The organism is Microbacterium sp. NPDC055683 (assembly GCF_053617895.1).
In genome coordinates this window covers 1-56211 of record NZ_JBSHGQ010000022.1, presented here as the reverse complement: position 1 = coordinate 56211, position 56211 = coordinate 1, and the positions used below count along the sequence as shown (strand labels likewise).

The window sequence follows — 56211 nt, the reverse complement described above, 5'->3', positions numbered from 1 at the left end:
CCGCGGCCGCGGCGGTCGCTGACCGTCTCGCGCGCCTGTTCAGAGGCCCTGGCCGGCATCCCACAGGCGCTCCGGCGAGCCGTTGATGAGCGCGTCGATGTGCATGGCCTGCGCGTCGGTGAGCGATGCGACGTAGTCCACGATGCCGCGGCCGGTCGCCCGACGCCTCAGCTCGGGTCCGCCTTCGGCGTCGAGCAGCTCGGGGCTCTCACGCCGCAGGCGCGCATAGTCCTCGGCGGCGAGATCGACGAGGTCGAGCAGCCGGCGCGGCGCCCTCCGGACGTCGTGCGGGTCGTCGAGCCAGGCCGCGAACCCGTCGACGAGGCGCTCGAGCACGTTCGCCTGTCCGCGCTGGTAGACCGCGAGGTCGGGGCGTTCGAGGATGAACCGCTGGTGCAGGAACTTCAGCACCGCCACCTCGTGCCAGGCGCGGCGGTCGAGGCTCACGTGCCCCGAGCGCATCGACGGCTCGGCGACGACAGAGACGGAGTGCTGCAGGCGCGCGATCCAGGCGGCCGTGAACTGCGACAGCGTGCGCTCGGTCGCCATCGACCCGTCGAAGGGGACGGCGAGCAGACCGTCGATGACCTCGTCGTTGACGCGGCCGACGGCCTCGGCGAACGCGTCCTCGTCGGCGATCCACGGGTCCTTCGCCGCGAGCCGCCGCCAGAGCAGCTCGAGGGATCGGCCGGGGGCGCGGGAGGAGAGCGAGAGGTCGCCGCGCGCCGCGGCGTGGAGCACGAGGCGGTCGCGACGCCAGGCTCGGAACTCGGCCGAGATCGTGGACTGGTTGAGGAGACCGGCGCGGTAGAAGTCGTCGAGGTCGTGCAGCGAGTACGCGATGTCGTCGGCGATGTCCATCACCGAGCACTCGACCGTCTGCTGCAGGGGCGCGATCGCCGGGTACGCGGCGCGCGCGTCGGCCATCTCCCGCGCATCGAGGGCGAAGGCCGAGAACTTGTAGGCACCCTGGCCGATCGTCGCCGGCGTGATGCCGCGCGGTGCGACCTCCCGGTCGAACCAGGCGTCGCCCTCGGCGCGCAGCCACGGGTACTTCAGCACGGCCGCGCGCACGGCCGCGGTCAGGTTGAGCCCGGAGCCTGCTCTGTCGTACTCGTCGAGGCGCGTCAGGATGCGGAACGTCTGCGCGTTGCCCTCGAACCCGTCGCGGAGGCCGAAGCGGTCCTTCGCGAGCCGATCGAGCGTCTGCTCGCCGAGGTGGCCGAACGGCGGATGGCCGAGGTCGTGGGCGGCGGCGGCCGCCTGGACGACGACGGGGTCGCATCCGCCGAGGTCCGCGACGACACGCCCCCTGTCGCCCTCGTCGTTCGCGAGCTGCACGGCGATGCCACGGGCGACGGCCGCGACCTTGACCGAGTGCGTGAGCCGGTTGTGCACGGCGAGCCCGGCACCGGTCTGCGCGATGACCTGCGTCACCGCGGACAGGCGCGAGTAGTACGGCGAGAAGCGGATGCGCTCGACGTCCACGCGGTACTCGGGATTGCGCTCGCGGCGCTGGTGCTCGTCGAGCGCCTCGGGGACGCGTCGGGCGATGCGGGGGTCGTGCGGGCTCATCGTCCCGATGCTACGGGAGCGGCGGCGTCCGCCGTGCACGGCCGAACAGCCGGCGGCGCCGGGGCGGCGCCTCGGCGGAGGCGTGTGCGCGCGCCGCGTCGCGGGCGGCTCTGCGCGCCGCCCATGCGGCGATCTCGGCGTCGATGTCGGCCGTGGGGGTCACGACGGGCGGCCCGCCGAGGAGCTGCAGCCGGGCATCGCGCACGCGCCGGTTGAAATCCTCCAGATGCGCGCGCACGTCGTCCTCGCGGGCGAGCGCGTCGAGGCTGCCGGCGAGAGCCGCGTGCTCGACGCGGAGCTGCAGCGCGGGCGGGCCGAGCCCTGTGAGCCCCTCCCGCTCGATCTTCCGACGGATCCACCAGTCGGGGTCGTGCGACGTGCCGAGCCCCGGGATGGGCTTGCCCGCACCCGGCAGATCGTCGAACTCGCCGCGGCGGATGGCGGCGCGGATCACCTGCTCGACGTACGCCGCCCGGTCGGTCGCGGTGTACGAGCCCGCGTCTCCCGTCGGGTCCGCCGCGCGCGGATGGGCCCGTGCCGCGTCGGCCCCCGCCGGCGTGGCCTCCGCCCCCGGCGCGTCGTCCAGCTCCGCGCGGATGCGGTCGATCCGATACTGCGCGGCGGCGACCCGCGGATCGTCGTCTTCTCGTCGTGCGCCCATCGGGGACCTCCCCTTCCAGGCTAGGCGGGGCTCAGCCGACGAGCTCCGCCCGCAGGCGCGCGAGATGCCCAGCCGTGAGATCGTCCTCGGCGACGACGCCCGTGGGGCGCTCGCGGAGCACGGGGAACGGCACGTCGGGCACCTCGCCCGACGGCCGCACGTCGAGGTGCACGACGTCGTCGCCGCGCGCCGCGAGCCAGGATGCCATGTCGTAGTCGCTGGGGGAGTCGCCCGCCGTGAACCAGCGCGTGGGCGGGGCCATCCGCTCGGCGACGAGGGCGAGAGCGCGCGCGGCGCCGAGCGCCTTGCCCGCCGTGACGTGCTCGATGTCGACGGAGATGATCGTGGGGACGATGTGGAAGGAGTCGGCGAGACCGAGTGCGCGGATGAGCGCGGCGCAGTCGTCGACGAAGGCGGGCTGTGCGGCGAGGTAGTCCGCGCTCGCGACGTCGACGTTCTGCTCGACGGAGATCATCGTCTCCTTCGTGTCGTCCCAGAACATCAGGTGCGAGAGGCTGCCCGCGAGCGCGCGCACGCCGTCGACGAGGTCCTGCGGCGGGCGGAGCGCGAGGTCGGCCGACACGGGGCCCGCGTGGGGCGGCTCGCCCTCCAGCGCGAACCACGTGGCGCCCTTCTCGCCGACCCCCCAGACGGGGGCGTCCGCGCGCAGCCCGGCCGCGGCGAGCTCGGGGAGCACGCGTTCGACGAGGAACGCGGCCGACCGGCCCGTGTTGAACACGATGGGGCAGCCGCCGTGCGCGATCGCGACGAGGTCGGCGGCGATGGAGGGCAGCCGCAGCGTGCGGGTCACGGTGCTCGCGAGGGGGCCGTCGACGTCGAGGAGGAGTCCGAGAGGGGCAGTCACCCCTCCATCCTCGCGGATCGCCGCGGTCCGCCCGTCGCGTCGGCTCCTCACGCCGGCACGTCGATCGTCCGGGATCGATCCCAGGGCTCCGTCCATCCCACGGCATCGAACACGGCGTCGAGGACCCCGGCCGTGAACCCCCAGACGACGCGCTCGGCGCCCGAGGCCGGATCGGCCAGCACGAAGGCCGGCCCACGCCATTCGGCAACGCCCCGACGGGTGACGGAGGTGCGCCGGTGCGCCGGGTCCAGGAGGTCGGCGACGGGCGCGCGGAACACGGCGGCCGACTCCGCCGCGTCGACGGCGCGCACCGGGGTCGGGCGCCGCCACCAGGCCAGGACGGGGGTCACCAGGTGGCCCGAGACGGGCACGGGGATGTCGCGCAGCGTGCCGAGCACGTCGACGCCGGATGGCTCGAGGCCCGTCTCCTCGCGGGCCTCGCGCAGGGCCGCGGCGACCGTGTCGGGGTCGCGGGGCTCCACGCGTCCGCCGGGGAACGCGATCTGGCCCGCGTGCGCACGGAGGGTCGTCGCGCGGGTCAGCAGGAGCACATCCAGGTCGGAGGAGACGGCCGTCCCCGCCCGGTCGGCGGGCAGGTCGTCGAGGACGCCGAACAGCACGAGCACACCGGCGGGCCGGGTCGCACCGGCCATCATGGCGGGGCGCTCCGCGGCCCAGGGGCCGAGGAAGCCGTCGTCGTGCGCGAGGGCCTCCAACTGGGCGCGGGCGGTGCCCGGTGTCGCGGAGGCCATCCTCCGAGCGTAACGCGGGTGTCGCCGCGGGGCGCCGGCCGTAGGCTCTCGGTGTGAGCAGCGAAATTCCCGCGGCGCCGCGCGCCGCCGTCATCACCGTGAGCGATCGTGCCGCGGCCGGTGTGCGCGATGACGCGTCCGGTCCGGTCGCGGTCGCGGCCCTCCGGGGGGCGGGATGGCCGTGCGACGATGCGAGGATCGTGCCCGACGGCGAGGACGCCGTCGCATCGGCGCTCCGCGACGCCGTCGGCTCGGGTGCACGGCTCGTCATCACCTCGGGCGGAACGGGCGTCGGCCCGCGCGACCGCACGCCCGAGGGCACGCGCCGCGTGATCGAGCGGGAGGTCCCGGGCATCGCGGAGGAGCTGCGGCGCGTCGGCGCCGCCGCCACGCCAGCGGGCGTGCTGTCGCGAGGAGTCGCGGGGGTTACGGCCGAGGCGCTCGTCGTGAACCTCCCGGGCTCGCCGAAGGCCGTCGGCGAGGGGATGCCCGTCGTGCTCGCGGTCGCACGGCACGTCGTCGACCAGCTCGCGGGCGGAGATCACGCGTGACGGCGCGGGTCGCGCTCGCGCGCATCTCGGAGACGGAGATCGCGCTCGACGAGCACCTGGCGCTCGTCGACGACGCCACGGCGGGGGCCGAGACGAGCTTCGTGGGGCGCGTGCGCGATCACGACCCCGATGCCGCGGGTGCCGTCGTCGCCCTCGAGTACTCCGCGCATCCCGACGCGGAGCAGACGCTGCACGACCTCGCAGCGCGCGCCGCGTCCGCGCACGATGCCGCCGTCGCCGTGAGCCACCGGATCGGCCGGCTCGCGGTGGGGGACGCGGCCGTCGTCATCGCCGTGTCGTCGGCGCACCGCGACGGCGCGTTCGCGGCATGCCGTCAGATCATCGAGGACATCAAGCGCGAGCTGCCCGTCTGGAAGCGCCAGGTCGAGGCCGACGGCACGACGGCGTGGAAGGGCCTGGGAGGCTGACCTCAGCCGCCGGCGAAGGGCGGCAGCACGTCGACGAAGGCGACTCCCGCCAAGGGCACGTCGTCGTCGTGTCGCGCCCCGTCGAGCAGCAGCGCGCAGCGCGGCAGGATCGACCCGAGCGCAGGGTGCGCGGCGACGAGAGCCGAGCGCAGCGCGTCGAGCGTCGGTTCGTCGCGGGTCTCCTCGGCGCGGCCGGCCGCCTCCTCGGCCGCGGCGAAGTACCGGACGGTGGTCACGTCTCGTCCTCGCGGGTCCACGAGCCCGATCTCCCGCCCTCCTTGGCGACGATGCGCGCGTCGGCGATGATGGCGGAGCGGTCGACGCCCTTGATCATGTCCACGATGGCGAGCGCCGCGACCGTCACGGCCGTGAGCGCCTCCATCTCGACGCCCGTGCGGTCGGCCGTGCGGATGGTCGCCTCGATGTCGACGCCGTCCGCGACGACGGCGAGATCGACGGTCGCGCCGTGCACGCCGATGACGTGGGCGAGCGGCAGCAGCTCCGCGCAGCGCTTGGCGGCCTGGATGCCGGCGATGCGCGCGACCGCGAGCACGTCGCCCTTCGGGACGGAGCCGTCGCGGAGCGCGGCGACGGTGGCGGGGGCGCAGTGCACGGATGCGCGCGCCGTCGCCGAGCGCACGGTGGGCTGCTTCGCCGTGACGTCGACCATGCGCGCATGCCCTGCGCCGTCGAGGTGGGTGAAGGCGGGGGAGGTCATGACACCAGCATGACATCGACCGGGTCGCCGGCCGCGACGGCGTCGACCTCCGCGGGCACCACCGCGAACGCCTCCGCCCTCGCGAGCCCTCCCGCGAGGTGCGAGCCGGAGCCGCCGGCCGTCGCGGGCCGCACGGACCAGGCGCCCGGATCGCGCCGGTCGACCACGGACGGGAGGTACTGCGTGCGACCTGGCGGGGTGCGCCATCCGCTCGCTGCCGGCAGCCGCAGGACGGGGCGGAAGAGCGCGGTGCGCCCCTGGAGGGCGAGGAGGGCGGGGCGGACGAACGCCTCGAACGACACCGCGACGCTGACGGGGTTGCCCGGCAGCCCGAAGACGAGCGGGCCGTCGTCGAGGCGCCCGAACGCCTGCGGCTTGCCCGGCTGCATCGCGACGCCGACGAACTCGATGCGCCCGGCGAGAGCCTGCTTGACGGGCTCGTAGGCGCCCGCGCTCACGCCGCCCGAGGTCAGCACGACGTCGATGTCCGCCGCTTCGGCCAGCACGCGCAGGAGCGCGGCGGGGTCGTCGTCGACGCGGGCGACGCGCGCGGGCACGGCTCCCGCGTCGCGCACGAGCCCGGCGAGCAGGACGGAGTTCGACTCGGGGATCCGCCCACGCGAGAGCGCGTCACCGGGGGCGACGAGCTCCGACCCGGTCGAGACGATGAGGACGCGCGGCCGCGGACGCACGAGGACGTCGCCGCCGTGGCCCGTGGCAGCGGCGGCGGAGAGGGCGAACGCCGTCAGCGGCGAACCGGCGGAGAGCACCTCGTCGCCCGCGCGCACGTCCTCGCCGCGCCGGCGGATGTGCGCTCCCGCGGCGCGCGGCGGGCGCAGCACCTCGACGCCGCCGAGGGAGTCGCGCAACCCGCCCGCCGTGTCCTCGAACGGCACGACGACGTCGGCGTCCGTCGGAACGGGCGCGCCCGTCATGATGCGCGCCGCCTCGCCGGTGCCGAGGGCGGGGTCGGCACCGCTCCCTGCCGGCACGTCGGCGACGACGCGCAGCGGGACGGGCGCCGCGGCGACGTCAGCGAACCGCACGGCGAAGCCGTCCATGGCGGAGTTGTCGAACGCGGGCACGTCGACGAGCGCGCGCAGGGGCTCCGCGAGCGTGAGGCCCTCCGCGGCGGCGAGCGCGACGCGCTCCGGTGCGAGCGGGCGCACGGCGCCGAGGACGACGGCCAGCTGCGCGTCGACGGTGCGCAGGCTCATCCGCGCGTCTCCCTCGACCAGTCGTCGAATCCGCCTGCCAGCACGACGGGACGCGCGAACGGCGCGAGAGCGTCGGCCGCGCGGCGGGCGCGGACGCCCGCCTGGCAGACCACGACGACGTCACCGCCTCCGACCGTGAGCGCCGCGCCCGCGGGATCCGCGAGGACGCGGGCGAGGGGGATGTGCACGGCGCCGGGAAGCATGCCGCCCGCGAGTTCCTCCTCCTCGCGCACATCGAGCACGGCGGGAGGGCGGGCCGCGGCGAGCGCCGTGCGCGCCTGCGCCGTCGTCAGCTCGCGGACGGGCGCGGCGGGCGGGCGCGAAGAGGCGTCACGCGTCGGCGCGGCGATCGGAGTCGCGTCTGACGGAGGCGCGCCCGCCTGCGCGCGCAGCGGCACCTCGCGGTGGCGCGCCGTGAGGGCGTCGACGAGGAGCACGCGCCCCAGCAGCGGTTTCCCGACGCCGGCGATGAGGGCGACGGCCTGCGTCGCCATGAGGGCGCCGATCTGGAGACAGAGGGTGCCGAGAACCCCGATCTGGGCGCAGCTGGGCGGATCGCCGACCCGGTCAGGAGGGAAGAGATCGGCGAGCACGACGGCTTCCGCCCCCGCGGGCGGGCGCGACCAGAACACGGTCAACTGCGCGGCCGTCTCCTGAACCGTGCCCCACACGAGCGGAATGCCGGACGCCTCGGTCGCATCGGCCACGGCCATCCGCGTCTCGAACAGGTCGGAGCCGTCGAGCACGACGTCGGCACCCGCGAGCAGCACCGCGGCGTTCTCCGCGTCGAGGCGCCGCCGCACCGGGACGACGCGGACCGCCGGCGCGAGCGCCGCGGCGGCGCGCACGGCGCTGTCGACCTTCGGCTCCCCGACGTCGCCGACGCCGTGCAGGATCTGGCGCTGCAGATTCGACAGCTCGACGACGTCGTCGTCGATCACGGTGAGCGTGCCGACGCCGGCCGCGGCGAGAGCGAGCACGGCGGGGGAGCCGAGCCCGCCCGCGCCGACCACGGCGACGTGCGCGGCCGCGAGGCGCCGCTGGCCCTCGTCTCCCAACGCGGCGAGGGTGCGATGGCGGGCGGTGCGCACCGCCTCGCCGGGATCGAGCGCGGGCGCGGGCGGGACGAGGGGCGGGAACGACATGACCCCAGGGTAGGGCCGCGCGGATCCCACACGGTCGTCTGCGGCCTACGCTGGACGCATGCGCACCGCCCCCGCCCTCGTCGACACGCACGGGCGCGTCCACCGCGATCTGCGCATCTCGCTCACCGACCGCTGCTCGCTGCGCTGCACCTACTGCATGCCCGAGCAGGGCAACGAGTGGCTGGCGCGCACGAGCATCCTCTCGCTCGACGAGGTCGAGAAGGTCGCCGCCGTCGCGGCGGCGGCGGGCGTGACGACGTTCCGCCTCACGGGCGGCGAGCCGCTGCTGCGCTCCGACATCGTCGAGGTCGTCGCCCGCCTCGCGCGCCTGCAGGGGCCGCACGGCCCGGTGCAGGTCGCCATGACGACCAACGGCATCCGCCTGCCCGAGTTCCTGCCGGCGCTCGTGGATGCGGGGCTCCACCGACTCAACATCTCGATCGACACGCTCGACCGGGAGCGGTTCCGGTCGCTCACGCGGCGCGATCGGCTCGACGACGTGCTCGCGGGCATCGCGGCGGCCGCCGCCTCGCCTCTCACCCCGCTCAAGCTGAACGCCGTCGCCATGCGCGACGTCAACGAGGACGAGCTCGTCGACCTCGTGGCGTTCGCGGTCGACCACGGCGCGCAGATGCGGTTCATCGAGCAGATGCCGCTCGACGCCGGGCACACCTGGTCGCGCGAGCGGATGGTGACGCGCGAGGAGATCCTGGAGCGCCTGTCGTCGCGGTGGCGGCTCGCGCCCGTGCCAGGACGGGGCGGTGCGCCGGCCGAGACCTGGACCCTCGACGGCGGCCCGCACACGGTCGGCGTCATCGCGTCGGTGACCGCGCCGTTCTGCGGCGCGTGCGACCGTCTCCGTCTCACGGCCGACGGCCAGCTGCGCAACTGCCTCTTCTCCACGACGGAGTTCGATCTCCTGCCGATCCTGCGCGCCGGGCACGAGGAGCACGCCGAGCGCGAGGCGCTCGACGCCATGCTCCGCGGCTGCATCATCCGGAAGCTGCCGGGGCATGCGATCGACGATCCCTCGTTCCTCCAACCCGCACGGGGGATGAACGCCATCGGCGGCTGACGCGTCCGGTCCTCGCGGACCGGACGCGCCGGCCGTCAGCCGCGCGTCTCCCGCTCCCACTGCGCCCGGCGCTCCGCCTGCAGCACGGGGTCGGGAACCGGGAGCGACGCGATGAGGCGGCGCGTGTACGGATCCTGCGGATCGCCGAGCACCTGTGCCGTCGGCCCCTGCTCCGCGATGCGGCCCTTGTGGAGCACGACGACACGGTGAGCAAGGAGATCGACGACCGCGAGGTCGTGCGTGATGAACAGCGCGGCGAAGCCGAACCGTTCCTGCAGCTCCGTGAAGAGCTGCAGGACCCGGGCCTGCACCGAGACGTCGAGGGCGCTCGTCGGCTCGTCCGCGATCACGAGCTTCGGCTCGAGCACGAGGGCGCGGGCGAGGCTCGCCCTCTGCCGCTGGCCGCCCGACAGCTCATGCGGGAACCGCCGTGCGAACTCGCGAGGAAGGTGCACGGCCTCGAGCAGATCGCCGACGCGCTCGTCGGCCTCGGCGGCGGGGACGCCATGCACGAGCAGCGGCTCCGCGACGCACGCGCCGATCGTGAGGAGCGGGTTGAAGCTCGAGGCCGGATCCTGGAAGACGAACCCGATGTCGCGCCGACGCGGCCGGAAGTCCCGCTCGCGGATGCCGTTCAGCTCCGCCCCGAGCACGCGGAGCGACCCGCCCGTGACGGGCGCGAGCCCGGCCATCGCGCGCCCGATCGTCGTCTTGCCCGACCCCGACTCGCCGACGAGGCCCACGACCTCGCCCGGCCGGATGTCGAAGGAGACGCCGTCGACGGCCCGGAACCCGCCGCGTGAGAAGCGGCCGGCGTACTCGATCTCGAGGCCCTCCGCGCGCACGACGGGCGCAGCGTCCGGGTCGCCCGGATACCGCCGGTCGGCGAGGTCGAGCCGCGGGACGGCCGCGAGCAGGCTCCGGGTGTACGGGTGCTCCGGCGCGGCGAACAGCTCGGTCGCCGGCGCCGTCTCCACGATGTCGCCGCGGTACATGACGGCGACGCGGTCGGCGAGATCGGCGACCACGCCCATGTTGTGCGTGATGAGCACGATCGCCGTGCCGAACTCATCCCTCGCGCGGCGCAGCAGGTCGAGGATCTCCGCCTGCACCGTCACGTCGAGCGCCGTGGTCGGCTCGTCCGCGACGAGCACGCGTGCCCCCAGGACGAGCGCCTGCGCGATGACGATGCGCTGCTTCTGGCCGCCCGAGAACTGGTGCGGATAGTCGTCGACACGACGCTCGGGATCGGGGATGCCGACCTTGCGCAGGATGTCGACGGCGCGCCGCCTCGCCTCCCTGGCCGGCACGCGGTCGTGCGCGCGGATGCCCTCGGCGATCTGCCATCCGACCGTGAAGACGGGGTTGAGCGCCGTCATCGGCTCCTGGAAGATCATGGCCGCCTCGGGACCGCGGAGGGCGCGCAGCCGCTCTGCCGAGGCCGTGAGGACATCCGTCCCCGACAGGATCACGGCGCCGTCGACGCGCGCCGTCTCGGGGAGGAGCCCGAGCACGGCGCGCGCGGTGACGGTCTTGCCGCTGCCCGACTCGCCCACCACGGCGAGCACCTCGCCGGCGCGGACGTCGAGGTCGACCGCGTGGACGGCGTGCACGTCGCCGCCATCGGTGGCGAACGTGACGTCGAGGCCGCGGATGTCCACGGCGATGTCGTGCGCGGTCATGCCGCCGCCTCCTGCGCTCTGGTGGGCCTTCTGCGGGGTGCGCGCCGCGTGCGCAGGCGCGGATCGGCGAGGTCGTTGAGGCTCTCGCCGACAAGGGTGATCCCGAGGACGACGAGCACGATGGCGACGCCGGGGAAGATCGACGTCCACCAGATGCCGCTCGTGACGTCCTCGATCGACCGGTTGAGGTCGTAGCCCCACTCCGCAGCGGCGGTCGGCTGGATGCCGAAGCCGAGGAAGCCGAGGCCCGCGAGCGTGAGGATCGCCTCCGACGCGTTGAGCGTGAAGATGAGCGGAAGGGTGCGGGTCGCGTTGCGGAGCACGTGGCGGATCATGATGCGCCACGTCGATGCGCCGACCACCTTGGCCGACTCCACGAACGCCTCCGACTTGATCCGCACGGTCTCCGCGCGGACGACGCGGAAGTACTGCGGGATGAAGACCACCGTGATGGAGATCGCGGCCGCCATGACGCCGCCCACGAGGCTCGACTGCCCGCCCGAGATGACGATCGCCGCGACGATCGCGAGGAGGAGCGAGGGGAACGCGTAGATCGCATCGCAGACGACGACGAGGACGCGGTCGAGCCACCCGCCGAGGTAGCCCGACACGACGCCGAGGAGCACGCCGACGACGATCGACATCGCGACGGACACGACGATCGCGACGAGGGCCGTCTGGCTGCCCCAGATGACGCGCGAGAGCACGTCGAACCCTCCGGCCGTCGTGCCGAGCAGGTGCTCGGGGCTCGGTGCCCTGCGTGCGCCGAAGGTGCCGTCGTCGTCCGCGAGCTGGGCGAACCCGTACGGCGCGAGGACGGGCGCGAGGACGGCGGCGAGGAGGAAGACCGCGCAGATGACGAGGCCGACGGTGAGCATGCCGCGCTGCAGGCCGACGGCCTGCCGGTACGAGCGGACGATCGGGAGCCGGGAGAGCAGGGAGCCCGCCATGTCAGTACCTCACCCTCGGGTCGATGAACGCGGCGATGATGTCGACGACGAAGTTCGACACCGCCACGATGACGGCGAGCAGGGCGACGATGCCCTGCACCGCGACGAAGTCGCGGGCCTTGAGGAACTCGGACAGCTGGAACCCGAGGCCGGTCCACTCGAAGGTCGTCTCGGTGAGGACCGCGCCGCCGAGCAGCATCGCGATCTGCAGCCCGATGACGGTGATGATCGGGATGAGCGCGGGGCGGTAGGCGTGCGTCGCGACGAGGCGCGTCTCCCGGATGCCGCGCGAGCGCGCCGCGTCGATGTAGGGCATCGACAGCGTGCCGATGACGTTCGTGCGGACGAGACGCAGGAAGACGCCGGCCGTGAGCAGCCCGAGAGCGAGGCCGGGGAGCACGGCGTGCGAGAGCACATCCGCGATGTAGGCGGGGTTGCCCGTGCGGATGGCGTCGATCGTGTAGATGCCGGTCGCCCCGTCGATCCGGTTCAGCGCGATCTCGACGCGCGGCGACGCGCGGCCCGAGGTGGGGAGCACGCCGAGCCACACCGAGAAGACGAGCTTGAGCACGATGCCGGCGAAGAAGACGGGCGTCGCGTAGCAGAGGATGGCGAAGACGCGCAGCACGGCGTCGCCCCAGCGGTCGCGCACGGCCGCGGCGATCATCCCGAGCGGGATGCCGACGGCGAAGGCGACGAGGAGCGCGTAGACCGCGAGCTCGAGCGTGGCTCCTCCGTAGCGGAGGAGGACGTCGACGACGCGCTGGTTGTCGAGGGTCGTGCCGAAGTCGCCGACGGCGATGCGGCCGAGGTACTCGAGGTACTGCACGGCGAGCGGCCGGTCGTAGCCCGCGGCCTCGATGCGCTCTGCGAGCTGCGTGGGCGTGAGCTGGCCGCCGAGCGCCGCCGTGATCGGATCGCCCGTCGCGCGCATGAGCACGAAGACGGTCGTCACGAGGATGAGCACGGTCGGGAAGATGAGCAGGAAGCGGATGAGCACGTAGCGCCAGAGCGTGCTGCCGCCGCGAGCGCGTCGCGCGAGCGACGCGCTCGGCGTCGGCGGGTCGACGAGGGCGGTTTCTGCGGTCACAGGAGGGTCTCCATCACGGTGGAGGGGCGGCCCGGAGATCGTCCGGGCCGCCCCTCCGCGCGGTCAGCGCGTCAGGGGTGCGAAGCGCAGCTTGAACGAGGCGTCGAGGACGACGCCCTGGATGTCGGAGGCGCTGACAAGGGTCTGCGCACCCTGGAGATACGGGACGGTCGAGAGGTCCTCGGCGACGAGCGCCTGGATCTGCTCGATGAGGGCGGTGCGCTCGGCGGCGTCGGGAGTGACGGCCTGCTGGAGGATGAGGTCGTTGACCTCCGGGTTCTCGTAGTGGTTCACGAGGAAGTTCTCCGTGAGGAAGAACGGCGTGAGGTAGTTGTCGGCGTCGGAGTAGTCGGGGAACCATCCGAGCTGGTACGCCGGGTACACGTCGGCGACGCGATCCTCGGAGTACTGCGTCCACTCCGTGGAGTTGAGGGTCACGTCGAAGAGGCCGTCGGCTTCCAGCTGCTGCTCGATGAGCGCGTACTCGTCGCCCGAGTTGGGTCCGTAGTGGTCGGGGCTGTACTGGAGGCTGAGCGCGACGGGCGTCTCGACGCCGGCGGCCTCGAGGAGCTCGGCGGCCGCGGCCGCATCGGGGGCGCCCGCCCCGTCGCCGTACAGGTCCTTGAGGACCTCCGTGGCGCCGGCGAAGCCCTCGGGGACGTAGGAGTACAGCGGTGTGTAGGTGCCGTTGTACACCTGCTCGCTCAGCTCGTCGCGGTCGATGAGCGATGCGACCGCCTGCCGCACCGCGAGCGCCTTCGCCTCGTCCGGCTCCTCGGTCGCCGCTCCGTACGGCTGCGTGTCGAAGTTGAACACGATGTAGCGGATCTCGCCGCCCGGGCCCTCGTGCACCGTCAGCGCGTCGTCGCCCGAGAGGTCGGACACGTCGGCGGGGGAGAGGCTGCGGTAGGCCACGTCGACGTCGCCCTGCTGCACGGCGAGCTTGAGGTTCGACGACTCGGCGTAGTAGTTCAGGATGATCCCGTCGTTGGCGGGAGCCTCGACGAGGCCCTGATACGCGTCGTTCGGCGTGAACTCGATGATCTCGTTGAACTGGTACTCCGTGATGGCGTACGGACCGGCGAATGCGTTCGCCGCGACGATGTCGTCGTCGGGTGTCAGCGCGTCCGCCGCGAACGACTCCTCGTCGACGATCGCGCCCGGGAAACTCGTCAGGATGAACGGGAACACCTGGTCGTTCTCGGTCGCGAGGTGGAAGACGACGGTCAGGTCGTCGGGCGCCTCGACCGATTCGAGGTTGTAGAGCAGCGAGGACGCGCCGTTGGGGTCGGCGATCGCGACCTGGCGGTCGAAGGAGAACTTCACGTCGCTCGAGGTGAGCTCGTTGCCGTTGGCGAAGGTGAGGCCCTCGGGCAGGGTGACGGTGTACTCGGTCGGGGAGGTGAACTCCGCGGACTCGGCGAGGTCGGGGACGACCTCCGTGCTGTTCGGCGCCGTGTTCACGAGGTACGGGAACACCTGCGTCTGCACGGCGAGGGATCCGTTGTCGTAGGAGCCGGCCGGGTCGAGCGTCGTGACCTTGTCGGTCGTGCCGACGAGGATGAAGGCGTCGTCTCCGCCGCCTCCTCCGCTCGAGCCGCCGTCTCCCGCCGCGCAGCCGGAGAGCGCGAGAGTGAACGCGGCGGGTGCTGCGAGCGCGATCCAGGCGCGGCGTCGTGCGCCGCTGTGGACAGTCGTCATGGTGCTTCCTCTTTCTCGATGTGCGAGAGAACGGGTGCGCCGAGCAGTCGTCGGCGCTGACCCGAGAATCCTCGCACAGGGATCTCACAGCCCCGGCACCCGGAACGCGACGCGGCGCGCTCTTCACAAGACGGAAACATCACCGGGCGCCCGCCTAGCATGGGGAGCATGGGGAGCACACGGCGGAAGAGGGGCGGACGCCTGATCCTGAGGGGTGCGGCCGTCGCCGTCGTGGGAGCGTCGGCGCTGCTCGCGTCGCCCGCCGTCGCCGCGACCGACGCGCCGACCCCCACCCCGACGCCGACCGCCGCCGCGACGACCGGCCCCGGCGCGACCGCTCCCGCCGAGCCGACGGTGCGCGTGCAGGCGGCGGAACCCGACGCCTACGCGGAGCGCGCGGTGGCGATCGTCGCGGCGATGACACCCGCGCAGCGCGCCGGCACGGTCGTCATGGGCCACGTCGCGTCGCGAGATGCCGAGACGGTGCGCGCCTACCTCGCGGATGCGTCGCTCGGGGGATTCCTCCTCATGGGCGCGAACGTCGGATGGGAGGAGCAGGTGCGCGAGCTGACAGACGCCATGGTCGTCGATCCCGCGCTGCCTCCCCTCATCGCGGTCGACCAGGAGGGCGGGTCGGTGTCGCGGCTCTACTGGGACCGCGGCGACGCCGCGTCGGCGCTGCGCGACGAGTCGCCCGGCGCCACGGAGGAGGCGTTCGCCGTGCGCGGGGCGCTCGTCGCACGCGCCGGGATCGGCGTGAACTTCGGCGTCGTCGCCGACGTCACGAGCGACACCCGCTCGTTCATCTGGCGCCGCGTGCTGGGCGAGACGCCGAGCGACGCGACCTCGCGCGTCGCCGCGGCCGTGACGGCGGAGGAGCCGTACGTGCTGTCGGCGCTCAAGCACTTCCCCGGGCACGGCGCCGTCGTCGAGGACTCGCATTACACGATCCCGCAGACCGCGCTGACGCTCACGCAGTGGGAGTCGCGCGACGCCCGCCCGTTCGCGGCCGGCGTGTCGGCGGGTGCTCCCCTCGTCATGACGGGCCATCTCGCGTACACGGCCGTCGACCCGCTGCCCGCGTCGCTGTCGCCGCAGTGGTACCGCATCCTCCGCGAGGACCTCGGATTCCAGGGTGTCGCGGTGACGGACGACCTCGGCATGCTCGTGCAGAGCCGCGACCCGGCCTACCAGGACCCGGTCGCGAACGCCGTGGCGGCGATCTCCGCCGGCGCCGACCTCGTGCTGACGGTGGCGAGCTCGTCGTCGACGACCGCGCCCGACATGGCGGCGGGCATCGCCGCGGCCGTCGACGCCGGCCGCCTCGACGAGGCCCGCCTCGCCGAGGCGGCGGAGCGCGTCGTTGCGCTGCGCCTGCAGCTGGCCGGCGACGGCCGCTCGTTCCTTCCCGCGGAGTGAGCCCCGGCCATCCGAGGCCGCCTTCTCCACCGAAACCGGCCCTCGTCGCCGAGACCAGCGCTCCCGACGTGGGTGTCGGCGCCGGAGGCTAGTCTCGGCGGGATGGGGCCGTCTCGCCCTGCCACGCGGTGAGGATGGCGCGGCGCAGGGCGTCGCCGCGCTCGGCGAACACCCGCTGGCGGCGCACGTACTCGGCCTTGCCCTCCGGCGTCTCGATCGCGACGGGGTCGAAGCCGTGGCCGCGCAGGTCGTACGGCGACGCCTGCATGTCGAGCAGTCGGATGTCGCGGGCCAGCTCGAACGCGTCCAGCAGCAGGTCGCCGGGGACGAGCGGGCCGAGCTTGATCGCCCACTTGTAGACGTCCATGCCCGCGTGCAGGCAGCCGGGCTGCTCGTCCGCGACCTGCTCCTCGCGCGACAGCGCCCGGCGGTTTCGCGGCACGGCGTCGGGTGTGAAGAACCGGAAGGCGTCGAAGTGGGTGCAGCGCAGCTCGTGCGCGTCGACCACGGCGTCGGTGCCCTCCTGGCTGAGTCGCAGCGGCTGCGGGTGGCGGTGCGCGCCCTGGCGGTACACCATCGCCCATTCGTGCAGGCCGAAGCAGCCGAACTGCGCGGGGCGCGTCGCCGTGCGCCGCAGGATGGCGTCGACGAGCCCATGCAGCTGCGGGCGCGCGGCCTCGAGACCCTCCTTGTCGACCACGGCCGATCCGGGCGCCTCGCCGGCACGGTAGCCGCGCCATCCCGCCCGTTCGCCGGCGTCGGCGAGCGCGACGCCGGCACCGGGGTGCCAGCGCCGCAGCACGGACGGCTTGTACGAGTAGTACGTGAAGAGGAAGTCCCAGACCGGGTGCTTCTCTCCCCGCGCGGTCCTGGCGCGGTGCTCGGCCGTGAGGGCGTGCGCGCGCTCGATGTGGCGCGCTTCGCGCTCGCGCCAGACGGTCGGCGCGAGCGCGACCGGAGCGGACACCTCGGCCACGTCAGCGGGCGAGCACGGCGCCCATGGCGCGCGAGAGGTACCAGGGGTCGACGACCGCCGCGAGCTCGCGTGCGGAGTGCATCGAGAGGATGGGCGCGCCGACGTCGACCGTGCGGATGCCGAGCCGGGTCGCGGCGATCGGCCCGATGGTCGAGCCGCACGGGATGGCGTTGTTCGAGACGAACTCCTGCGTCGGCACTCCGGCCGCCGCGCACGCCGCGTTCCACGCCGCTGCGCCGTGCGCGTCCGTCGCATACCGCTGGTTCGCGTTGATCTTGAGGATGGGCCCGCCGCCCGCGACCGGGCGGTTGGCGGGATCGTGCCGCTCCGGGTAGTTCGGGTGCACGGCGTGGCCCACATCGCTCGAGACGTGCAGCGATCCCGCGAAGGCGCGTGCACGCTCCTCGGGCCCGGCTCCGAGCGCCGTCGCGATGCGCACGAGCACCTCCTCGTGGAAGGGACCAGCCGCACCCGAGCGCGAGGCGCTGCCGATCTCCTCGTGATCGAAGGCCGCGAACATCGCGATCGCGCCCGTCGGCCGCGCCGACAGGATGGCGGCGAGCGCGGCGTGCGTGGAGAGCAGGTTGTCGAGTCGGCCCGACGCGAACAGCGTGCCGCCCGCGCCGAACACGCGCGGCGCCTGGGTGTCGGCCACGACGAGGTCGTACCCTCCGATCGACTCCGGCGCGATCCCCGCCGCCGCCGCGAGCTCGGCGAGGATGTCGGCCTCATCCAGGTCGCCGAGGCCCCACACGGGTTGCGTGTGGCGCTGCTTGTCGAGCGCGAGCTCGTCGTTGACGGAGCGGTCGAGGTGCACGGCGAGCTGCGGGATCCGCAGCAGAGGACCCGTCCGGACGAGGTGCTCTGCGCCGTCGAGCGCGACGAGACGGCCGGCGAGCTCCAGCTCGCGGTCGAGCCAGGAGTTGAGGAGCGGGCCGCCGTACACCTCGACGCCGAGCTGGCGCCATCCACCGGGTCCCGCCGTCGTCGGCTTCGGCTTGAGCTTGAAGCCGGGGGAGTCGGTGTGCGCTCCCACGATCGCGAACGGGGTGAGGGGGCCGGCGCCCTCGGGCAGCGCGAACGCGATGACCGACCCGTCGCGCACGACGACGTAGCGGCCGCCGCCGTCGATCGTCCACGCATCCGACTCGGCGAGGCGCGCGAACCCCGCCGCCGCGAGCCGGCGGGCCGCCTCCTCCGCGGCGTGGTACGACGACGGCGACGCGGAGACGAAGGCTGCGAGATCGTCGATGTGGGCGCGGGCGGCGGAGGGGACGGTCATCCCTCCAGCCTAACGACGCGCCCTCGACGTCAGCCGACCGGCTCGATGAGCTCCGGTCCGTCGTTGCGCACGTTGCCGACCGCGGGCGACACACGGTGATGGACGAGGCGCTCGGCGACGCGCGGGGCGTCATCGAGCGCGGCGTCGAGGATGTCGAGGGGGTAGTCCACGTCGGTGTCGAGCCATGCGTCAGCGTGGTCCTCGTCGAGGAAGACGGGCATCCGGTCGTGCACCGAGCCGAGCGCGCCGACCGCCCCGCGAGTGAGGATCGTGAAGCTGAGCATCCAGCGCGCGGGGTCGTCCTGGGCCTTCGACGGGTCCTTCCACCACTCGTACAGACCGGCGAGGAAGAGCGCGTCGCCGTCCTCCGGATGGATGAAGAGGGGCACCTTGCCGTCGGGGCCGACGTGCCACTCGTAGTAGCCGGTCACGGGCACGACCGCGCGACGCTTCTGGAGCGCGGGCGCGAACATCCGCTTCTCCTCGAGCTCCTCAGCGCGGGCGTTGAACGCGCGCGACCCGATCGACGGGTCCTTCGCCCACGACGGGACGAGCCCCCAGCGCGCGGGCTCGAGGCGGCGGGTGGGCGGGTCGGTCTTCGCGGAGTCGAGCACGATCGCCGCGCGGTCCGTCGGCGCCACGTTGAACGACGGAGCCGGGAGGTCGTCGGAGACGAGGTCGACCCTCAGCTGGCCGACGAGCTCGGAACCGACCTGGGCCACCACGAAACGTCCGCACACGCTGGCAGGCTACGCCTTCAGCAGCCCGACGGCCTCGAGCCGCTCGGCGAGCCCCGCGCCGTCGTCGCCCGTCACCCACGGCACGCCGGCGGCGCTGTGGTCGTCGACGGCGGTGCGCCCGCCCGCCAGCACGGCCTCGGCGGGCGACAGCCGGCGGATGGCCACGGCTGCGACCGACGAGGGGAACTCGCGCGTGAACGACGTGTAGATCTCGTCGTCGTGCTGGCCGTCGTCGCCGACGAGCAGCCACTCGATGTGCGGGAACTCCTCCGCGAGTCGACGCAGGTTGTCGCGTTTGTGGTCGCTCCCGCTGCGGAACCAGCGGTCGTGCGTCGGCCCCCAGTCGGTGAGCAGCATGGCGCCGGCGGGGAACAGGTGGCGGGAGAGGAAGCGCGTGAGCGTCGGCGCGACGTTCCAGGCGCCCGTGGACAGGTAGAGCATGGGCGCACCGGGGTTCTCGCGGACGAGACGCTCGAGCAGCACCGCCATGCCCGGCACGGGCTGACGGGCGTGCGTGTGCACGACGAACGAGTTCCAGGCGGCGAGCAGCGGACGGGGGAGGGCGGTGACCATCACGGTGTCGTCCACGTCGGAGACGACACCGAAGCGCACATCGGGGTCGACGACGAAGACGCGCCCCTCTGACGGGTCGCCGCCTTCGACCGACATCCGGTACGTCTGCCATCCCGGGGCGAGCCCCGCGGGGATGACGGCGTCGACGACGCCGCCGCGATCCGCCGCGACCTCGTGGGTGGCGTCGCCCACCGTGATCGTCACGGAGGCGTAGGCGACGGGGATCCCCGCGAACGAGCGCCATCCGCGCACGCTCGCGACGCGGCCGTCGCGCCCGCCCTTCGCGGCCGGCACGATGAGCACGCGCCCCAGCACGCGGATCCACCCGTCGCCGCCGTAGCCCGCGAACGGCACGGCCGTCGGCGTGCGCCCCTTGCGGCGTGCGACGCGCTCGCGCCAGGCGTGGAAGCGGCGCTCGAGGCGAGCGACCCAGTGGATCTTTCCCGGGGCGGGCGTCGTGGAGGGCATCGCGCTCAGTCTTCCACGCGCGGGCCCGCGGCTCCATCCGCATCCCCGGGTCCGTCGGCGTGAGCGCGCAGATGCCGGTGCTCGAGGCGCGAGAGCAGCTTCTTGCCGGCGAAGACGAGGACCAGGAACAGCGCGATCACGCCGACGAAGACGTACCCGGCGTAATGGGCCTGGTCGGCGAGCTGGCGGAAGCCGACGGCGGCGCCCGCAGCGATCGAGACGTAGAGCCCCGACCAGAGCACACAGGCAGGCAGGGTCCACGCGAGGAAGCGGCGGTAGGAGTAGCCGCTCATGCCGACCGTGAGGGGGACGAGGGAGTGCAGCACGGGAAGGAAGCGCGACAGGAAGATCGCGATGCCGCCGCGACGGCGGAGGTAGCGCTCCGACCGCTCCCAGTTGTGCTCGCCGATGCGGCGGCCCAGCCACGAGTGCCGGATGCGGGGCCCGAGCCAGCGCCCCAGGCCGAAGCCGATGCTCTCGCCGACGAGAGCTCCCGCGACGACGGCCGCGCCGAGCGCGACCCCCTCCCACAGCGACCCGACGCCCGTCGCCGCGACGAGGACGATCGTGTCGCCCGGCACGATGAGGCCGACCAGCACGCTCGTCTCGAGCATGATCGCCGCCGCGGCGAGCAGGGCGCGCAGCACGGGGTCGACCGACGAGACGACATCCAGGATCCAGAGGAGGACGTCGTTGATCACGTGCCGAGCTTACGGGTCGACCACGCGCGCTAACCTGGAGTCTCCCGATTTTCCGCCGCCCGGCGCCCCGTGCGGCGAGTTCGATTGATTGGCTTCATCCCACCGTGTCGCAGACCACCGTAGAGACCGCAGAGAACGACGTCCACGCCGTGCAGGCGAAGTGGCAGGCGTACTGGAACGAGCACGGCACCTTCCTCGCGGGCGGCGAAGGCGACTCGCGCCCGCGCAAGTACGTCCTCGCGATGTTCCCGTACCCGTCGGGCGACCTCCACATGGGTCACGCGGAGAACTACCTCTACAGCGACATCGTGGCGCGTTTCTGGCGCCACCGCGGCTACAACGTTCTGCACCCGATCGGGTGGGACTCGTTCGGCCTGCCCGCCGAGAACGCCGCCATCAAGCGCGGCGCCGACCCGCGGGAGTGGACGTACGCCAACATCGCCCAGCAGCGGGAGAGCCTGAAGGCCTACGGCGTGTCGTTCGACTGGAGCCGCGTGCTGCACACGAGCGACGATGACTACTACCGGTGGAACCAGTGGCTGTTCCAGCAGCTGTTCGAGCGCGGGCTGGCGTACCGCAAGGAGAGCCCCGTCAACTGGTGCCCGAACGACCAGACCGTGCTCGCCAACGAGCAGGTCGTCGACGGGCACTGCGAGCGGTGCGGCGCCGAGGTCGTGAAGAAGAAGCTCACGCAGTGGTACTTCAAGATCACCGACTACGCCGACCGGCTGCTCGACGACCTCAACCAGCTCGAGGGCTTCTGGCCGCACAAGGTGCTGCAGATGCAGCGCAACTGGATCGGGCGCTCAGTGGGCGCCGACATCGACTTCGAGATCGAGGGCCGCGCAGAGAAGGTGACCGTCTTCTCGACGCGCCCCGACACGCTGCACGGCGCCACCTTCATGGTCGTCGCCCCCGACAGCGATCTCGCCGCGGAGCTCGCCTCCGGCTCGTCGCCCGAGGTGCGGATGGCGTTCCAGGACTACCTGGAGCAGGTGCAGAAGCAGACCGACATCGAGCGCCAGAGCGCCGACCGCCCGAAGACGGGCGTCTTCCTCGACCGGTTCGCGATCAACCCCGTCAACGGCGAGCGGCTGCCGATCTGGGCGGCCGACTACGTGCTGGCCGACTACGGTCACGGCGCGGTGATGGCCGTGCCGGCGCACGATCAGCGCGATCTCGACTTCGCCATCCGGTTCGACCTGCCCGTGCGCGTCGTCGTCGACACGACGGCACCCGTGACGGGCGCGATCCCGGTCATCGAGGTGGACGACGATGGCGTGCCCATCGACCCGATGCCGCTCGACGACCCGAAGCAGACGGGCGTGGCGCTCTCCGGCGATGGCCGAATGATCAACTCCGGCGCGCTCGACGGGCTCTCCAAGCGCAACGCGATCGCGCGCACGATCGAGCGCCTCGAGGCGGCGGGCACCGGCCGCGCCGCGAAGCAGTACCGGCTGCGCGACTGGCTCATCTCGCGCCAGCGGTTCTGGGGCACGCCCATCCCCATGGTCCACACCGAGGACGGCCGGGTCGTGCCGGTTCCCGCCGACCAGCTGCCCGTGCGTCTGCCGTCGGCCGAGGGCCTCGATCTGAAGCCGAAGGGCAAGTCGCCGCTCGGTGCGGCGACCGGATGGGTCGAGACGACCGATCCGGAGACGGGCGAGGCGGCGCTGCGCGACCCCGACACGATGGACACGTTCGTCGACAGCTCCTGGTACTTCCTGCGGTTCCTGTCGCCGGGCAACCAGGATGTCGCGTTCGCCGAGAAGGACGCGCTGCGGTGGGCGCCCGTCGACGCGTACATCGGCGGCGTCGAGCACGCCATCCTGCACCTGCTCTATGCGCGCTTCATCACGAAGGTGCTGTTCGACCTCGGCAAGGTCGACTTCACGGAGCCGTTCTCGAGCCTCATCAACCAGGGGATGGTCATCCTCGACGGCGCGAAGATGTCGAAGTCGAAGGGCAACCTCGTGCTGTTCAGCGACGAGCTCGCCGCGCACGGCGCCGACGCGCTGCGCGTCGCGCTCGCGTTCGCGGGCCCCGTGGAGGACGACAAGGACTGGAAGGACGTCTCCACGACGGGTGCGCAGAAGTTCCTCGCACGCGCGCTGCGTGCCGCGCACGAGGTGACGAGCCCTGTCGACGTCGTGTGGGCTGAGGGCGACCAGGCGCTGCGCCGTGTCACGCACCGCCTGCTCGCTGAGGCGCCCACGCTCGTGGAGCACACGAAGTTCAACGTCGTGGTCGCGCGCCTCATGGAGCTCGTCAACGCCATCCGCAAGACGATCGACCAGGGCCCCGGGGCCGGTGACCCCGCCGTGCGCGAGGCGGTCGAGGCGACCGCCATGGTGCTCGACCTGTTCGCCCCGCACACGGCCGAGGAGATGTGGGAGACGCTGGGCTACGAGCCGTCGGTCGGCCTCGTCACCTGGCGCTCGGCCGACCCGACGCTGCTCGTCGACGAGCAGGTGACGGCGGTCGTGCAGATCGACGGCAAGGTGCGTGCGACCCTGCAGGTGCCGGCCAAGATCGACGGCCCCTCCCTCGAGGCGCTCGCGCGCGGCGACGAGCGGGTCGTGCGCGCGCTTGGCGGCAAGGAGATCACGCGCGCGATCGTGCGTGCGCCGAAGGTCGTGAGCTTCTCGACGAAGTAGACGTGGCGGGGCTCAGGGAAGCCGGAACAGAAGGGCGCCCGGGCGCGCGGCCGCCGGCTCAGCGCCGCAACCTGCCACGCCGGCGTCGCCCGCGACTGGGCGGCGGTCCGGGGGCTTCAGGTCCTCGCGCGCGGCGTATCCCGCACGCTACCCTCGCGGCGTATCGCGCGACGCACGCGCCACCGCTGTTCGCGACACGGAGGACGATCCGGCGGCCTGGCATGATCGGAGCATGACGCGCGCTCGGGGGACGCAGATCCCCGCCCTGGCCTGGACCCACGCGCGTGCTTTCGGGGGAGCGATCGCAGATCGCTGGTGCGGCCATGCCGCGCGCACGCGCAGCGAGGCCGTGTCGGCGGGCCGCCGAGCCGGAAGACGCTGGGTTGCCATCGGAGTGCTCCCGTTGTCGTGGCTCTCCGTGACGTCCGCGTGGATGCGCCGGGGGCTGTCCGCCACGAGGGACAGCCGGGCGATGGTCGTCGTCCGACGGCGGTCGGTCGCTCGCGATGCGGCGATGCTGCTGATCCTGGCTGTGGGCTTCATCGCGCTCTTCCTGCTCCTGCAGTACGGATGTCTGCTCCTCGCTTCGGCCGGCTTCTCGATCGCGGGGGTGCTGTCCCGGGTCGTCGCGTCCGCGTACTTCGCTGTGATCGTCTGGATCGCAGTCGCGATGTTCCTCACGCTCGGTGGCGGCGGCGCGTCGAAGAGCCTGTCGGCGGTGGGGGAGGAGACTCCTCCCGGAGAGCACTGGGTCGTGGAATCCCTCGCCGCCCGCACGGCCGCCGACGGGGCCGCAGCGTTCCGGCTCGCGGTGCGAACGCTCCGTGGCCTGCCGTCCGGCCGGGTGCTCGTCGCGGTCGCGCGCACCCCCGAGCTGCAGGCGGGCTACGTTCGGCTGGGATTCACCCCGGGCGACAAACTCCGCGTCCACAGGGTCCTGTGACGATGACGACGAGTCACACCGAGACCGGCGTGACGTCCCTTGTGTCCGCTTGATTGGTGGACGGTCGGACCTTTCAAGCGGCGACAATGCAGTGCTGACCTGAGCGATATCGCGGCGCTACCATCAGCGACAGGAACTCCGTGCCCGCGAGAGGAGTCGACAATCATGGAGGACAACCCCTACTCCGAGGGCGAACTCGCCTGGGCACGCGCCCATTCATGATGTGTGTCGGCACCAACCTGCGGGTACCCTTTGTCGAGATGAACGATGACGAATTACGACCCAGCTGGTGGCGAGCGATCTCTCGCCCCGGGCTCGATCTGTCTCTCACCGTCGCCCTCGTGATCTGGCTCGTCGTTCTGATGATGTGGGCCGTGAACGTCCCCGCGTGGTCGGGAGCGCTGACGGCGATCGCACTGCTGGGCGCGTTCATCTACTCCGCCTGGATGCGCAGACGACACGGTACCGGTTAGGCCCTCGGTGTGGCGCAGTTCACGAAACGTCCAGTCATTGCTGGTTCTCTCATCGGGCTGGCGGTCATGCTGTCTGCGTGCGGCGGTGGCGACGGCGTTGAGGTGCCGGCGGGGTACGAGGATCTCGAGCAGTGTTCGCTTCGAAGCATCAGCGTCGACGACATGCCGGCAGCCGGAGCGCTCGGCTGCGATCTCGTCGGATCGACGATCGCCCTGCCCGGCGGCGCAACGCGCAGCGTGGGTGGTGTCGGGAGCGTGGACAGCTTCTCCAGCTCGTCGACCGAGTCGTACACGTACACGATCGTCAACTGGGGCATTCCCGGCGTCGGCGTCTACTCTGCTGACGGTGATCGGCTCGCCGGGATCTGGGGGACGAGCGATGACGCCGAGTCCCTACAGCGTCAGCAAGCGGAGGTCGACGGGTTCGATTCGCTCCCGGAGTAGGAGAGGGATGCGCGGAGGCGCACACGGTTCCGCCCCTGTGACGCGCATGGGTGCGTGAATCCATGGGCCGCGACGCTGGCGAGCTTCACCCTAGAACCCGAATTACGCGGCGTTCCTGAAGAGCTTCCATCCTCCGGTCGCACTCCTCGCGCAGAGGGACATCGTCGACCCCGTCCTTTCGCGACTGTTCTCTGAGACGGCAGGCCGCGCGTAGGAGCTTCACGCAGACATGCGGTGTTTCCCGTTCGATGAGAGCAGAGGGCGTCACGATTCGTGACGCCCTCTGCTCCGCAGCGATGACTTCAGAGGTAGTCGGTCGACACCTCCACGGAGCCCATGTCGACTTCCACGGTCCCGTCCAGTGATCGGCGGAACTCGAGATCGTAGTAGCCGAAGCGAACCGTCGGGTCCTCTCCGACAGTCTCGTGGGGCACCGTCTCCCAGTCCCAGTTGCTGATGGGTGTGCCGACGCAGTTCGGCGGGAGCGACTCGGCCGCACCGTCTTCACAGAGGACGACCTCGTGCGCGCTGTCCGGGCTGGGACCCAGCACGTAGGCGGTGATGCTCGCCCACGAACCACCGTCGGTCGGGTCCGGCCCGCCGTTCGGATCGGTGGTCGCGCACCCCGCCAACGCGATGGCGCTCACCAGGAGGCCTGCCATCGTGGGTCGCCTCATCGTCGATCTCCCGTCCATCACCAAGCCGTCCAGGGACCGGCAGCCGACGTGTCCCTCTACGAGATATGTGTCTTGACGTGGCGATATCTGACAACTGGAGGGGAAACGCGATCCCGGGCGTGTCGCGGCTGTCGGAGGCGGGACGTGCGGACTCCTTCCGCCCAAGCGAGCAGGAGATTTCACCATCGCGTGTCGGGATCGTGGTCGACTGCCTGAATGGGAGGAGCGGCGTCACGGCGAGTGACAACGCCCTGCTCTACGGCGATCGCTTCGGATGTCAGTCCGTGGACACCTGCAGCGATCCCACGACGACGTGGACGCTCCCGTCAATCGATCGTCGGTACTCGAGGTCGTAGCCGACGCCCGCCGACGTGTCTTCTCCGTCTATCTCGTACGGCACCGTCACCCAGATCCGTTGCCGAAAGGCGTCCCGATGCAGCTCGTCGGGAGCCATTCCGGTGGACGTGGCCCCGCTCATCCTGTACAAAAGGTGCGATGGGCACCCACGTCTCCAAGTCAGCGAGCTTCTCCGGCTACGTCATCGACTCGGGCACGCCTGGACGCCGTGCAGAGTTCTGTGGATCCGTGATCGCCGCCTCCGCACCGCCGCAGGGCATCGGGCCCTCCCTGAACGGGTGGGACTGGGACGCCCTGGAACACGACGAAGACCGTTGGACACCGCCCGACATGGGCACCGAGGTTATCGTGCGATCGGGACCGTACGCGTTTCAGGGTCAGACGGAGCCTGACGGCAGTATCACCGTCGATCCGCGCACTGTCCTCCGCGTCTGACGCGTCGATCTCAGCGAGCGGCATGGTGCGACACGGTCCGTGAGCGGCGCGCCCTGCCTCAGCGTGCGTGCACGGAGGGAGGGCCTGCGCCCGTTCGTGATCGACGTCGACGCCATCTGACAAGCTGTCCCGGCAAACCGCCAGACCACTCAGGTTCGAGACATGGGACGGACCATCGTGTGAGCGATTGCACCAGAAGACAGACTGATGGACGTGCAACCTGGTCTACCGTTATGCTCCAGATCAGGTGGCCATTTTGCCATCGATCTGAGATGCGCGAAGCGCGAATACGCGGGGCAACATGGTAAAGAGCTCACGCGGTTCCGATTCCAACACCAGGAGAGTACGTCGGCTGAGACTGCTGGGTGTGGCAGCCATCCTCGGGGTGCTGGTCAGCCCGCTCGCGGCGACACCGGCGAGCGCCTACGTTCTCAACGGGTGTAAATGGAACTCGACCACGATCAACATCAACCCGTCTGGCGTCCCCTCGACGAGCACGTACATGACAGGTTTCGAACTCGCGGTCGCGGATTATCACAACAACACACAGCTCAACGTCTACAAGAGCAGCAGTTCCACGAATACGTACACGGCGGCCGCAGCGAACTACGGCCAAACGGGATGGGCGGGTCGAAACGAATGGAATTGCCCGTTCAGCTTGGGCCTCATCACTGCATCGTACGCTCGACTCAACAGCTACTACCTTTCCGGATCACCCTCGACGCGACTCAAGGTTTTCTGGGAACATGAGCTTGGACATGGCTTCGGACTCGCTCACACAACCGTTGCCGACCGTGTGATGCACACATTTGTCGAAAAAACGTGGAATCTCGGTGTGCGCGGCCTCACCACCGACGATATCAACGGAATTAACTACCTCTACTAAGGGAGAAACCGAAATGCGATTCACGCGAAAGCATGCGCTCATCGCGCTTCTCTCGATCGGAGCAGTGTCGTTGACGGGATGCACCACCACGGATGCACACTTCTCACGCGTGCAGCTGTACGAGTCGGTCCAAGCGCTCGCGGACGACAGCGTCGTCGTCGCGGTCGTGCACGTTATCTCGCAGGAGAGCGCGAACGACATCGAGGAGGACAAGACCGCCGAGTTCACACTCTCCACCGTGGTGATCGACAAGGTCGTGAAGTCCGACGGCCCCACCGTGGGGTCTGAGATCATCGTGCGACAAGACGGAGGAACCCAACAGGCATCTCCCACCGAGCTTGTGAAAGTCGGTGACACCTACCTTCTCTACCTCACGGCCTCCGGACTGGAAGGCGATCTCGCATCGCAGTACTACGTCACCGGAGCGAACGCGGGCATCTACGCGGCATCTCAGGACACTGCCGGCCGCGGAACCTCACAGGTCTTCGAGCAGGTCGTCGCGGAGACAGGCGAGGACCTCCCCGCACAGATCACACTCGAGGAAGCATCCACGCAAAGCTGATCCACGGATTCCGGCATGCATGGGAGTGGCCCGGCGGCCGCTCGATGCAACCGCCGCGCTCTACTCGCCGGCTCCGACCATCCGTGCACAGCCCTCGCCCGCGCGGCGTGCCGTTCCCCAGTCGGCCGGAGGCACCGTGCGGGCGCACTCCGCCGTCCTAGCGTGGCGGCGTGACGGATGGTCCGCGGCTGCGCTCTCCCCGTGCGCGCCTCGGCGCGGGCGGGGTGATCGTGCTCGCGCTCGGGGCACTCGCCGTCGTGATCGGGATCGGCGTATGGCGGGGCGCCGCGTCTCCCGTCGAGCCGGTATCGATCGCGACGTCGGCCGCGCCGACCGCGTCGATCGCGGCCGGGCAGCTGTACGTCCACGTGCAGGGCGCCGTGCGCGAGCCCGGCCTGTACGTGCTCGACGCGGGAGCCCGCGTCGTCGACGCCGTGTCGGCGGCAGGCGGGTTCGCCGATGACGCCGACGAATCGGGTGTCAACCTGGCCCGCCCCGTCGCCGACGGTGAGCAGCTCGCGGTCCCGGCGGAAGGGGAGGCACCGGCATCAGGCGTCCCCGATGCTCCCGGTGATCCCGCCGCACCCGGCCTGGTGAACCTCAATTCGGCAGACGCCGCGGCGCTCGAGGAGCTTCCGCGGATCGGGCCCGCGATCGCCGGACGTATCATCGCGTGGCGCGAAGAGAACGGCCCGTTCGCGGCCGTCGAGGATCTGCTGGCGGTCTCGGGCATCGGAGACGCGATGCTCGAATCGCTCCGCCCTCTCGTGACGGTGTGAGGGGCGCGATCGTGGGCGTCGACGGTGCCGTCGCGAGCCGTCGCGACCTGCGGATGGTGCCGGTCGCGGCTGCCGCGTGGGGGGCAGGGTTCATCGGCGTGCTCGCACCCGACCTGGCGGGATGGCTCGCAGCGGCAGGCGGGCTCGTCTGCGCGGCAAGCGTCGTCCGGATGGCAGCGCGGGGGCCGACGGTCGCCCTCTCTCTCATCGGGGTCGGTGCCGCCTTCTCCGCGGCGGTGGTGGCTCAGGTGTGGCTCGCCGAGCCGTCGCGCAGCGAGGTCCGCGCGTGGATGTCGGACGGCGACGTCTTCACGACGGCCACGATCGACGTCGAGACGAAGGTGCGCAGGGTCGGCGAGAACCTCTGGTTCGACGGCGCCGCGACGACGATGCGCGTGGGGCGCGCCACCGCCGACGCCGCGCTTCCTGTGACCGTCGCGGTGCCTGTCGACGCCCTGGCGGCGGGCGCCGCGCTCGACCTCGGGGCGGTCGTCGAGATCCGCGGCACAGCCCGCGCCACAGACGCGGGCGACCGCGCCGTGCTCGTCGTGTTCGCCGATGCGGTCCGCGTGGTGGCGGAGCCGTCCGGTGTGCTCGCCGTTGCCGCAGCGCTGCGCGACGGCTTCGCGGGAGACGTCGTGGCAGGGCTCCCGGAGCCGGGAGCGGGCCTCCTCCCCGGGCTCGCGGTCGGCGACACGCGTGCGATCTCGCCCGAGCTCGACGCCGACATGAAGGCGTCGTCCCTCACGCACCTCACCGCCGTCTCCGGGGCGAACTGCGCGATCGTGGTCGGCCTCGCCTTCGGGCTGGCCGCACTGCTGCGGCTGCCTCGCCTGCTCCGGTTCGTGCTCGCGGGCGCCGTGCTGGCCGGCTTCGTCATGCTGGTGACGCCGGAGCCGAGCGTCGTGCGGGCGGCGAGCATGGCGGGCATCGCGATGCTCTCGCTCCTCGCCGGCCGGGCGGGCGCAGGGGTTCCTGCGCTCGCCGCGGCGGTCGTCATCCTGCTCGTGGTCGATCCGTGGCTCGCGACGTCCTACGGGTTCGTGCTGTCGGCGGCCGCCACCGCCGCGCTCCTCCTGCTCGCCGGACCGCTCGCGCGCGGACTGGAGCGCGTGATGCCGCGTCTGCTGGCCCTGGCGATCGCCGTGCCGCTGTCGGCACAGCTCGCGTGCGGGCCGATCATCCTGCTCTTGGCACCCGCCGTGCCGCTGTACGGAGTCGTCGCCAACCTCGTCGCCGCTCCCGCCGCCCCGGCCGCGACCATCGTCGGCTTGCTCGCATGCGTCCTCCAGACGCTGCCCGTGGTGGCTCAGGGCCTCGCGGTCGTCGCCTGGGTGCCGGCCGCCTGGATCGCGCAGACGGCGCACGTCTTCGCGGCGCTGCCGGGCGCCGCCGTGCCGTGGTGGGGAGGTCTCGGGGGGTTCGTCGCGCTCGCGATCGTCGACGCCGCGACGGTCGTCGTCATCCTGCGCCCCGAGCACGTGCGGCCCGCGCAGGTGCGCGTCGCGGTGAGGCGCGCGGCCACCGCAGTCCTCGCGATCGCCGTCGGTGCGGGTGCGGGAGCCGGAGCGCTCGGGGGTGTGGCGGGCCCGCTCACGACACCCGCCGGATGGTCCGTCGCGCTGTGCGACGTGGGGCAGGGCGACGCGATCGTTCTCCGCTCGTCGGATGCCGTCGCGCTCGTCGACACCGGGCCGGAGTCGGCGCCCCTGCGCGCGTGCCTCACGCGACTGGGCGTCGACCGCGTCGACCTGCTCGTCCTCACGCACTTCGATCTCGACCACGTCGGCGGCGTCGAGGCGGTCGCGGGGCGGACGGGCACGCTCCTGCATGGCCCTGTGGGCGACGACGGAGCGGAGTGGATCGCCCAGGTGCACGCGCAAGAGCTCATCGAGGCATCGGCGGGCATGACGGGGCGCCTCGCGGACGCGCAATGGCGCGTGCTCTGGCCCCGGCTGGCGAGCCGTGCCTTCCCCGAAGGCAACGACGCCAGCGTCGTCATCGAGATCGCGGGCGGCGGCATCCCGCGCACCCTCCTCCTGGGCGATCTCGGTGCATCGGCGCAGTCCGCTCTCGTGGCGACCGGCGCCGTCGCCGGCGAATACGACGTGGTCAAGGTCGCGCACCACGGAAGCGCGGATCAGGATGGCGAGCTGTACCGCCTGGCGGCACCCAATCTCGCTCTCGTGGGAGTCGGCGCCGACAACGACTACGGGCACCCGACCGGCGTGCTCCTCGCGGAGCTCGCCGCCGTCGGCGCAGCGGTGGCTCGCACCGACCTCGACGGTCTCGTGCTCGCCGGCGAGGATGCGCGCGGTCTGTGGGTGTGGCGCGAGCAGGGAGGATGACGCGATGGGCGCAATCAAATGGCAATGTTGGACAGTCCCTGTATATTTGGTCACGACCACCTGAGAACCCTCTGCTCGCGCGGACGCAGCGACCGGTCGGGCCTCGCCACCATCACGCTACGGGGGAACCATGGCACAGATCACCTTCGCGCCGGGAGAGCGCGAGATCGACCGGACGGAGCTCAGCCCGTCCGTCCTGCTGTTCTGGATCAAGACGACGCTCGCCGTCAGCAGCACGCGCCTCGTGTGGGACCAGGCCAACACCCTGTTCGGCCTCATCCCGCTCGGACACAACGAGGAGACGACGCCGCTCGCCAACACCGCGAGCGTGTCGGTGAACACGCGATTCCACGTCGGCCGCGTCGTGTGGGGCATCGTGTGGCTCATCGTCTCGCTCATGCTCTTCGGCAACGCCTGGGTGCTCGGCCTCATCTTCCTCCTGCTCGCCGGCGCGAACATCGCCAACGCGATGAGCGCGACCTTCGTCGTGACGAACAACGGCGGCGGGCGCCAGGTCGTGCAGGTGTCGATCCTCGAGAAGGCCAAGCTCGAGTCGTTCGCGAACAAGATCAAGCAGCACCTGTTCGCCGATCAGGCCGCCCTCCGACACGACCAGCAGATGAACGTGCAGCAGGCGCAGCTCTACGTTCAGCAGGCCCAGCTCAACGCGCATCTCGCGCAGAACCAGCAGCCGCCGCAGGGTCAGGGCCAGCCGCAGTACGGCCAGCCGCCTGCGCCGCCCCAGCCGCCCGTGCCCCCGCAGCCGCCCGTGCAGGGCAGGCCGCCGGCGCCCCCGGCGCCGCCCCAGGCCTGAGCACTTCCGCAGCGACCCCGCCGACGACCCGTCGGCGGGGTCGCTGCCGCGTGGGGGAGGGCGCGAGGCGGGTCTCCGTGCGAAGCTGGGATCCGGACGACATCGAATGTCAGGAATCGGCGTCTCGCGACACATACAGGGTGAAGAGGCGCGCCGGAGGGTGAGAGAGCCATGGGGCGACGCGAGGTCTTCAGCGTCCTCTTCGACCAGTTCTACGGCCCAGTCGTCCGATATGTGGAGCGTCGCGTGCACAACACCGCCATCGCAGAGGAGCTCGCCGCCGAGACCTTCGAGATCGCATGGCGTCGACTCGCCCCCGACTCGCCCCCGGGCCTGCCTTGGCTCTACCGCACGGCCGCGAACCAGATCCTCAACCACCGCAGGCGCCTCGACACCACCCGGAACGTCGAGGTCGCCCTCGCCTCGGGCGGCGAGCGGGACGACCGGCTGGACGACGAGCGGATGGACGTGGTCAGGGCCATCCGGTCACTGCCCGATCGCGAGCGGGAGGCGATCGCGCTGACGTACTGGGAGGGACTGGCGCCCCACGAGGTCGCCGAGGTGCTCGGATGCCGCGTGGACGCGGTCTGGAAGGCTCTCAGCAGGGGACGCGCGCGACTTCGCCGCCTGCTCTCCGACGGCGAGGTGGCCGCCCGTGCACGCTGACGACGACCTCGCCGACCTCATCCGGGCGGCGGACCCGGCCCGCACGCCCGCCGACGCGGGTCTCCGCGCGCACGACGTCCGCGATCGCATCGTGGCGCGAGAGGGCGGGGCGGGGCGCCGCCGGACCCGGGGTCTCCTCCTCGTCGCCGCCGCGGCGGCCGGAGTCCTCGCCATCTCGCTCACGACCCCCTGGCTGGGCGGCGGCGAGGGAGCCCACGCGCTGACGCCCCCGCCGCTCGACTACGCGCCCGTCTCGGATTCCGCTGTCGACGTCGTGGCGGAGGCCAGAGCCGAGCTGGAGGACGCGGACGTCGTCGTGTCCGAACCCGTTCGAGCCGTGGATGCGCTCGGCTGGTACCTCGACATCTCCTACGGCGAAGACGACGTCGTCGTCACCGCGCGCGCCCCCGAGCGGACGAGCCTCGTGTGGGAGCCCGACCTCTCTGGCCGGTCGACCGTGACCGCTGCCCGATCCACCTGGGACGACGACGCGGTCGACGCCCCGGAGCCGGGCACGGTGCTGTCGGACCTCGTGTTCGCCCCGGGCGAGTTCACCACTCCCGTCGTCGATCCGCCCGCGGCGGACACCGGCTCCCTCCTCGCCGCGCTGTCGGGCTACGGTCTGCCGGAGACGTACACCGCGGCCGATCTCATGACGGCCGTCGAAGGGCTGCTGCAGCAGTGGACGCTGTCGGACGAGCAGGAGGCCGTGCTGCTCGACCTGCTGGCCGATGCCGGCGACGTCGTCGTGGAGGGCGAGGCGCCCGACCGGGAGGGCCGACCCGTCGTCGGGTTGTCGGCCGCGACCGCGACGCACGAGGTCACCTGGCTCGTGTCGCGGGAGACCGGGCGCATCGTCGGAGCCGAGTCGGCCCTTCTCGACGATCTCGACACGATCCCCGCGGGATCGATCATCAGCTATACGCTGTGGGGCATCGAGTCCTGACACGCCCGGGAATCCGGATGTCAGGAATCGGCTTCTCGCGACACAACCTCTATGAAGGGCGTCGTGCACCCGAGCACAACGCGCCCCCTGGACCCTGGACAGCACATGAGACGTCTTCTCGCGACCCTCGCCATCCTCTTCGTGGCGGTCGCCGCACCCCTTCCCGCCTCCGCGGCCCCCGACGACGACCTCGACCCGGCCATCCGATACGCCCTCGCGCAAGTGGAGGGCGGTGTCGTGGTCGCCGGCGACCGCGTCGTCTGGCCGGCCATCGGGATGGAGCTGCGTCTCGCGTCGACGGGGGCGAGGGTGGACGCGCTCGCGTCCGTCGGCCGCTGCCCGTCCGGCCGGGTCTGCGCGTTCGAGAGCACGGCCGGAGCGGGGACGATGCTCTCGTGGACCGGGTGCAGCAACTACAGCACGGCGGCGCTCGTGAGCACGGGATCGATCGCGAACGCCCGCACGAGCGGCACCCTGCACGCGCGCAACGGCGCGACGATCGTCGCGACCGCAGGGCCCGGCGCGCTCGTCAACGTGTACGCAGCGAGCGACAACGTGCGTTGCGTCCCATGAGCGCCATGTCTCCTCACACGCCCACCCGCGGCGCAGACGACGGCGGCTGCACGCTCGAGCGCGCGACGCTGCACGATCTGCCTCTGCTGGTCCGGATGTCCGTGCGCCTGCGCCTCCGAGGGATGTCCGGCATGGGCCTCCGCTGGCTGCTCGCCGCGCTCGCTCTCCTCGCCGCGGGGTCCGCGGTGGCCGGCACGCTCGTGCACGGGGCCGCCGTGACCGCCGTCGTCGCGCTCGTCGCCGTCGGTCACCTCCTCGTCGTCGCGGGTGCGGTCCTCGCCATCCTCGCGGCCGGGGTCCTGCGCCGGCTGCGCGACCCCCGGCGGGACATCGTCCTCTCGCCCGATCGCGACGCCGCCGTCGATGTGGTCCGCGGCGACGACGGCGTCCTGGAGTTCTCCCACCACGTGGCGCTCGGACGCGGCCGTGGCCGCGGCAGGGCCCTGCGGCGCCTGCTCGCCGCCGAGCTCGTCCCCGGCACCGTGGACGCGAGGATGACCGTGCCCGATGTCGGGTTCGTGGCGCTCGTGCTGGAGCAGTTCCCGTCGCTCGAGCTCCACGAGGCGGGAGGCGCCCTCGTGCTCTGCACGCCCGGCGTCCCTCCGCTCCCCGTCGGCCGCCGCTGACGCCGGACGGCGTCGGCGGTCGCGGATAGGCTGGGGGGATGGCCGCCGCACCCCGCAAGACCCCCGCGAAGACCGCGAAGACGGCCATCCCGCAGCTGTCATGGCGGAAGCCGGAGCCCGCACCCGTCGTCCTCGTCTCCGGACCCGAGGAGGTCTGCGCCGAACGCGCCATCGCGGGTGTCCGCGACTACCTCAGAGCCGAAGACCCGTCGCTCGAGATCACCGACATCGTCGCGTCCGACTACACGTCGGGCACGCTCCTCGCCGTGACGTCGCCGTCCCTCTTCGGCGAGCCGCGCCTCGTGCGGGTCTCCGAAGTGGAGAAGTGCTCCGACGCGTTCCTCACCGAGGCCCTCGCGTACCTGGAGGCCCCGCAGGAGGGTGCCACACTCGTCTTGCGGCACACGGGCGCGACGGTGCGCGGCAAGAAGCTGCTCGACGCGATCCGCGCGGGTGCGGGGCGCGGCGTCGAGGTCCCGTGCCCCGCCGTCAAGCGCGACTCCGACCGCGTCGACTTCGCCGCCGGCGAGTTCCAGGCCGCTGCGCGACGGATCGCGCCCCGCGCGCTGCAGGCCCTCACGCAGGCATTCACGGGCGAACTCGCCGAGCTCGCGGCGGCCTGCCAGCAGCTCATCGCGGACGTCGAGGGCGACATCACCGAGGACGTCGTGTCGCGCTACTACGGTGGCCGCGTCGAGACGAACGCCTTCGCCGTCGCCGACACCGCGATCGCCGGCCGCTACGGGGAGGCGCTCGTCGCCCTGCGGCACGCGCTCGACTCGGGCGCCGATCCTGTTCCGCTCGTGGCGGCGTTCGCCATGAAGCTCCGCACGATGGCGCGCGTGGCCGGTTCCCGCGAACCCGCGCGTCAGCTCGCGATGCGCCTCGGCATGAAGGACTGGCAGGTCGATCGCGCCCGCCGCGATCTGCAGTCGGGCTGGAACGAGCGAGCGCTCGCGCTCGCCATCCAGGCCATCGCGCGTGCCGACGCAGAGGTGAAGGGCGCCTCGCGCGACCCGGTGTTCGCCCTCGAGCGGATGGTCACGGTCGTCTCCACGCGCGCGCCGTTCGGGCGCTGAGCCCGCGACGCAGCAGAAGGCCCGCCCCGCGATGCGGGACGGGCCTTCCGACGAGGGAGCTGCTCAGAGAGCGGCGACCTGCTTCGCGATGCCCGACTTGCGGTTCGCGGCCTGGTTCTTGTGGATGACGCCCTTGCTCACGGCCTTGTCGAGCTTCTTGGACGCCTTGAGCAGCGCGGCCTCGGCGGCCGACTTGTCGCCGGCGGCGACGGCCTCGCGCGTCTTGCGGACGAGCGACTTGAGCTCGCTCTTGACGGCCTTGTTGCGCTCGCGCGCCTTCTCGTTGGTCTTGATGCGCTTGATCTGCGACTTGATGTTTGCCACGTCGAATGACTTTCGTTCAGGTGAGCTTTCGGAAGTGCCGCGTGACGGGAGAGGGGCGTCGTACGGCGGTGTGGGTGGCCCCACACGCAAGCCAAGGGACAATGCTACCAGGTCAGTCCGCGCCATCCGGACGCGCGATCGACGCGATCGCGAGGTCGAGCAGGGCGTCGAACACCCGCGGGCGCATGGCGGTGACGAGATGGGTCGTCCGCGGCACGACGACGAGCTCGGCATGCGGCACGAGACGCACGAACTCGCGCTCGTGGAGGCGGAGCTGGTCCCATTCGCCGTTGACGAACCACACCGGCGCGCGCAGACGGGGGAGCGCCTGCCGCAGGTCGATCGTCGCGAGGCTCGCGAGCGCGGCGTCCTCGGCGGCGAGAGCGTATCCGCCTGCGCCGAAGTCGAGGCGCGTCTCCTCCGGGAGCGTGGCGGCCAGGATGCGCCGGACGAGCCACAGCCCGTTCCCCGGCGAGATGCGCAATCCGCGGAGGAGGAGACGGTACGCCCGCAGCCCCGCGCCCCGGGGGAGCGCTGTCGCACCGGCCGCCACGAACCCGGCGACGGGCGGCGCGGTCTCGCGGGCGAGGAGCTCCGCGCACAGGAGCCCGCCCATCGAATGCCCGACGAGCAGCACGGGCCCCGACTCCGCCGCGCGGCGCACGGTGCGGTCGATCGTCGTGACGGCCTCGTCGAGCGACCACGGCTCGTCCATCCGCGCGCCGTGCCCCGGCAGCTCGGCGAGGTGGACGCCGGCTCCGCGTCGACGCAGATGCGCGACCTGCGGCCGCCACATCGTCGCCGACGTGCGGATGCCGTGCACGAGCACGACCTGCACGGGGGAGATGCGGGCGGGCATGGCGTCATGGTAGCCAGCTCAACGGCGGAGGGGCCGTCGACGCGAGGTCGGCGGCCCCTCCGGGACGGGAGGTCAGCGGATCACTCCGCCGACGCCATCCAGCCCTGGTTCTCGACCGGCTGCACGCCGTAGAGGTCGAGTCCCGTGTAGCCCTCCGGTGTGAGGTTGGCGATGCCCGACGTCACGGCGTTGATCCACGGCCCGCTGTACAGGGGGAGGATGCCCCAGGTCTCGGCCATGATCTCGGACTCGAGCGCCATGCCGGCCTCGTTCTGCTCCTCCTTCGTGGGGAGGGCGTTCACCTCGGCGATCCGCTCGTCGATCTCGGGCGTTCCAGTCGCCGAGAGGTTGAGCGAGCTGTCGGTGCAGTAGATCTGGCACATGAACTGCACGCCCGACGCCGACCCCGACACGAACGACAGCATGACGAGGTCCCAGTCCTTCGTCGAGAGCACCGTCGAGAAGTCGCTCACGGGGCGCGCGTCGATCGTCAGCTCCATGCCGATCTCGGCGAGCTGCGTCTGGATGACGCGCGCGCGCGCCTCGACCACGGGGTCGTCGCCGAACGTGGGGAGGCGGCCCTCCAGGCGCAGCCCGTCCTTCTCACGGATGCCGTCGTCGCCCGCGACCCAGCCGGCCTCGTCGAGGATGGCGTTCGCCTCGTCGACGTCGAACGACCAGCCGGCCTCCGACAGCGCGTCGACGTAGCCCTCCTCGAAGGGGTACATGTTGAACGAGCCGGCGTCTTCCTCGGTGTAGTTGAGGCCGTTCCAGACGACCTCCTTGATCTGCTCGCGGTCGATCGCCTTGAAGATCGCCTCGCGGACGGCGAGGTCGGCGAACTGCTCGCGCTCGGCGTTGATCTCGAGGAGGTTGTTGGACGTGCGCTGCGCGCGGTAGATCTCGATGCCCTCCATGTCGGACACCTGCGACAGGCGGTCCTCCGTGTTCGTCACCGCGAGGTCGATCTCGCCGTTGCGGAACGCGTTGATCTCGGCGGTGTCGTCGAGCTGGCGGAAGGTGACCTTGTCGAGCAGCGGCTCGTCGCCCCACCAGTTCTCGTTCGGCACGAACGTGACCGTTCCGCCGTTCGCGTCGAACGTGTCGATCGTGTAGGGCCCCGCGCCCCACTCCGCGTGCGGTTCGTCGATGAAGCCCTCGTTGAACACCTCGGGGCTGTCGACGGCCGGGTGCAGGAGGGCGGAGAACAGGAAGTCCGTCCACGGGTAGACCTGCGAGAACGTGACGACGACCTGCTTGTCGTCCTCGCCCGCCGCGACCGACTCGATGACGTCGTAGCCGTCCGTCGAGCTCGGGTTGTATCCCTCCTCGTAGGAGCGGTTCGCGATCCACGTGTTCTCGAACGCGGTCCAGTCGATGGGCGTGCCGTCGTTCCAGACGGCGTCGGGGTTGATCGTGTAGGTGACGACCGTCTTGCCGTCGACCTCGTCGACGACGCGGTCCTCGATGTAGTTGGGGTTGAGCACCGCCCCGCCCTCGGGCTCGGCGAGGATCACCTGCGGGGTGAACCACGCCTGCAGCGTCTGCGTGTCGACCGTCGCGTCGGCGTGGAAGCCGTTCTGCTGCGGCGTGATCTCGCTGATCGGCCACGTGACCTCGCCGCCCTGCTCGAGCGCATCGCGCTCCTGCGGGTTGTAGTCGGCTCCGACGATCTCCGTGGGCTCCTCGCCGCCCGATCCGTCGCCGCCGTCGCCGCCCCCGGCGGCGCACGCGCTCAGGACGAGAGCGAGGGCGCCGAACGCGGCCGTCGCTCCGATCCACCTCTGGTGCTTCATGGTGCTGCTCCTTTCGCGCCTCGTAGGCGCCGGATGTGGGAGAGATGAGGTCGAGGCTAGTTGCGGGCTCCAGGTCGTCTCCGGAATGGGATCGACCTGTGACCTGCGGTTCCTCTTCCTCGGTGCGGGCGCCGGCCTGGCCGGCGCCCACGCATGTCAGCCGCTCGTCTGCTCGCGGCCGATGCTAGAGGGGTCGAACGCGACGCGGGTGCGGCCGCGCTCGACCTTCGGGTCGGGAATGGGGATGGCCGACAGCAGCGCCCGCGTGTACGGATGCTGCGGGCGGTCGAACACGTCGTCCACCTCGCCGAACTCCACGAACGCCCCGCGGTACATGACCGCGACGCGATCGGCGAGATGGCGCACCACGGAGAGATCGTGCGCGACGAAGAGGTAGCTGATGCCGAGACGCGTCTTCAGCTCGTCGAGGAGGTTGAGGACGCCGGCCTGGATCGAGACATCGAGAGCGGACACGGGCTCGTCGAGGACGACGAGCCTCGGCTCGGTGGCGAGCGCCCTCGCGATGCCGATCCGCTGGCGCTGGCCGCCCGAGAACGCCTGCGGGAACCGGTCGCTGTGCGCGGGATCGAGCCCGACGAGGCCCATCAGCTCGTCCACGCGCTCATGGGTGCGCTCCTTCGACGTGCCGATCGTGCGGAGGGGCTCGGCGATGATGTCGAACACCGTCATGCGCGGATCGAGGGCGCCCATGGGGTCCTGGAACACGATCTGGATGTCGCGGCGCGCCTCCCGTTCACGGCGCCCACCGCGCAGGTCGCGGACGCTCGTCCCGAGCAGCCGGATGTCGCCGTCCTCGGGGGCGGCGAAGTCCATGATCTGGAGGAGCGTCGTGGTCTTGCCCGACCCGGACTCGCCGACGATCGCGAGCGTCTCCCCGGCCTTGATGTCGAAGGAGATGTCGGCGATCGCCCGCACCTCCCCGACCTTCCGCTTGAGGATCCCCTTGAGAACGGGGAACGACTTGGAGAGCGACTCCACCTCGAGCACCGTCTCGCGCTCGGCGCGGGGCGTGAGCTGGAGCGCCCCGGGGCGGATCTCCGGCACGGGGTACACCGGGCGGTCCGCGATGCGGCCGTGACGGATCTCCTCCGCGCGGATGCATGCCGCCCGATGATCGGGCGATCCCGTCACGGCGACGAGCTCGGGCTCGCGGGCACGGCATGCGTCGAGCACGACGGGGCAGCGGTCGGCGAAGGGGCAGGCGTCCGGCAGCCCGATGAGCAGGGGAGGCGTCCCCTTGATCGCGACGAGCGGCTCCTTGTCGCGCTTGTCGACCCGCGGGATCGCGCCGAGCAGGCCGATCGTGTACGGCATCCGCGTGTCGTCGAAGAGGTCCAGCGCGGGGGCCTGCTCGATCGGCTTGCCGGCGTACATGACGAGGACGTCGTCGGCGATGTTGGCCACTACGCCCATGTCGTGCGTGATCATGATGACGGCGGCCCCGGTCTCCCGCTGCGCCGTGCGGATGAGATCGAGGATCTGCGCCTGGATCGTGACGTCGAGGGCGGTCGTGGGCTCGTCCGCGATGATGAGCTTCGGGTTGTTCGCCATCGCGATCGCGATGACGACGCGCTGGCGCATCCCGCCCGAGAACTCGTGGGGGAACGCCTTCATCCGCCGTTCGGGCTCCGAGATCCCGACGAGCGAGAGCAGCTCGACCGCGCGATCCCACGCGCGCCGTCGGCTCATGCCGGCGTCGTGGGTCACGAGCGCCTCGATGAGCTGGTCGCCGATCGTGTAGACGGGCGTCAGCGACGTGAGGGGGTCCTGGAAGATCATCGCGAGGCCGTTGCCCCGGATCGCCGACATCTGCCGGTCGTTCTTCTCGAGCAGCTCCTCGCCGCGGAAGCGGACGGATCCCGTCACGTGGGCGGTCTCGGCGAGCAGCCCCATGATGGCGAGCGACGTGACCGACTTGCCGGAGCCGGACTCGCCCACGATGCCGAGCGAGCGGCCGGGGAGCAGATCGAAGGAGACGCCGCGCACGGCGTCGACGCGGCCCGCCTCCGAGGGGAAGGACACCGCGAGGTCGCGGACGGACAGAACGGGTTCGGTCATGCGCGGCCTCCTGCCGCCGAGGTGGGATCGAGGGCGTCTCGCAGCCCGTCCGCGACAAGCGCCATCGAGACGGTCAGCAGCGTGAGGGCACCGGCCGGGAAGAAGAACACCCACGGGGCGCTCGTGATGATGCCGGAGCCCGTTCCGATGAGCGAGCCGAGCGAGACGTCGGGGAGCTTCACGCCGAAGCCGAGGAACGACAGGCTCGTCTCCAGCATCACGGCGCTCACGACGCCGAGCGTGAAGTTGATGACGAGCAGCGATCCGATGTTGGGGATCATGTGCCGCAGCACGATCCGGAACCCTCCGACGCCCATGTAGCGCGCGGCGTGGATGTACTCGCGCTCGCGGAGCGACAGGCACAGGGTCCAGATGGTGCGGGCGGAGATGAACCAGTTCGTCAGCACGAGGATGACCGTGATGATGCGCCAGTCGCCGCCCGAGTCGTTCGACACCATGGCGATGATGAGGAACGTGGGGACGGCCATGAGGAAGTGGATGACGGCGAGCGAGGTCTTCTCGATCCATCCGCCGAAGTAGGCCGCCGCCGCTCCGACGATCGCGGAGATCACGGTCGTCCCGATCGACACGAGGACGGCGATCATGAGCGAGCGCTGCAGTCCCACGACGACCATCGCGTACAGGTCGTTCCCCGAGTTGGTGGTCCCGAACCAGTGCGCGGCGCTGGGCGGGTCGGTGAGCGCGAGGAAGTCGAGCTCGACGTGGTCGTACTGCTGGAAGAAGGGCCCCACGATCGCGAAGAGGATGAGGATCGCGAAGATCACGAGTCCGCCCACGGCGGGCCGGTTGCGGAGGAATCGGCGGGTGTAGAGCGCCGACTTGCGCAGCGGCCTGCTGCGCCCGGCCGCCAGCACGGCAGGGGAGGGCGGCGGGTTGTCGCCGTGCTCGAGCGGGTCGCGCATGTCCGATGGCATTGTCATGTCAGCTCACCCGCACTCGGGGGTCGATGGCGACGACCGCGACGTCCGCGAGCATCGCGCCGATGAAGGTCATGAAGGCGCCGAACGCCGCGATGGCGACGGTGCCGTGGATGTCGTTCTGCGCCAGGGTCTGGGAGAAGTACTGCCCCATGCCGTTCCAGCCGAAGATCGACTCGGTGAGGATCGCGCCGGTGAAGGCGGCGGGGATGTTGAACGCCACCTGCGTCGTCACCGGGATCAACGACGTGCGCAGCGCGTGACGGCGGATGGCCTGCGCCTTCGTGAGGCCCTTGGCCCGCGCCGTGCGGACGTAGTCCGCGCCGATGTTGTCGAGCAGGATCGACCGCTGCAGGAAGTGGTAGCCCGCATACCCCGTCAGGATGAGGCCGAGCGTGGGGAGCGTGAGGTGCTGGACGACGTCGACGACGACGGGGAGGAACCCCGTCACCTCCGGGTTCGACGAGCCCGTGACGTAGAAGATGCGCGTGCCGACCGCCTGGTTGATGGAGATCGCGATGAGGACGATGCCGAGGGCGGCGACCACGACCGGGATGTTCATCGTCACGATGGAGGTGGCCTGCCCGATGCGGTCGGCGAGGCGGTACTGGCGTGAGGCGGTGTAGACGCCGATCGCGATCCCGACGAGCGCCGTGAGGATGGTGGCGCCGAGCACGAGCTCGGCCGAGATCCACATGCGGTACGCGACCTGGCCGTTGACCGACTCGCCCGTCGGGCTCACGCCCCAGTCCCAGCGCGTGAGGATGGCCGTCAGCCAGTTCCACCAGCGCTGCACGAGCGGAACCGTGTCGCTGAGATTGCGCGGCTCGAGGAGCGCGACGATCTGATCCTCGCTGAGCGGGGGGCGGCGTCCCACGTAGTTGCTGCGCGGGTCCAGGTAGAACCAGGCCAGGAAGTACGTGAGGTTCGTCGCCACGGCGATGATGAGCAGCCAGCCGAGCACTCGGCGCAGCAGATATCTGATCACGTTCGTGGGTTCCTTCGTCGGACGGCGACGACGCGCTCGGCGCACCGTCGCACACAATGCGGGGAACTCTACCCCGCAAGCTGTCAGGCAGGAAACGATGCGCCGAGCGTGTCGAAAAGCGTTATCGATCCGTTCCACGCAGGGCGGAAGCGGTTCGATGGCGCCGACGCTACGTGCAGATTGTGAAGGGCATGTTTCGGCGACCTGCGGTCCGGGCCCGATCTGTCTGGGACCCGGACAGATCCGGCCCGACCCTGCCCGCCGCGACGGCGCGTGCCGTGTCGGCCGTCCGCTCCCCGTAGAATCAGACGGATATGTCCCCTCGTGCCACGACTCCGCTCCCGCCGGCCGCGACACCGCCCGAGCGCATCCGCAACTTCTGCATCATCGCGCACATCGACCACGGCAAGTCGACCCTGGCCGACCGCATGCTGCAGCTCACGGGCGTCGTGTCCGACCGCGACATGCGCGCCCAGTACCTCGACCGCATGGACATCGAGCGCGAGCGCGGCATCACGGTGAAGAGCCAGGCGGTGCGGCTGCCGTGGCAGCTGGACGGCGAGACCTTCGCCCTCAACATGATCGACACGCCGGGGCACGTCGACTTCACGTACGAGGTCTCGCGCTCCCTCGCCGCCTGCGAGGGGGCGATCCTGCTCGTGGACGCGGCGCAGGGCATCGAGGCGCAGACCCTCGCGAACCTGTACCTCGCCCTCGAGAACGACCTCACGGTCATCCCCGTGCTCAACAAGATCGACCTGCCCGCCGCCGACCCCGACCGGTTCGCGAAGGAGCTCGCCGATCTCATCGGAGGCTCGCCCGACGACGTCCTGCGGGTGTCCGGCAAGACGGGGCAGGGCGTCGAGGAGCTGCTCGACCGCCTCGTCGCCGAGATCCCCGCCCCCCAGGGCGACCCCGACGCGCCGGCGCGCGCCATGATCTTCGACTCGGTCTACGACGCCTACCGCGGGGTCGTCACCTACGTGCGGATGGTCGACGGCCGGCTCACTCCCCGCGAGCGCATCCAGATGATGTCGACGCGGGCGACGCACGAGCTCCTCGAGATCGGCGTCTCGAGCCCGGAGCCCACGCCCTCGAAGGGGCTGTCCGTCGGCGAGGTCGGCTATCTCATCACGGGCGTGAAGGACGTGCGCCAGTCGAAGGTCGGCGACACGGTCACGAATCAGCGCACCCCCGCGGCCGAGGCGCTGCCCGGCTACACCGATCCCAAGCCGATGGTGTTCTCCGGCCTCTATCCGATCGACGCGAGCGATTACCCCGACCTCCGCGAGGCGCTCGACAAGCTCAAGCTCTCCGACGCGTCGCTCGCCTACGAGCCGGAGACCTCCGTGGCACTGGGCTTCGGGTTCCGCTGCGGCTTCCTCGGCCTCCTCCACCTCGAGATCATCACGGAGCGGCTCGCGCGCGAGTTCGGGCTCGACCTCATCACAACGGCGCCGAGCGTCGTCTACGAGGTCACGACCGAGCAGGGCGAGAAGATCGTCGTCACCAATCCGAGCGAGTACCCCGACGGCAAGATCGGGTCGGTCTCGGAGCCCATCGTGCGCGCGTCGGTCCTCACGCCCAAGGAGTACGTCGGCACGGTCATGGACCTCTGCCAGACGCGGCGCGGCACCCTGCACGGCATGGACTACCTCTCCGAGGAGCGTGTCGAGCTCAAGTACACGATGCCCCTCGGCGAGATCGTCTTCGACTTCTTCGACCAGCTGAAGAGCCGCACGCAGGGCTATGCGAGCTTCGACTACGAGCCGGAGGGCCAGCAGGAGGCCGACCTCGTCAAGGTCGACATCCTCCTGCAGGGCGACCGCGTCGACGCGTTCAGCGCGATCGTCCACCGCGAGAAGGCCTACTCCTACGGCACCACCATGACCGAACGGCTGCGCAAGCTCATCCCGCGCCAGCAGTTCGAGGTGCCCATCCAGGCGGCCATCGGCGCACGCGTCATCGCGCGCGAGAACATCCGCGCCATGCGCAAGGACGTGCTCGCGAAGTGCTACGGCGGAGACATCACCCGCAAGCGAAAGCTGCTCGAGAAGCAGAAGGAGGGCAAGAAGCGCATGAAGATGGTCGGCCGCGTCGAGGTGCCCCAGGAGGCGTTCATCGCCGCGCTGTCCGGGGACGTCGAGACCAAGTCCGGGAAGTAGCCAGCGGGCTGCGGTTAGGGTGGACGACATGCGCCGGGCGACCTTCCGAGACGAGACGGTCGATTATGCGGCGGTCGGGGCGACGCAGGCCCCCGACCTCCTGCAGTATCCGCCGGAGAACAGCATCCCCGCCGCGTCGGCGTGGCGGATCGGCAGCGGCGAGGAGCGGTTCCGCACCGCGGTGGAGTCTCTCCTGTCGTGGGGTGCGCTGACGGGGGCGGGTCTCGAGCTGAGCGATGTCCGCCCGGCTCCCGGCCCGACGTACACGGGGGTCAGCTTCGACGAGGCGGGCAACGCGATCGCCCCGAGCCACTCCGACGACGACCAGCGCTTCGCGGCGGACGGCACGCCCTTCGTCGGCGCGGGGACGACCGTGACCGTCCACGGCAAGGTCGACGGCGCGCGCGCGGACGCCGAGCTCCGGGTGATCTTCGTCGTCGAGGAGGCGCGCCGCGTCGGCTTCGCCCTCGGCACCGTCGGCGCCTCGGTCGTGAGCGGCGAGGAGTCGTTCATGCTGGAGTGGCGCGAGAACGACGAGGTGTGGTTCGAGGTGCGGGCGTTCGACCGCCCCGTGACGCTCTCCCTCCGCCTGTTCAAGAGCCTCGTGCGCCGTCGCCGTCGCGCCCTCTTCGCCGGCTACCTGCGCGCCATCTCGCCCCTCTTCCGCACGGCCGCCTGATGGCGGGAGCACTCCCCGTCGGCGACCCGGCCCCGGTCGACGGAGCGCTCCCGGGAGACCTCGTCGTGGATCCCTCCACCGACCTCGGGGTCTACCTGCACGTCCCGTTCTGCCGGGTGCGCTGCGGCTACTGCGACTTCAACACCTACACCTCGGGCGAGCTGCGCGGCGCCCGGCAGGACGAGTACGCCGACACGGTCCTGCGCGAGGTCGCGCTGGCCCGCGGCGTGCTCGATGCCGCGGGCGGCCTCCGCCCCGCGCGCACCGTGTTCTTCGGCGGCGGCACGCCGACGCTCCTCCCTGCGGGCGATCTCGCGCGCATGCTCGACGGGGTGCGCGACGCCTTCGGGCTCGCGGACGACGCCGAGGTCACGGTCGAGGCCAACCCCGACACGGTCGACGGCGCGGTCGCCGACGAGCTCGCCCGCGCGGGCGTGACCCGGATGTCCGTGGGCATGCAGTCCGCCGTCCCGCACGTGCTCGCGGCGCTCGACCGCACCCACTCGCCCGCGAACGTGCGGACGGCGGTCGAGGCGGGCAGGCGCGCCGGGCTCGACGTCAGCGTCGACCTCATCTACGGCGCACCGGGGGAGTCGCTCGACGACTGGAGGACGTCGCTCGAGGCCGCGCTCGCGCTCGAACCCGACCACCTCTCGGCCTACGCGCTCATCATCGAGGACGGCACGAAGCTCGCCCGGCAGATCCGGCGCGGCGAGGTTCCCGCGCCCGACGACGACCTGCAGGCGGACATGTACGAGGCGGCCGACGCGGCCCTCGCCGCGGCGGGCTACGACTGGTACGAGGTGTCGAACTGGTCCCGCGGCGCGCAGCGGCGATCCCGTCACAACCTCGCGTACTGGCGGGGGACGGACTGGTGGGGATTCGGTCCCGGAGCGCACAGCCACGTCGCGGGGCTCCGCTGGTGGAACGTCAAGCATCCCGCCGCGTACGCGCAGCGGCTGGCGGCCGGCGAGTCGCCTGCCGCCGGCCGCGAGCGCCCCGACGAGGCGTCGCGTCGCCTCGAGCGCGTGCTGCTCGAGAGCCGCATCCGCGAGGGCCTCGCGATCGCGTCGCTCCCCGACGACCGCCGCCGGGCGGTCGCGGGCCTCATCGCGGACGGGCTCGTCGAGCCGGCGGACGCGCTGAGCGGGCGCGTCGTGCTCACGCTCCGCGGCCGCCTGCTCGCCGACGCCGTCGTGCGCGCGCTCACCGACTGATCGACGCGCGGAGCCGTCGGCCGACCGCCCGGCCGGGGGATCGGTAGACTGGCACTCGGAGACGTCGAGTGCCAGGGAGAGGAGCGGGCATGGTCAGCGAACGCGGGCTCCAGGTGCTCCGCGCCATCGTGCAGGACTACGTCGACACCCATGAGCCGGTCGGGAGCAGGGCGATCGTCGAGCGCCACTCCTTCGGGGTGTCGGCAGCGACCATCCGCAACGACATGGCGCTCCTGGAGGACGAGGAGCTCATCGCCCAGCCGCACACGTCGTCGGGGCGCGTCCCCACGGACAAGGGCTATCGCGTCTTCGTGGACCACCTGGCCGAGTTGCGGCCGCTCTCGACGGCGCAGCGCTCGGCGATCGCCTCGTTCCTGGGCGAGCCGTACGATCTCGACGACCTGCTCGCGCGCACCGTCCGCGTGCTCACCCAGCTCACGGGTCAGGTCGCCCTCGTGCAGTACCCCTCGTTCTCGCGCGCGAACATCACCCATGTGCAGCTCGTCGAGCTCGACCCGCAGCGCGTGCTCCTCATCATCGTGACCGACACCGGCCGGGTCTCGCAGCGGATCGCCGCGCTCCCGCAGGCGCTCGACGCGGAGGAGACGGCCGCCGTGGCCACGCGGCTCGTGACGCTCCTCGCCGGCCGCTCCGTCGCGGAGGCGGCGGACGGCCTCGAGCAGGCGCGCGCCCAGGCGCCGTCACCCGTGACGGCCGTCGACGCCGCCGTGCACGCCGTCGCGGCCGCCGCGGCGGAGGAGCTCGCGGAGTTCCGGCAGAACCGGCTCGTCATGGCGGGCGCCGCGACACTGGCCCGCCGCGAGCACGACTTCCGCGGCAGCATCCACCCCCTCCTCGAGGCGATCGAGGAGCAGGTCACGCTGCTGCGGCTCATGAGCGAGATGGTGGCGGACGGCCAGGGGCTGTCCGCGAGCATCGGTCGGGAGAACGCCGCCTTCGGGCTCTCGGAGGCGTCGATCCTCACGAGCGAGTACGACTCCGCCATCGGCGCGGCGCGCGTGGGGATCATGGGCCCCACGCGCATGGACTACCCCCGCAACCTCGCGGCGGCGCGGGCCGTGGCCCGCTACCTCACGAGGCTGCTGGACGAGGACGAGGGACGACGCTGACGCGTCGTCCACGAGGATGCAGCACGGGCGCCCCGCGCCCGCAGGAAGGCTGATGTGGCTGATCACTACGAGACCCTCGGCGTCGCGAAGGACGCGTCGCAGGAGGACATCAAGAAGGCGTACCGCAAGCTCGCGCGCCAGCTCCACCCCGACGTGAACCCCGCGCCGGAGGCGGCCGAGCGGTTCAAGGACGTCACGCACGCGTACGACGTGCTGAGCGACCCGGAGCAGCGGCGCCGGTACGACATGGGCGGCGACGAGTCGCCGTTCGGCGGCGGGGCCGGGTTCGGCGGCTTCGGCGACATCTTCGAGACGTTCTTCGGCGGGGGCGGCGGCGGCCGGGGCGGGCGTCCGCGCTCGCGTCGCGAGCGGGGACAGGACGCCCTCGTGCGCGTCTCCCTCGAGCTCGGAGACGTCGTGTTCGGCGCCCACCGCGACATCGAGGTGGACACGGCGGTGCTGTGCGAGACGTGCGACGGGTCGTGCTGCCAGCCAGGGACGAGCCCCGCGACGTGCGACGTGTGCGGCGGGTCGGGGCACGTCCAGCGCCAGGTGCGCAGCCTGCTCGGCAACATGGTCACGACGCAGCCCTGCGGCACCTGCCAGGGGTACGGCACGGTCATCCCGCACCCCTGCGCGACCTGCAACGGGCAGGGGCGCGTGCGCTCGCGGCGCACCGTCTCGCTCGACATCCCGGCGGGAGTAGAGACGGGGCTGCGCCTGCAGCTTCCCGGCTCGGGGGAGGTCGGGCAGGCAGGGGGGCCGAACGGCGACCTGTACGTCGAGGTCACCGTCGCCTCGCATCCCGTCTTCAGCCGCGAGGGCGACGACCTCCTCGCGACCCTCGAGGTGTCGATGACCGATGCGGTCCTCGGCACCCGCACGACCATCGCGGGCCTCGACGGCGAGGTCGACGTCGAGGTGCGACCCGGCATCCAGTCGGGCGAGGTGCTCACCGTCAAGGAGCGCGGCATCACGGGACTGCGCACCTCGCGGCGCGGCGATCTACGGGTCGGCGTGCAGGTCGTGACGCCCACGAAGGTCGACCACAAGACGCGTCAGCTGCTCGAGGAGCTCGCGCGGCGGACGAAGGCTCCCGAGCCGCGCCTCGCCGAGTTCCACCAGGGGCTGTTCTCGAAGCTGCGCGACCGGTTCCGGGGCTGAGCGGATGGCGCTGCACTTCCACGACGAGGGGGCCGGCTCCGTCGCGCCCGGAGGGCTCGTCGTGCTGACGGGCGCCGAGGCGCACCACGCCTCGGCCGTGCGCCGTGTGCGCCAGGGCGAGCCCGTCACCGTCACGGACGGACGCGGTGCGTGGCTCTCCGGCACGTGCGAGGAGGTGTCGCCGCAGCGCGTCGCCATCCGCATCGGGAGCCGCGACGACCGTCCGGCAGCCGTGCCGCGCCTCGTCCTCGTGCAGGCGCTCGCGAAGGGCGACCGCGACGAGCTCGCCGTGCAGGCGGCGACCGAGCTCGGCATCGACCTCGTCGTGCCCTGGCAGGCGGCACGCAGCGTCTCGCGCTGGGACGGCGCCAAGGCCGAGAAGGGACGCACCCGGTGGGCGTCGATCGTCCGCGAGGCGGCCAAACAGGCGCACCGTGCCTGGTTCGCGGAGGTGGCTCCCGTCGAGACGACGGCGGCGGTCGCGAGGCGCGCGGAGACGGCGAGGATGCTCGTGCTCGATCCGTGGGCGGAGGAGCCGCTCACGTCCGTCGACCTGGACGACACGCGCGACATCGTGCTCGTCGTCGGTCCCGAGGGCGGCATCGCCCCCGATGAGCTCGAGCGGTTGGAGGCGGCGGGAGCCCGGCGCGTCCGACTCGGCGACACCGTGCTGCGCACCTCGACGGCCGGCCCTGCGGCGCTCGCGGTCCTCGACGCGAAGCTCGGCCGGTGGTGACGAGGGTCGCCGGAGCCAGCCGATCGTTAGACTCGTGGGCATGAGCGAGCCGACGATCTTCACGCGCATCCTGCAGGGCGACATCCCGGGCGAGATCGTCGCCGAGACCGACCGGGTCTTCGTCCTCAAGGACATCAGCCCGCAGGCGCCCCTCCACCTTCTCGTCATCCCCAAGACGCAGGAGTACCGCGACGTCGTCGAGCTGGCGGCGGGCGACCCCACTCTGCTCGCGGAGGTGGTCCGGACGGCCGGAGAGGTCGCCAGGGAGCACGCCGGCGGGCAGTTCCGACTGATCTTCAACACCGGCGCCGACGCGGGCCAGACCGTGTTCCACGTGCATGCGCACGTGCTTGCCGGAGAACTCCAGGAGAAGAGCCTCATTGGCCACTGACCCCACCGACCCCGCACAGGGGGCGGACACCGTCACCCAGACCATCCATGCCGACGGCGTCGCGATGGTGCAGCTGCTGGGCCCGCAGGACAGGCTCCTGCGCATGGTCGAGCGCGAGCACCCCTCCGTCGACGTGCTCGTGCGCGGCAACGAGATCACGCTCACCGGCGCATCCGGCGCCGTGCGCGCGGCCAGGGCGCTCGTCGACGAGCTGCTCCAGATGACGCGGGACGGCCACGATCTCGGACCGGCCGACGTGACGAGCTCCAACCGCATCCTCGAACACGGCGGCCCGCGCCCGAGCGAGGTGCTCGGCGAGGCCATCCTCTCCACGCGCGGCAAGGTCATCCGCCCGAAGACGCTCGGCCAGAAGGAGTACGTCGACGCGATCGACGAGAACACGATCGTCTTCGGCATCGGCCCCGCCGGCACGGGGAAGACCTACCTCGCCATGGCGAAGGCGGTCCAGGCGCTGCAGCGTCGCGAGGTGAACCGCATCATCCTCACGCGCCCCGCCGTCGAGGCGGGGGAGCGCCTCGGCTTCCTGCCGGGCACCCTCACCGACAAGATCGACCCGTATCTCCGGCCCCTGTACGACGCGCTCAACGAGATGATGGATCCCGAGCTCGTGCCCAAGCTCATGGCGAGCGGCACGATCGAGGTCGCACCGCTCGCGTACATGCGCGGACGCACGCTCAACGACTCGTTCGTGGTGCTGGACGAGGCCCAGAACACGACGCCCGAGCAGATGAAGATGTTCCTCACGCGCCTCGGGTTCGGCACGCGGATGGTCGTGACCGGCGACATCACGCAGGTCGACCTCCCGGGCGGGACCTCGGGTCTGCGCCTCGTGTCGCGCATCCTCGACCGTGTAGACGACATCCACTTCTCGCGTCTCACGAGCGACGACGTCGTGCGCCACACGCTCGTGGGACGCATCGTCGACGCGTACAGCGAGTACGACGAGAAGCGCGCCGCGCACCGCGCAGAGCTCGACGAGGCGCGCGAGTTCGCCAACCGCGCCGAGCGCCGCGGCACGACGAGAACGGGCGGGCCGCGCGACCGCCTCCCGAAGCGAGGGATGCGATGATCGACATCAACAACGAGTCCGCCGTCGAGGTCGACGAATCGGTTCTGCTACGGCTCACGCAGCACAACCTCGCGCAGCTGCACGTGAGCCCCGACGCCGAGGTGGCGATCGTGCTGGTCGACGAGGGCGCCATGGAGGCGCTGCATGTGCAGTGGATGGACGAGCCGGGGCCGACCGACGTCCTGAGCTTCCCGATGGACGAGCTGCGGCCAGGGACGGACGAGTCGCCGACGCCCGCGGGCCTCCTCGGCGACATCGTGCTGTGCCCGCAGGTCGCCGAGGCGCAGGCGGAGAAGGCGGGCCACCCGCTGCAGGACGAGCTCATCCTCCTGACGACGCACGGCCTGCTCCACCTGCTCGGCTACGACCACGCAGAGCCGGAGGAGCACCGGGTCATGTTCGGCCTGCAGGACCGTCTGATGGCGAGCTTCGCGGCGGAGGAGAGACGCCGCCCTCGCGCATGATCGAGCCTCTCCTCCTCGTCGGCGCGGTCCTCCTGGTCGCGCTCGGCGGTTTCCTCTCCGCGATCGACGCCGCCCTGTCGGTCACCTCGCGGACGGAGCTGGTCGACCTCGCGACGGAGGGACGAAGCGCGCGCGCCCTCGCCCACATCGCGGAGGACCCCGACGGGCACGCGGGAGCCCTGGGCTTCCTGCGGGTGTTCGCCGAGACGGGTGCCGCCGTGCTCGCCACGGCCGGGTTCATGCTGCTCTTCGACGACGTCCTGTGGGCCGTGGTCGCGACCGTCGTGCTCATGACGGGGCTCTCCTTCGGCGCGATCGCCTCGAGCCCGCGCACCGTGGGACGACGCCACGCGAGCGGGCTCCTGGCCGCCACGGCGCCGTTGGTGCGCGGCGTGCGCATCGTGCTGGGGCCGCTGACGCGGGCGCTCGTCGTCGTCAGCAACACCATCACGCCCGGTGCGGGGCGCCGCAGCTTCGAGTCGGAGGACCAGCTGCTCAGCATCGTCGACGAGGCCGCGTCGAACGACCTCATCGAGGAGGACGACCGCGAGCTCATCCATTCGGTGTTCGACTTCACCGACCAGGTCGTGCGGGTCGTCATGGTGCCGCGCACGGAGATGGTCACGGTCGATGCCGACGCGTCGGCCCGCGAGGCGATGACGATCTTCCTCGAGCGCGGCATGTCGCGCCTGCCCGTCATCGACGGCGAGGTCGACGACGTCGTCGGCGTGCTCTACCTGAAGGACCTCGTGCAGCACGCGTTCCGCGAGGGCGCGGCGTGGACCGACGGCACGCGCGTGCGCGCTCTCGCGCGGCCGCCCGTCTTCGTGCCGGAGCAGATGCGCGCGGAGACGCTGCTGCAGCAGATGAAGCGCGACGCCGTGCACGTGTGCCTCGTCGTCGACGAGTACGGAGGCGTGGCGGGGCTCGTCACCCTGGAGGACCTCATCGAGGAGCTCGTCGGAGAGATCTCCGACGAGTACGACACGCCGCGCGGCGAGGTCGTCGACCTCGGCGACGGCTCGTTCCGCGTCAGCGCGAGCCTCGGGCTCGACGAGGTCGGCGACCTGTTCGGCATCGAGCTGGAGGATGAGGACGTCGACTCCGTCGGCGGCCTGCTGGGCAAGGAGCTCGGGCGCGTTCCGCAGCCCGGCGACACCGCCGAGGCGCAGGGGATCGTCCTCACGGGCGGCACCTCGCGCGGCCGGGGGCGCGGCATCGCGACCGTCTTCGTCGACCGGGGCGAGGCGCTGCGCGCCGTGGACGAGGTGCGCGGCAGGAACCCGCGCACGGGTGAGATCGCGCTGCCGGCGACGGGCGAGATCGCCGTGGCGGCTGGCCAGAGGGACACGCACAGGAAGAGCGGCCGGAAGGCCGCCCCGAGGAAGAACGGCGCGCGTCGCGGCGACGGCGCCTCGAGGAAGGACGCACGCGATGACTGATCACCAGGCGGGAGAGACCCGGAGCGGGTTCGTCACCTTCGTCGGACGCCCGAACGTCGGCAAGTCGACGCTCATGAATGCCCTGGTGGGCGAGAAGGTCGCCATCACGAGCGAGAAGCCGCAGACGACGCGGCGCGCGATCCGCGGCATCCTGAATCGCCCGGCCGGCCAGCTCGTCGTCGTCGACACCCCGGGCATCCACAAGCCGCGGACGCTGCTCGGCCAGCGCCTCAACGACCTCGTGGAGACGGTGCTCGGCGACGTCGACGTGATCGCGTTCTGCGTCCCTGCCACCGAGAAGGTCGGCCCGGGCGACCGCCGGATCGCGGAGTCGCTCGACGGGTACCCGCGCGCGAAGAAGGTCGCGCTCGTGACGAAGACGGACGCCGCATCGCACGACGACATCATGGAGCGCCTCGTCGAGGTCGACGCCCTCCGCGAGGACTGGGCCGCCGTCATCCCGGTGTCGTCGCTCACGGGGGAGCGCCTCGACGTGCTCACCGACGAGCTGCTGGCCCTCATGCCCGCAGGACCCGCGCTCTACCCCGACGACGTCGTCACGGACGAGTCGACGGAGGACCGCGTCGCCGAGATCATCCGCGAGGCAGCGCTCGAGGGCGTGCGCGACGAGCTGCCGCACTCCATCGCCGTGACGATCTCCGACATCGCGCCGCGCGAGGGGCGCGACGACCTCACCGACATCTGGGCCGATCTCGTGGTGGAACGCGACAGCCAGAAGGCCATCATCATCGGCCACAAGGGCAGCAGGCTGAGGGATGTCGGCGCCCGCGCGCGCGCCCAGATCGAGCCGCTCGTCGGCACGAAGGTGTTCCTCTCGCTGCACGTGCGCGTCGCGAAGGAGTGGCAGCGCGACCCCAAGCAGCTCGGTCGCCTCGGCTTCTGAGCATTATGCTCGATCTCGTCGGCGGCTCGTCGCACTGATGCGCAGATTGCGCGGCTCATCAGCGTCCCGGATGGCGCATTCTGCGTGGTACCGTGGAGTCATGCGTTCTGGCGGTCTGCTTCTTCTTAGCTGCCGCGACGAGATCTCGATCTAGGGCCTCCTCGTCGCGGAGCTTCTCGTCGGCCCGATTCGTCTCCTGAACCGGAAGAAGCCCATCATGCAGAACAACCAGAAGCCCAGCGCCATGCCGATCCACCGGTACCGGCCGTTCCACGAGCAGATCGCCGTCGACCTGCCCGACCGCACGTGGCCGTCGAAGCGGATCGAGACCGCTCCGCGTTGGTGCGCCGTCGACCTGCGCGACGGCAATCAGGCGCTCATCGACCCCATGAGCCCCGAGCGCAAGCGGGTCATGTTCGACCTGCTCGTGAAGATGGGGTACAAGGAGATCGAGGTCGGCTTCCCGTCGGCGAGCCAGACCGACTTCGACTTCGTGCGGCAGCTGATCGAAGACGACCTCATCCCCGACGACGTCACCATCCAGGTGCTGACGCAGGCGCGCGAGCACCTCATCAAGCGCACGTACGAGGCCATCAAGGGTGCCAAGCAGGCGATCGTCCACCTCTACAACTCGACGAGCGTGCTGCAGCGCGAGGTGGTGTTCCGCACCGACAGGCAGGGCATCATCGACATCGCCCTGGACGGCGCGCGCTGGTGCAAGCAGTATGAGGAGACGGTTCCCGAGACGACCGTCTACTACGAGTACTCGCCGGAGTCCTACACCGGCACCGAGCTCGAGTTCGCCGCCGAGATCTGCAACGCCGTCATGACGGTGCTCGTCCCGACGCCCGAGCGCAAGATCATCCTGAACCTGCCGGCCACCGTCGAGATGGCGACCCCCAACGTCTACGCAGACTCGATCGAGTGGATGGGCCGGCACCTCGACAACCGCGAGAACGTCATCCTGTCGCTGCACCCGCACAACGATCGCGGAACGGCCGTCGCCGCGGCCGAGCTCGGCTACCTGGCCGGCGCCGACCGCATCGAGGGGTGCCTGTTCGGCAACGGGGAGCGGACGGGCAACGTCGACCTCGTCGCGCTGGGCGTCAACCTGTTCACGCAAGGTATCGATCCGCAGATCGACTTCGGCGACATCGACCAGGTCAAGCGCACGGTCGAGTACTGCAACCAGCTGCCCGTTCCCGAGCGGAGCCCGTGGGCGGGAGACCTCGTGTTCACGGCGTTCAGCGGGTCGCACCAGGACGCCATCAAGAAGGGCTTCGAGGCCATGGAGAGGCAGGCGTCCGAGCGCGGCGTCGACGTCTCCGAGATCGAGTGGGCCGTGCCGTACCTGCCGGTCGACCCGAAGGACCTGGGCCGTTCGTACGAGGCCGTGATCCGCGTCAACTCGCAGTCGGGCAAGGGCGGGGTCGCATACCTGCTGAAGGCCGACCACTCGCTCGATCTTCCGCGCAAGCTGCAGATCGAGTTCTCCGGCGTGGTGCAGGCCAAGACCGACGAGGAGGGCGGCGAGGTCACGAGCGAGCAGATCTGGTCGGTGTTCCAGGACGAGTACCTTCCCGCTGCCGACGCGGATGCACGCTGGGGCCGCTTCGAGCTGCTCGGCACGCGTTCGAGCCGCGACGCATCCGGCGAAGGCACCCTCGCGGTGACCCTGCGTGACGGCGACGACACGGTCGAGGCCGAGGCGGCGGGCAACGGCCCGATCGCCGCGTTCCTCGAGATCGTGCGCGGCCAGGGCATCGACGTCACCCTGTACGACTACGTCGAGCACGCCATGAGCGCATCGGCCGATGCCCAGGCGGCGGCGTACGTCGAGCTGCAGGTCGACGGCGAGCGCCTGTGGGGCGTCGGCATCGACGGCGACATCTCCACGGCGTCGCTCAAGGCCATCGTGTCGGCCGTGAACCGCTCGATCCGCGCCCGCCGCACCGAGCTCGTCGACGCCTGACGTCCCCCGCCGCGGCGGCACGGCCATCCGGTCGTGCCG

At 71.5% G+C, this 56211-nt stretch carries 57 protein-coding genes (1 of these 57 only partly in view); 32 read left to right on the top strand and 25 right to left on the bottom strand.

Annotated elements, in window-relative coordinates; all coding sequences use genetic code 11:
* Positions 1-86 carry the 3' end of a DUF2809 domain-containing protein gene (locus tag ACWGPF_RS10220; protein ID WP_452332726.1) on the top strand. It extends 322 nt beyond the left edge of the window, so the window shows 86 of its 408 coding nt (coding positions 323-408); its start codon lies off the left edge, out of view; its stop codon occupies positions 84-86.
* Here ACWGPF_RS10220 and ACWGPF_RS10215 read toward each other — a convergent pair.
* The 4 genes from ACWGPF_RS10215 to ACWGPF_RS10200 are packed head-to-tail and all read right to left on the bottom strand — an operon-like array spanning position 40 to position 3853.
* The gene (locus tag ACWGPF_RS10215; protein WP_452332725.1) at positions 40-1575 is read right to left on the bottom strand and encodes a deoxyguanosinetriphosphate triphosphohydrolase family protein; all 1536 of its coding nucleotides are present in this window, start codon (positions 1573-1575) and stop codon (positions 40-42) included. The genes ACWGPF_RS10220 and ACWGPF_RS10215 overlap by 47 nt on opposite strands.
* Before the next feature lie 10 nt (positions 1576-1585).
* Positions 1586-2236, bottom strand: coding sequence for a DnaJ family domain-containing protein (locus tag ACWGPF_RS10210; RefSeq protein WP_452332724.1), 651 nt, complete (start codon positions 2234-2236; stop codon positions 1586-1588).
* 31 nt (positions 2237-2267) lie between these two features.
* A complete protein-coding gene (locus ACWGPF_RS10205; RefSeq protein WP_452332723.1) occupies positions 2268-3101 on the bottom strand; it encodes a hypothetical protein in 834 nt (277 codons plus the stop codon).
* Between the two features lie 47 nt (positions 3102-3148).
* Positions 3149-3853 carry an NUDIX hydrolase gene (locus tag ACWGPF_RS10200; protein WP_452332722.1) on the bottom strand — a complete coding sequence of 235 codons (705 nt, stop codon included), beginning with the start codon at positions 3851-3853 and terminating at the stop codon, positions 3149-3151.
* Positions 3854-3906: 53 nt separating this feature from the next.
* Between ACWGPF_RS10200 and ACWGPF_RS10195 the strand changes: the two genes are divergently transcribed.
* Complete coding sequence (locus ACWGPF_RS10195; protein WP_452332721.1) at positions 3907-4404, top strand: MogA/MoaB family molybdenum cofactor biosynthesis protein; 498 nt, start codon at positions 3907-3909, stop codon at positions 4402-4404.
* Positions 4401-4832 (top strand): molybdenum cofactor biosynthesis protein MoaE, encoded by a 432-nt coding sequence (locus ACWGPF_RS10190; protein WP_452332720.1) that lies wholly within the window; start codon positions 4401-4403, stop codon positions 4830-4832. Before ACWGPF_RS10195 ends, ACWGPF_RS10190 begins: the two co-directional genes overlap by 4 nt.
* A 2-nt stretch (positions 4833-4834) precedes the next feature.
* Here the strand turns inward: ACWGPF_RS10190 and ACWGPF_RS10185 are convergent, their stop codons facing one another.
* The 4 genes from ACWGPF_RS10185 to ACWGPF_RS10170 are packed head-to-tail and all read right to left on the bottom strand — an operon-like array spanning position 4835 to position 7912.
* Positions 4835-5068 (bottom strand): MoaD/ThiS family protein, encoded by a 234-nt coding sequence (locus ACWGPF_RS10185; protein WP_452332719.1) that lies wholly within the window; start codon positions 5066-5068, stop codon positions 4835-4837.
* Entirely contained in the window at positions 5065-5550 is a 486-nt protein-coding gene (moaC, locus tag ACWGPF_RS10180) for a cyclic pyranopterin monophosphate synthase MoaC (RefSeq protein WP_452332718.1), read from the bottom strand. The genes ACWGPF_RS10185 and moaC overlap by 4 nt, the downstream gene beginning before the upstream one ends.
* Positions 5547-6767 carry a molybdopterin molybdotransferase MoeA gene (locus tag ACWGPF_RS10175; RefSeq protein WP_452332717.1) on the bottom strand — a complete coding sequence of 407 codons (1221 nt, stop codon included), beginning with the start codon at positions 6765-6767 and terminating at the stop codon, positions 5547-5549. The genes moaC and ACWGPF_RS10175 overlap by 4 nt, the downstream gene beginning before the upstream one ends.
* Positions 6764-7912 carry a ThiF family adenylyltransferase gene (locus ACWGPF_RS10170; RefSeq protein WP_452332716.1) on the bottom strand — a complete coding sequence of 383 codons (1149 nt, stop codon included), beginning with the start codon at positions 7910-7912 and terminating at the stop codon, positions 6764-6766. Before ACWGPF_RS10170 ends, ACWGPF_RS10175 begins: the two co-directional genes overlap by 4 nt.
* Before the next feature lie 58 nt (positions 7913-7970).
* On the opposite strand from ACWGPF_RS10170, the gene moaA reads away from it, so the two are divergent.
* Entirely contained in the window at positions 7971-8987 is a 1017-nt protein-coding gene (gene moaA / locus ACWGPF_RS10165; RefSeq protein ID WP_452332715.1) for a GTP 3',8-cyclase MoaA, read from the top strand.
* A gap of 35 nt (positions 8988-9022) precedes the next feature.
* On the opposite strand, the gene ACWGPF_RS10160 is transcribed toward moaA, so the two are convergent.
* From ACWGPF_RS10160 to ACWGPF_RS10145, 4 genes are all read right to left on the bottom strand, one after another.
* Positions 9023-10669, bottom strand: coding sequence for a dipeptide ABC transporter ATP-binding protein (locus ACWGPF_RS10160; protein WP_452332714.1), 1647 nt, complete (start codon positions 10667-10669; stop codon positions 9023-9025).
* Positions 10666-11619 carry an ABC transporter permease gene (locus ACWGPF_RS10155; RefSeq protein ID WP_452332713.1) on the bottom strand — a complete coding sequence of 318 codons (954 nt, stop codon included), beginning with the start codon at positions 11617-11619 and terminating at the stop codon, positions 10666-10668. Before ACWGPF_RS10155 ends, ACWGPF_RS10160 begins: the two co-directional genes overlap by 4 nt.
* A gap of 1 nt (position 11620) precedes the next feature.
* On the bottom strand, positions 11621-12709 hold the full coding sequence (locus tag ACWGPF_RS10150) for an ABC transporter permease (protein ID WP_452332712.1): 1089 nt from the start codon (positions 12707-12709) through the stop codon (positions 11621-11623).
* Between the two features lie 63 nt (positions 12710-12772).
* Positions 12773-14410 carry an ABC transporter substrate-binding protein gene (locus ACWGPF_RS10145; protein WP_452332711.1) on the bottom strand — a complete coding sequence of 546 codons (1638 nt, stop codon included), beginning with the start codon at positions 14408-14410 and terminating at the stop codon, positions 12773-12775.
* Positions 14411-14578: 168 nt separating this feature from the next.
* Between ACWGPF_RS10145 and ACWGPF_RS10140 the strand changes: the two genes are divergently transcribed.
* Positions 14579-15829, top strand: coding sequence for a glycoside hydrolase family 3 N-terminal domain-containing protein (locus ACWGPF_RS10140; protein ID WP_452332710.1), 1251 nt, complete (start codon positions 14579-14581; stop codon positions 15827-15829).
* Between the two features lie 88 nt (positions 15830-15917).
* On the opposite strand, the gene ACWGPF_RS10135 is transcribed toward ACWGPF_RS10140, so the two are convergent.
* From ACWGPF_RS10135 to ACWGPF_RS10115, 5 genes are read right to left on the bottom strand one after another with little or no spacing between them, the layout of a single operon-like run.
* Positions 15918-16805 carry a 3-methyladenine DNA glycosylase gene (locus tag ACWGPF_RS10135; protein WP_452332709.1) on the bottom strand — a complete coding sequence of 296 codons (888 nt, stop codon included), beginning with the start codon at positions 16803-16805 and terminating at the stop codon, positions 15918-15920.
* 1 nt (position 16806) lies between these two features.
* Positions 16807-18087, bottom strand: coding sequence for a M18 family aminopeptidase (locus tag ACWGPF_RS10130; protein ID WP_452332708.1), 1281 nt, complete (start codon positions 18085-18087; stop codon positions 16807-16809).
* A 29-nt stretch (positions 18088-18116) separates the two neighbouring features.
* Entirely contained in the window at positions 18117-18827 is a 711-nt protein-coding gene (locus tag ACWGPF_RS10125; protein ID WP_452332707.1) for an SOS response-associated peptidase, read from the bottom strand.
* Between the two features lie 9 nt (positions 18828-18836).
* Positions 18837-19868 (bottom strand): App1 family protein, encoded by a 1032-nt coding sequence (locus ACWGPF_RS10120; protein WP_452332706.1) that lies wholly within the window; start codon positions 19866-19868, stop codon positions 18837-18839.
* A gap of 5 nt (positions 19869-19873) precedes the next feature.
* Positions 19874-20566: a DedA family protein gene (locus ACWGPF_RS10115; RefSeq protein WP_452332733.1), complete on the bottom strand. Its 693-nt coding sequence runs from the start codon at positions 20564-20566 to the stop codon at positions 19874-19876.
* A 107-nt stretch (positions 20567-20673) separates the two neighbouring features.
* Here ACWGPF_RS10115 and leuS point away from each other — a divergent pair, with 107 nt between their 5' ends.
* The 4 genes from leuS to ACWGPF_RS10095 all read left to right on the top strand — a co-directional run bounded on the left by leuS (position 20674) and on the right by ACWGPF_RS10095 (position 25086).
* Positions 20674-23226, top strand: a complete 2553-nt coding sequence (leuS, locus tag ACWGPF_RS10110) for a leucine--tRNA ligase (protein WP_452332705.1) — start codon at positions 20674-20676, stop codon at positions 23224-23226.
* Positions 23227-23740: 514 nt separating this feature from the next.
* Positions 23741-24169, top strand: a complete 429-nt coding sequence (locus tag ACWGPF_RS10105; protein ID WP_452332704.1) for a hypothetical protein — start codon at positions 23741-23743, stop codon at positions 24167-24169.
* 260 nt (positions 24170-24429) lie between these two features.
* Complete coding sequence (locus ACWGPF_RS10100) at positions 24430-24642, top strand: hypothetical protein (RefSeq protein WP_452332703.1); 213 nt, start codon at positions 24430-24432, stop codon at positions 24640-24642.
* A 9-nt stretch (positions 24643-24651) separates the two neighbouring features.
* Positions 24652-25086 (top strand): hypothetical protein, encoded by a 435-nt coding sequence (locus tag ACWGPF_RS10095; protein WP_452332702.1) that lies wholly within the window; start codon positions 24652-24654, stop codon positions 25084-25086.
* A 302-nt stretch (positions 25087-25388) separates the two neighbouring features.
* Here the strand turns inward: ACWGPF_RS10095 and ACWGPF_RS10090 are convergent, their stop codons facing one another.
* Together ACWGPF_RS10090 and ACWGPF_RS10085 are read right to left on the bottom strand one after the other, a co-directional pair.
* Entirely contained in the window at positions 25389-25748 is a 360-nt protein-coding gene (locus ACWGPF_RS10090; protein WP_452332701.1) for a hypothetical protein, read from the bottom strand.
* A gap of 292 nt (positions 25749-26040) precedes the next feature.
* Positions 26041-26169 (bottom strand): hypothetical protein, encoded by a 129-nt coding sequence (locus tag ACWGPF_RS10085; RefSeq protein ID WP_452332700.1) that lies wholly within the window; start codon positions 26167-26169, stop codon positions 26041-26043.
* A gap of 89 nt (positions 26170-26258) precedes the next feature.
* Between ACWGPF_RS10085 and ACWGPF_RS10080 the strand changes: the two genes are divergently transcribed.
* The 11 genes from ACWGPF_RS10080 (at position 26259) to holA (ending at position 35834) form a co-directional block, all read left to right on the top strand.
* On the top strand, positions 26259-26555 hold the full coding sequence (locus ACWGPF_RS10080) for a hypothetical protein (RefSeq protein ID WP_452332699.1): 297 nt from the start codon (positions 26259-26261) through the stop codon (positions 26553-26555).
* Positions 26556-26922: 367 nt separating this feature from the next.
* Positions 26923-27441: a matrixin family metalloprotease gene (locus ACWGPF_RS10075; RefSeq protein WP_452332698.1), complete on the top strand. Its 519-nt coding sequence runs from the start codon at positions 26923-26925 to the stop codon at positions 27439-27441.
* Positions 27442-27550: 109 nt separating this feature from the next.
* The gene (locus tag ACWGPF_RS10070; RefSeq protein WP_452332697.1) at positions 27551-28003 is read left to right on the top strand and encodes a hypothetical protein; all 453 of its coding nucleotides are present in this window, start codon (positions 27551-27553) and stop codon (positions 28001-28003) included.
* Between the two features lie 170 nt (positions 28004-28173).
* Complete coding sequence (locus ACWGPF_RS10065; protein ID WP_452332696.1) at positions 28174-28782, top strand: helix-hairpin-helix domain-containing protein; 609 nt, start codon at positions 28174-28176, stop codon at positions 28780-28782.
* Positions 28783-28793: 11 nt separating this feature from the next.
* A complete protein-coding gene (locus tag ACWGPF_RS10060) occupies positions 28794-31130 on the top strand; it encodes a ComEC/Rec2 family competence protein (RefSeq protein WP_452332695.1) in 2337 nt (778 codons plus the stop codon).
* A 130-nt stretch (positions 31131-31260) separates the two neighbouring features.
* Entirely contained in the window at positions 31261-31944 is a 684-nt protein-coding gene (locus tag ACWGPF_RS10055) for a hypothetical protein (protein ID WP_452332694.1), read from the top strand.
* A gap of 171 nt (positions 31945-32115) precedes the next feature.
* Positions 32116-32610, top strand: a complete 495-nt coding sequence (locus ACWGPF_RS10050; protein WP_452332693.1) for an RNA polymerase sigma factor — start codon at positions 32116-32118, stop codon at positions 32608-32610.
* The gene (locus tag ACWGPF_RS10045; RefSeq protein ID WP_452332692.1) at positions 32600-33556 is read left to right on the top strand and encodes a hypothetical protein; all 957 of its coding nucleotides are present in this window, start codon (positions 32600-32602) and stop codon (positions 33554-33556) included. The genes ACWGPF_RS10050 and ACWGPF_RS10045 overlap by 11 nt, the downstream gene beginning before the upstream one ends.
* Before the next feature lie 105 nt (positions 33557-33661).
* Positions 33662-34129 carry a peptidase inhibitor family I36 protein gene (locus ACWGPF_RS10040; protein WP_452332691.1) on the top strand — a complete coding sequence of 156 codons (468 nt, stop codon included), beginning with the start codon at positions 33662-33664 and terminating at the stop codon, positions 34127-34129.
* A gap of 5 nt (positions 34130-34134) precedes the next feature.
* Complete coding sequence (locus tag ACWGPF_RS10035) at positions 34135-34755, top strand: hypothetical protein (protein ID WP_452332690.1); 621 nt, start codon at positions 34135-34137, stop codon at positions 34753-34755.
* Between the two features lie 38 nt (positions 34756-34793).
* A complete protein-coding gene (gene holA, locus ACWGPF_RS10030) occupies positions 34794-35834 on the top strand; it encodes a DNA polymerase III subunit delta (protein WP_452332689.1) in 1041 nt (346 codons plus the stop codon).
* A gap of 63 nt (positions 35835-35897) precedes the next feature.
* On the opposite strand, the gene rpsT is transcribed toward holA, so the two are convergent.
* The 6 genes from rpsT to ACWGPF_RS10000 form a co-directional block, all read right to left on the bottom strand.
* The gene (rpsT, locus tag ACWGPF_RS10025) at positions 35898-36158 is read right to left on the bottom strand and encodes a 30S ribosomal protein S20 (RefSeq protein WP_345435687.1); all 261 of its coding nucleotides are present in this window, start codon (positions 36156-36158) and stop codon (positions 35898-35900) included.
* 112 nt (positions 36159-36270) lie between these two features.
* Positions 36271-37017, bottom strand: a complete 747-nt coding sequence (locus tag ACWGPF_RS10020; RefSeq protein ID WP_452332688.1) for an alpha/beta fold hydrolase — start codon at positions 37015-37017, stop codon at positions 36271-36273.
* 80 nt (positions 37018-37097) lie between these two features.
* Positions 37098-38813 carry an ABC transporter family substrate-binding protein gene (locus ACWGPF_RS10015; protein ID WP_452332687.1) on the bottom strand — a complete coding sequence of 572 codons (1716 nt, stop codon included), beginning with the start codon at positions 38811-38813 and terminating at the stop codon, positions 37098-37100.
* Positions 38814-38969: 156 nt separating this feature from the next.
* The gene (locus tag ACWGPF_RS10010; protein WP_452332686.1) at positions 38970-40892 is read right to left on the bottom strand and encodes a dipeptide ABC transporter ATP-binding protein; all 1923 of its coding nucleotides are present in this window, start codon (positions 40890-40892) and stop codon (positions 38970-38972) included.
* Positions 40889-41815 (bottom strand): ABC transporter permease, encoded by a 927-nt coding sequence (locus ACWGPF_RS10005; protein ID WP_452332685.1) that lies wholly within the window; start codon positions 41813-41815, stop codon positions 40889-40891. Before ACWGPF_RS10005 ends, ACWGPF_RS10010 begins: the two co-directional genes overlap by 4 nt.
* A gap of 19 nt (positions 41816-41834) precedes the next feature.
* Positions 41835-42818, bottom strand: a complete 984-nt coding sequence (locus tag ACWGPF_RS10000; RefSeq protein ID WP_452332684.1) for an ABC transporter permease — start codon at positions 42816-42818, stop codon at positions 41835-41837.
* Positions 42819-43132: 314 nt separating this feature from the next.
* Between ACWGPF_RS10000 and lepA the strand changes: the two genes are divergently transcribed.
* The 12 genes from lepA to leuA all read left to right on the top strand — a co-directional run bounded on the left by lepA (position 43133) and on the right by leuA (position 56172).
* Positions 43133-44983, top strand: a complete 1851-nt coding sequence (lepA, locus tag ACWGPF_RS09995) for a translation elongation factor 4 (protein WP_452332683.1) — start codon at positions 43133-43135, stop codon at positions 44981-44983.
* Positions 44984-45011: 28 nt separating this feature from the next.
* A complete protein-coding gene (locus tag ACWGPF_RS09990) occupies positions 45012-45662 on the top strand; it encodes a DUF1990 family protein (RefSeq protein ID WP_452332682.1) in 651 nt (216 codons plus the stop codon).
* On the top strand, positions 45662-46879 hold the full coding sequence (gene hemW / locus ACWGPF_RS09985) for a radical SAM family heme chaperone HemW (RefSeq protein ID WP_452332681.1): 1218 nt from the start codon (positions 45662-45664) through the stop codon (positions 46877-46879). Before ACWGPF_RS09990 ends, hemW begins: the two co-directional genes overlap by 1 nt.
* An 89-nt stretch (positions 46880-46968) precedes the next feature.
* Entirely contained in the window at positions 46969-48009 is a 1041-nt protein-coding gene (hrcA, locus tag ACWGPF_RS09980; protein WP_452332680.1) for a heat-inducible transcriptional repressor HrcA, read from the top strand.
* Between the two features lie 54 nt (positions 48010-48063).
* The gene (gene dnaJ, locus ACWGPF_RS09975; RefSeq protein ID WP_452332679.1) at positions 48064-49173 is read left to right on the top strand and encodes a molecular chaperone DnaJ; all 1110 of its coding nucleotides are present in this window, start codon (positions 48064-48066) and stop codon (positions 49171-49173) included.
* Between the two features lie 4 nt (positions 49174-49177).
* Positions 49178-49909: a 16S rRNA (uracil(1498)-N(3))-methyltransferase gene (locus ACWGPF_RS09970; protein ID WP_452332678.1), complete on the top strand. Its 732-nt coding sequence runs from the start codon at positions 49178-49180 to the stop codon at positions 49907-49909.
* 40 nt (positions 49910-49949) lie between these two features.
* Positions 49950-50300: an HIT domain-containing protein gene (locus ACWGPF_RS09965; protein WP_452332677.1), complete on the top strand. Its 351-nt coding sequence runs from the start codon at positions 49950-49952 to the stop codon at positions 50298-50300.
* A gap of 64 nt (positions 50301-50364) precedes the next feature.
* Complete coding sequence (locus ACWGPF_RS09960) at positions 50365-51390, top strand: PhoH family protein (RefSeq protein WP_452332732.1); 1026 nt, start codon at positions 50365-50367, stop codon at positions 51388-51390.
* A complete protein-coding gene (gene ybeY / locus ACWGPF_RS09955; RefSeq protein ID WP_345435661.1) occupies positions 51387-51854 on the top strand; it encodes an rRNA maturation RNase YbeY in 468 nt (155 codons plus the stop codon). The genes ACWGPF_RS09960 and ybeY overlap by 4 nt, the downstream gene beginning before the upstream one ends.
* The gene (locus ACWGPF_RS09950) at positions 51851-53296 is read left to right on the top strand and encodes a hemolysin family protein (RefSeq protein WP_452332676.1); all 1446 of its coding nucleotides are present in this window, start codon (positions 51851-51853) and stop codon (positions 53294-53296) included. The genes ybeY and ACWGPF_RS09950 overlap by 4 nt, the downstream gene beginning before the upstream one ends.
* Positions 53289-54200 (top strand): GTPase Era, encoded by a 912-nt coding sequence (gene era / locus ACWGPF_RS09945; protein ID WP_452332675.1) that lies wholly within the window; start codon positions 53289-53291, stop codon positions 54198-54200. Before ACWGPF_RS09950 ends, era begins: the two co-directional genes overlap by 8 nt.
* A gap of 217 nt (positions 54201-54417) precedes the next feature.
* Positions 54418-56172: a 2-isopropylmalate synthase gene (gene leuA, locus ACWGPF_RS09940; protein ID WP_452332674.1), complete on the top strand. Its 1755-nt coding sequence runs from the start codon at positions 54418-54420 to the stop codon at positions 56170-56172.
* The last annotated feature ends 39 nt before the right edge of the window (positions 56173-56211 follow it).

What these genes read in the sequence shown, in the direction of transcription:
- ACWGPF_RS10215 (WP_452332725.1), bottom strand. Translation starts at nt 1,575, where the DNA reads ATGAGCCCGCACGACCCCCGCATCGCCCGACGCGTCCCCGAGGCGCTC.
- ACWGPF_RS10210 (WP_452332724.1), bottom strand. Translation starts at nt 2,236, where the DNA reads ATGGGCGCACGACGAGAAGACGACGATCCGCGGGTCGCCGCCGCGCAG.
- ACWGPF_RS10200 (WP_452332722.1), bottom strand. Translation starts at nt 3,853, where the DNA reads ATGGCCTCCGCGACACCGGGCACCGCCCGCGCCCAGTTGGAGGCCCTC.
- moaC (WP_452332718.1), bottom strand. Translation starts at nt 5,550, where the DNA reads ATGACCTCCCCCGCCTTCACCCACCTCGACGGCGCAGGGCATGCGCGC.
- ACWGPF_RS10175 (WP_452332717.1), bottom strand. Translation starts at nt 6,767, where the DNA reads ATGAGCCTGCGCACCGTCGACGCGCAGCTGGCCGTCGTCCTCGGCGCC.
- ACWGPF_RS10170 (WP_452332716.1), bottom strand. Translation starts at nt 7,912, where the DNA reads ATGTCGTTCCCGCCCCTCGTCCCGCCCGCGCCCGCGCTCGATCCCGGC.
- moaA (WP_452332715.1), top strand. Translation starts at nt 7,971, where the DNA reads ATGCGCACCGCCCCCGCCCTCGTCGACACGCACGGGCGCGTCCACCGC.
- ACWGPF_RS10160 (WP_452332714.1), bottom strand. Translation starts at nt 10,669, where the DNA reads ATGACCGCGCACGACATCGCCGTGGACATCCGCGGCCTCGACGTCACG.
- ACWGPF_RS10155 (WP_452332713.1), bottom strand. Translation starts at nt 11,619, where the DNA reads ATGGCGGGCTCCCTGCTCTCCCGGCTCCCGATCGTCCGCTCGTACCGG.
- ACWGPF_RS10145 (WP_452332711.1), bottom strand. Translation starts at nt 14,410, where the DNA reads ATGACGACTGTCCACAGCGGCGCACGACGCCGCGCCTGGATCGCGCTC.
- ACWGPF_RS10140 (WP_452332710.1), top strand. Translation starts at nt 14,579, where the DNA reads ATGGGGAGCACACGGCGGAAGAGGGGCGGACGCCTGATCCTGAGGGGT.
- ACWGPF_RS10130 (WP_452332708.1), bottom strand. Translation starts at nt 18,087, where the DNA reads ATGACCGTCCCCTCCGCCGCCCGCGCCCACATCGACGATCTCGCAGCC.
- ACWGPF_RS10120 (WP_452332706.1), bottom strand. Translation starts at nt 19,868, where the DNA reads ATGCCCTCCACGACGCCCGCCCCGGGAAAGATCCACTGGGTCGCTCGC.
- ACWGPF_RS10105 (WP_452332704.1), top strand. Translation starts at nt 23,741, where the DNA reads ATGCTGCTGATCCTGGCTGTGGGCTTCATCGCGCTCTTCCTGCTCCTG.
- ACWGPF_RS10100 (WP_452332703.1), top strand. Translation starts at nt 24,430, where the DNA reads ATGAACGATGACGAATTACGACCCAGCTGGTGGCGAGCGATCTCTCGC.
- ACWGPF_RS10090 (WP_452332701.1), bottom strand. Translation starts at nt 25,748, where the DNA reads ATGGCAGGCCTCCTGGTGAGCGCCATCGCGTTGGCGGGGTGCGCGACC.
- ACWGPF_RS10080 (WP_452332699.1), top strand. Translation starts at nt 26,259, where the DNA reads ATGGGCACCCACGTCTCCAAGTCAGCGAGCTTCTCCGGCTACGTCATC.
- ACWGPF_RS10055 (WP_452332694.1), top strand. Translation starts at nt 31,261, where the DNA reads ATGGCACAGATCACCTTCGCGCCGGGAGAGCGCGAGATCGACCGGACG.
- ACWGPF_RS10050 (WP_452332693.1), top strand. Translation starts at nt 32,116, where the DNA reads ATGGGGCGACGCGAGGTCTTCAGCGTCCTCTTCGACCAGTTCTACGGC.
- ACWGPF_RS10040 (WP_452332691.1), top strand. Translation starts at nt 33,662, where the DNA reads ATGAGACGTCTTCTCGCGACCCTCGCCATCCTCTTCGTGGCGGTCGCC.
- ACWGPF_RS10035 (WP_452332690.1), top strand. Translation starts at nt 34,135, where the DNA reads ATGTCTCCTCACACGCCCACCCGCGGCGCAGACGACGGCGGCTGCACG.
- holA (WP_452332689.1), top strand. Translation starts at nt 34,794, where the DNA reads ATGGCCGCCGCACCCCGCAAGACCCCCGCGAAGACCGCGAAGACGGCC.
- ACWGPF_RS10020 (WP_452332688.1), bottom strand. Translation starts at nt 37,017, where the DNA reads ATGCCCGCCCGCATCTCCCCCGTGCAGGTCGTGCTCGTGCACGGCATC.
- ACWGPF_RS10015 (WP_452332687.1), bottom strand. Translation starts at nt 38,813, where the DNA reads ATGAAGCACCAGAGGTGGATCGGAGCGACGGCCGCGTTCGGCGCCCTC.
- ACWGPF_RS10010 (WP_452332686.1), bottom strand. Translation starts at nt 40,892, where the DNA reads ATGACCGAACCCGTTCTGTCCGTCCGCGACCTCGCGGTGTCCTTCCCC.
- ACWGPF_RS10005 (WP_452332685.1), bottom strand. Translation starts at nt 41,815, where the DNA reads ATGCGCGACCCGCTCGAGCACGGCGACAACCCGCCGCCCTCCCCTGCC.
- lepA (WP_452332683.1), top strand. Translation starts at nt 43,133, where the DNA reads ATGTCCCCTCGTGCCACGACTCCGCTCCCGCCGGCCGCGACACCGCCC.
- ACWGPF_RS09990 (WP_452332682.1), top strand. Translation starts at nt 45,012, where the DNA reads ATGCGCCGGGCGACCTTCCGAGACGAGACGGTCGATTATGCGGCGGTC.
- hemW (WP_452332681.1), top strand. Translation starts at nt 45,662, where the DNA reads ATGGCGGGAGCACTCCCCGTCGGCGACCCGGCCCCGGTCGACGGAGCG.
- hrcA (WP_452332680.1), top strand. Translation starts at nt 46,969, where the DNA reads ATGGTCAGCGAACGCGGGCTCCAGGTGCTCCGCGCCATCGTGCAGGAC.
- ACWGPF_RS09970 (WP_452332678.1), top strand. Translation starts at nt 49,178, where the DNA reads ATGGCGCTGCACTTCCACGACGAGGGGGCCGGCTCCGTCGCGCCCGGA.
- ACWGPF_RS09965 (WP_452332677.1), top strand. Translation starts at nt 49,950, where the DNA reads ATGAGCGAGCCGACGATCTTCACGCGCATCCTGCAGGGCGACATCCCG.
- ACWGPF_RS09960 (WP_452332732.1), top strand. Translation starts at nt 50,365, where the DNA reads ATGGTGCAGCTGCTGGGCCCGCAGGACAGGCTCCTGCGCATGGTCGAG.
- ybeY (WP_345435661.1), top strand. Translation starts at nt 51,387, where the DNA reads ATGATCGACATCAACAACGAGTCCGCCGTCGAGGTCGACGAATCGGTT.
- ACWGPF_RS09950 (WP_452332676.1), top strand. Translation starts at nt 51,851, where the DNA reads ATGATCGAGCCTCTCCTCCTCGTCGGCGCGGTCCTCCTGGTCGCGCTC.
- era (WP_452332675.1), top strand. Translation starts at nt 53,289, where the DNA reads ATGACTGATCACCAGGCGGGAGAGACCCGGAGCGGGTTCGTCACCTTC.
- leuA (WP_452332674.1), top strand. Translation starts at nt 54,418, where the DNA reads ATGCAGAACAACCAGAAGCCCAGCGCCATGCCGATCCACCGGTACCGG.